Origin of the sequence: Actinomycetospora chiangmaiensis DSM 45062, assembly GCF_000379625.1 — a bacterium.
Taxonomy (GTDB): Bacteria; Actinomycetota; Actinomycetes; order Mycobacteriales; family Pseudonocardiaceae; genus Actinomycetospora; species Actinomycetospora chiangmaiensis.
In genome coordinates, this window is record NZ_KB903217.1 from 1 (window position 1) to 54,248 (window position 54,248).

At 74.4% G+C, this 54,248-nt stretch carries 62 protein-coding genes, 4 tRNA genes and 1 pseudogene; 40 read left to right on the top strand and 27 right to left on the bottom strand.

Going from position 1 to position 54,248, the window contains the following annotated elements; all coding sequences use genetic code 11:
* Positions 1–674: 674 nt before the first annotated feature.
* On the top strand, positions 675–1,025 hold the full coding sequence (locus A3CO_RS40280) for an HNH endonuclease signature motif containing protein (RefSeq protein WP_425393402.1): 351 nt from the start codon (positions 675–677) through the stop codon (positions 1,023–1,025).
* Here the strand turns inward: A3CO_RS40280 and A3CO_RS0100010 are convergent.
* Positions 1,012–1,809: a class I SAM-dependent methyltransferase gene (locus tag A3CO_RS0100010; RefSeq protein WP_018330185.1), complete on the bottom strand. Its 798-nt coding sequence runs from the start codon at positions 1,807–1,809 to the stop codon at positions 1,012–1,014. The two genes, A3CO_RS40280 and A3CO_RS0100010, sit on opposite strands and share 14 nt — an antisense overlap.
* A 128-nt stretch (positions 1,810–1,937) precedes the next feature.
* Here A3CO_RS0100010 and A3CO_RS0100015 point away from each other — a divergent pair, with 128 nt between their 5' ends.
* The 7 genes from A3CO_RS0100015 to A3CO_RS38550 all read left to right on the top strand — a co-directional run bounded on the left by A3CO_RS0100015 (position 1,938) and on the right by A3CO_RS38550 (position 6,740).
* Positions 1,938–3,143: an oxidoreductase gene (locus tag A3CO_RS0100015; protein ID WP_018330186.1), complete on the top strand. Its 1,206-nt coding sequence runs from the start codon at positions 1,938–1,940 to the stop codon at positions 3,141–3,143.
* Positions 3,144–3,196: 53 nt separating this feature from the next.
* The gene (locus A3CO_RS0100020) at positions 3,197–3,859 is read left to right on the top strand and encodes an NADPH-dependent F420 reductase (RefSeq protein WP_018330187.1); all 663 of its coding nucleotides are present in this window, start codon (positions 3,197–3,199) and stop codon (positions 3,857–3,859) included.
* A 208-nt stretch (positions 3,860–4,067) separates the two neighbouring features.
* Positions 4,068–4,244, top strand: a complete 177-nt coding sequence (locus A3CO_RS37755; RefSeq protein ID WP_018330188.1) for a hypothetical protein — start codon at positions 4,068–4,070, stop codon at positions 4,242–4,244.
* A gap of 26 nt (positions 4,245–4,270) precedes the next feature.
* Entirely contained in the window at positions 4,271–5,242 is a 972-nt protein-coding gene (locus A3CO_RS0100030; protein WP_026204127.1) for an NADPH:quinone oxidoreductase family protein, read from the top strand.
* 44 nt (positions 5,243–5,286) lie between these two features.
* Positions 5,287–6,075: an alpha/beta fold hydrolase gene (locus tag A3CO_RS29250; RefSeq protein WP_018330190.1), complete on the top strand. Its 789-nt coding sequence runs from the start codon at positions 5,287–5,289 to the stop codon at positions 6,073–6,075.
* A 39-nt stretch (positions 6,076–6,114) separates the two neighbouring features.
* Entirely contained in the window at positions 6,115–6,294 is a 180-nt protein-coding gene (locus A3CO_RS0100040; protein WP_018330191.1) for a hypothetical protein, read from the top strand.
* Between the two features lie 2 nt (positions 6,295–6,296).
* A complete protein-coding gene (locus tag A3CO_RS38550) occupies positions 6,297–6,740 on the top strand; it encodes an OsmC family protein (protein WP_018330192.1) in 444 nt (147 codons plus the stop codon).
* A 141-nt stretch (positions 6,741–6,881) separates the two neighbouring features.
* On the opposite strand, the pseudogene A3CO_RS40285 reads toward A3CO_RS38550, so the two are convergent.
* A pseudogene (locus tag A3CO_RS40285) lies at positions 6,882–7,085 on the bottom strand (IclR family transcriptional regulator domain-containing protein); the annotation flags it as partial.
* On the opposite strand from A3CO_RS40285, the gene A3CO_RS38555 reads away from it, so the two are divergent.
* Positions 6,994–7,191, top strand: coding sequence for a hypothetical protein (locus A3CO_RS38555; RefSeq protein ID WP_169510908.1), 198 nt, complete (start codon positions 6,994–6,996; stop codon positions 7,189–7,191). The pseudogene A3CO_RS40285 and the gene A3CO_RS38555 overlap by 92 nt on opposite strands.
* 362 nt (positions 7,192–7,553) lie before the next feature.
* Here the strand turns inward: A3CO_RS38555 and A3CO_RS35120 are convergent, their stop codons facing one another.
* From A3CO_RS35120 to A3CO_RS0100080, 6 genes are all read right to left on the bottom strand, one after another.
* Positions 7,554–8,654: a hypothetical protein gene (locus tag A3CO_RS35120; protein WP_018330194.1), complete on the bottom strand. Its 1,101-nt coding sequence runs from the start codon at positions 8,652–8,654 to the stop codon at positions 7,554–7,556.
* 272 nt (positions 8,655–8,926) lie between these two features.
* Complete coding sequence (locus A3CO_RS37765; protein ID WP_157646887.1) at positions 8,927–9,157, bottom strand: hypothetical protein; 231 nt, start codon at positions 9,155–9,157, stop codon at positions 8,927–8,929.
* Positions 9,158–9,178: 21 nt separating this feature from the next.
* Positions 9,179–9,250: transfer RNA gene (locus A3CO_RS0100065), tRNA-Val, on the bottom strand.
* A gap of 1 nt (position 9,251) precedes the next feature.
* A tRNA-Cys gene (locus A3CO_RS0100070) sits at positions 9,252–9,323 on the bottom strand.
* Positions 9,324–9,349: 26 nt separating this feature from the next.
* A tRNA-Gly gene (locus tag A3CO_RS0100075) sits at positions 9,350–9,422 on the bottom strand.
* Between the two features lie 92 nt (positions 9,423–9,514).
* The gene (locus A3CO_RS0100080) at positions 9,515–9,934 is read right to left on the bottom strand and encodes an SsgA family sporulation/cell division regulator (protein ID WP_018330195.1); all 420 of its coding nucleotides are present in this window, start codon (positions 9,932–9,934) and stop codon (positions 9,515–9,517) included.
* 290 nt (positions 9,935–10,224) lie between these two features.
* On the opposite strand from A3CO_RS0100080, the gene A3CO_RS0100085 reads away from it, so the two are divergent.
* From A3CO_RS0100085 to A3CO_RS0100110, 6 genes are all read left to right on the top strand, one after another.
* Positions 10,225–10,824, top strand: a complete 600-nt coding sequence (locus A3CO_RS0100085; protein WP_018330196.1) for an RNA polymerase sigma factor — start codon at positions 10,225–10,227, stop codon at positions 10,822–10,824.
* A complete protein-coding gene (locus tag A3CO_RS35125; protein WP_018330197.1) occupies positions 10,821–11,609 on the top strand; it encodes an anti-sigma factor in 789 nt (262 codons plus the stop codon). The genes A3CO_RS0100085 and A3CO_RS35125 overlap by 4 nt, the downstream gene beginning before the upstream one ends.
* A 41-nt stretch (positions 11,610–11,650) precedes the next feature.
* The gene (locus A3CO_RS0100095) at positions 11,651–12,145 is read left to right on the top strand and encodes a TIGR02611 family protein (protein ID WP_018330198.1); all 495 of its coding nucleotides are present in this window, start codon (positions 11,651–11,653) and stop codon (positions 12,143–12,145) included.
* Between the two features lie 20 nt (positions 12,146–12,165).
* A tRNA-Val gene (locus A3CO_RS0100100) sits at positions 12,166–12,237 on the top strand.
* 346 nt (positions 12,238–12,583) lie between these two features.
* Positions 12,584–12,823, top strand: a complete 240-nt coding sequence (locus A3CO_RS0100105) for a hypothetical protein (protein ID WP_018330199.1) — start codon at positions 12,584–12,586, stop codon at positions 12,821–12,823.
* 81 nt (positions 12,824–12,904) lie between these two features.
* Positions 12,905–13,765, top strand: coding sequence for an SGNH/GDSL hydrolase family protein (locus A3CO_RS0100110; RefSeq protein WP_033413227.1), 861 nt, complete (start codon positions 12,905–12,907; stop codon positions 13,763–13,765).
* 39 nt (positions 13,766–13,804) lie between these two features.
* Here the strand turns inward: A3CO_RS0100110 and A3CO_RS0100115 are convergent, their stop codons facing one another.
* Positions 13,805–14,446: a TetR/AcrR family transcriptional regulator gene (locus A3CO_RS0100115; protein WP_018330201.1), complete on the bottom strand. Its 642-nt coding sequence runs from the start codon at positions 14,444–14,446 to the stop codon at positions 13,805–13,807.
* 85 nt (positions 14,447–14,531) lie between these two features.
* Between A3CO_RS0100115 and A3CO_RS0100120 the strand changes: the two genes are divergently transcribed.
* Positions 14,532–15,749, top strand: a complete 1,218-nt coding sequence (locus A3CO_RS0100120; RefSeq protein ID WP_018330202.1) for a cytochrome P450 — start codon at positions 14,532–14,534, stop codon at positions 15,747–15,749.
* 55 nt (positions 15,750–15,804) lie between these two features.
* On the opposite strand, the gene A3CO_RS0100125 is transcribed toward A3CO_RS0100120, so the two are convergent.
* Positions 15,805–16,143 carry a DUF1330 domain-containing protein gene (locus tag A3CO_RS0100125; protein ID WP_026204128.1) on the bottom strand — a complete coding sequence of 113 codons (339 nt, stop codon included), beginning with the start codon at positions 16,141–16,143 and terminating at the stop codon, positions 15,805–15,807.
* Between the two features lie 328 nt (positions 16,144–16,471).
* Between A3CO_RS0100125 and A3CO_RS35130 the strand changes: the two genes are divergently transcribed.
* The 5 genes from A3CO_RS35130 to A3CO_RS0100150 are packed head-to-tail and all read left to right on the top strand — an operon-like array spanning position 16,472 to position 19,178.
* Entirely contained in the window at positions 16,472–17,716 is a 1,245-nt protein-coding gene (locus tag A3CO_RS35130) for an aminotransferase class III-fold pyridoxal phosphate-dependent enzyme (RefSeq protein WP_018330204.1), read from the top strand.
* Entirely contained in the window at positions 17,713–17,979 is a 267-nt protein-coding gene (locus A3CO_RS0100135; RefSeq protein WP_018330205.1) for a hypothetical protein, read from the top strand. Before A3CO_RS35130 ends, A3CO_RS0100135 begins: the two co-directional genes overlap by 4 nt.
* A 37-nt stretch (positions 17,980–18,016) precedes the next feature.
* Complete coding sequence (locus A3CO_RS0100140) at positions 18,017–18,424, top strand: hypothetical protein (RefSeq protein WP_018330206.1); 408 nt, start codon at positions 18,017–18,019, stop codon at positions 18,422–18,424.
* Positions 18,425–18,473: 49 nt separating this feature from the next.
* The gene (locus A3CO_RS0100145) at positions 18,474–18,806 is read left to right on the top strand and encodes a YnfA family protein (protein ID WP_018330207.1); all 333 of its coding nucleotides are present in this window, start codon (positions 18,474–18,476) and stop codon (positions 18,804–18,806) included.
* 42 nt (positions 18,807–18,848) lie between these two features.
* Entirely contained in the window at positions 18,849–19,178 is a 330-nt protein-coding gene (locus tag A3CO_RS0100150; RefSeq protein WP_018330208.1) for a hypothetical protein, read from the top strand.
* A 31-nt stretch (positions 19,179–19,209) separates the two neighbouring features.
* Here A3CO_RS0100150 and A3CO_RS29270 read toward each other — a convergent pair whose 3' ends face one another.
* Both A3CO_RS29270 and A3CO_RS0100165 read right to left on the bottom strand, forming a co-directional pair.
* Positions 19,210–19,599, bottom strand: coding sequence for a carboxymuconolactone decarboxylase family protein (locus A3CO_RS29270; protein WP_018330209.1), 390 nt, complete (start codon positions 19,597–19,599; stop codon positions 19,210–19,212).
* Between the two features lie 536 nt (positions 19,600–20,135).
* Positions 20,136–20,744 (bottom strand): hypothetical protein, encoded by a 609-nt coding sequence (locus A3CO_RS0100165; RefSeq protein WP_018330210.1) that lies wholly within the window; start codon positions 20,742–20,744, stop codon positions 20,136–20,138.
* Between the two features lie 418 nt (positions 20,745–21,162).
* On the opposite strand from A3CO_RS0100165, the gene A3CO_RS37770 reads away from it, so the two are divergent.
* The 6 genes from A3CO_RS37770 (at position 21,163) to A3CO_RS0100195 (ending at position 26,153) form a co-directional block, all read left to right on the top strand.
* Entirely contained in the window at positions 21,163–21,381 is a 219-nt protein-coding gene (locus tag A3CO_RS37770) for a hypothetical protein (protein ID WP_157646889.1), read from the top strand.
* 442 nt (positions 21,382–21,823) lie between these two features.
* On the top strand, positions 21,824–22,252 hold the full coding sequence (locus tag A3CO_RS0100175; RefSeq protein WP_157646890.1) for an SsgA family sporulation/cell division regulator: 429 nt from the start codon (positions 21,824–21,826) through the stop codon (positions 22,250–22,252).
* Positions 22,253–22,371: 119 nt separating this feature from the next.
* On the top strand, positions 22,372–23,763 hold the full coding sequence (locus A3CO_RS0100180) for a WS/DGAT domain-containing protein (protein ID WP_018330212.1): 1,392 nt from the start codon (positions 22,372–22,374) through the stop codon (positions 23,761–23,763).
* Between the two features lie 351 nt (positions 23,764–24,114).
* Positions 24,115–24,567: a DUF1931 family protein gene (locus tag A3CO_RS0100185; RefSeq protein WP_018330213.1), complete on the top strand. Its 453-nt coding sequence runs from the start codon at positions 24,115–24,117 to the stop codon at positions 24,565–24,567.
* Positions 24,567–25,529, top strand: coding sequence for an AraC family transcriptional regulator (locus A3CO_RS0100190; RefSeq protein WP_018330214.1), 963 nt, complete (start codon positions 24,567–24,569; stop codon positions 25,527–25,529). Before A3CO_RS0100185 ends, A3CO_RS0100190 begins: the two co-directional genes overlap by 1 nt.
* 219 nt (positions 25,530–25,748) lie before the next feature.
* Complete coding sequence (locus A3CO_RS0100195) at positions 25,749–26,153, top strand: hypothetical protein (protein ID WP_018330215.1); 405 nt, start codon at positions 25,749–25,751, stop codon at positions 26,151–26,153.
* Between the two features lie 15 nt (positions 26,154–26,168).
* Here A3CO_RS0100195 and A3CO_RS0100200 read toward each other — a convergent pair whose 3' ends face one another.
* The 4 genes from A3CO_RS0100200 to A3CO_RS0100215 all read right to left on the bottom strand — a co-directional run bounded on the left by A3CO_RS0100200 (position 26,169) and on the right by A3CO_RS0100215 (position 29,473).
* The gene (locus A3CO_RS0100200; protein WP_018330216.1) at positions 26,169–26,669 is read right to left on the bottom strand and encodes a MarR family winged helix-turn-helix transcriptional regulator; all 501 of its coding nucleotides are present in this window, start codon (positions 26,667–26,669) and stop codon (positions 26,169–26,171) included.
* Between the two features lie 230 nt (positions 26,670–26,899).
* Positions 26,900–27,682, bottom strand: coding sequence for an FHA domain-containing protein (locus tag A3CO_RS0100205; RefSeq protein ID WP_157646891.1), 783 nt, complete (start codon positions 27,680–27,682; stop codon positions 26,900–26,902).
* Between the two features lie 4 nt (positions 27,683–27,686).
* Positions 27,687–28,982, bottom strand: a complete 1,296-nt coding sequence (locus A3CO_RS38850) for an FHA domain-containing protein (protein ID WP_018330218.1) — start codon at positions 28,980–28,982, stop codon at positions 27,687–27,689.
* Positions 28,979–29,473 carry a hypothetical protein gene (locus A3CO_RS0100215; RefSeq protein WP_018330219.1) on the bottom strand — a complete coding sequence of 165 codons (495 nt, stop codon included), beginning with the start codon at positions 29,471–29,473 and terminating at the stop codon, positions 28,979–28,981. The genes A3CO_RS38850 and A3CO_RS0100215 overlap by 4 nt, the downstream gene beginning before the upstream one ends.
* Positions 29,474–29,698: 225 nt before the next feature.
* On the opposite strand from A3CO_RS0100215, the gene A3CO_RS0100220 reads away from it, so the two are divergent.
* Both A3CO_RS0100220 and A3CO_RS0100225 read left to right on the top strand, forming a co-directional pair.
* Positions 29,699–30,826 (top strand): ferredoxin reductase, encoded by a 1,128-nt coding sequence (locus A3CO_RS0100220; RefSeq protein WP_018330220.1) that lies wholly within the window; start codon positions 29,699–29,701, stop codon positions 30,824–30,826.
* Between the two features lie 16 nt (positions 30,827–30,842).
* On the top strand, positions 30,843–32,039 hold the full coding sequence (locus A3CO_RS0100225; RefSeq protein ID WP_018330221.1) for a fatty acid desaturase family protein: 1,197 nt from the start codon (positions 30,843–30,845) through the stop codon (positions 32,037–32,039).
* Between the two features lie 70 nt (positions 32,040–32,109).
* On the opposite strand, the gene A3CO_RS0100230 is transcribed toward A3CO_RS0100225, so the two are convergent.
* Entirely contained in the window at positions 32,110–33,186 is a 1,077-nt protein-coding gene (locus A3CO_RS0100230) for a hypothetical protein (RefSeq protein WP_018330222.1), read from the bottom strand.
* Between the two features lie 118 nt (positions 33,187–33,304).
* On the opposite strand from A3CO_RS0100230, the gene A3CO_RS0100235 reads away from it, so the two are divergent.
* The 7 genes from A3CO_RS0100235 (at position 33,305) to A3CO_RS0100265 (ending at position 40,065) form a co-directional block, all read left to right on the top strand.
* The gene (locus A3CO_RS0100235) at positions 33,305–33,637 is read left to right on the top strand and encodes a hypothetical protein (RefSeq protein ID WP_018330223.1); all 333 of its coding nucleotides are present in this window, start codon (positions 33,305–33,307) and stop codon (positions 33,635–33,637) included.
* Between the two features lie 313 nt (positions 33,638–33,950).
* On the top strand, positions 33,951–35,243 hold the full coding sequence (locus A3CO_RS0100240; RefSeq protein ID WP_051085788.1) for a DUF222 domain-containing protein: 1,293 nt from the start codon (positions 33,951–33,953) through the stop codon (positions 35,241–35,243).
* Positions 35,244–35,284: 41 nt separating this feature from the next.
* Positions 35,285–35,944, top strand: coding sequence for a luciferase domain-containing protein (locus A3CO_RS37775; RefSeq protein ID WP_157646892.1), 660 nt, complete (start codon positions 35,285–35,287; stop codon positions 35,942–35,944).
* Positions 35,945–36,130: 186 nt separating this feature from the next.
* Positions 36,131–37,270: an ABC transporter substrate-binding protein gene (locus tag A3CO_RS0100250; RefSeq protein WP_033413229.1), complete on the top strand. Its 1,140-nt coding sequence runs from the start codon at positions 36,131–36,133 to the stop codon at positions 37,268–37,270.
* A 7-nt stretch (positions 37,271–37,277) separates the two neighbouring features.
* Positions 37,278–38,129 carry an ABC transporter permease gene (locus tag A3CO_RS0100255; RefSeq protein ID WP_026204132.1) on the top strand — a complete coding sequence of 284 codons (852 nt, stop codon included), beginning with the start codon at positions 37,278–37,280 and terminating at the stop codon, positions 38,127–38,129.
* Positions 38,117–38,950, top strand: a complete 834-nt coding sequence (locus A3CO_RS29285) for an ABC transporter permease (RefSeq protein ID WP_084681445.1) — start codon at positions 38,117–38,119, stop codon at positions 38,948–38,950. The genes A3CO_RS0100255 and A3CO_RS29285 overlap by 13 nt, the downstream gene beginning before the upstream one ends.
* Complete coding sequence (locus tag A3CO_RS0100265) at positions 38,947–40,065, top strand: ABC transporter ATP-binding protein (protein WP_018330229.1); 1,119 nt, start codon at positions 38,947–38,949, stop codon at positions 40,063–40,065. Before A3CO_RS29285 ends, A3CO_RS0100265 begins: the two co-directional genes overlap by 4 nt.
* On the opposite strand, the gene A3CO_RS29290 is transcribed toward A3CO_RS0100265, so the two are convergent.
* The gene (locus A3CO_RS29290; RefSeq protein ID WP_018330230.1) at positions 40,022–41,503 is read right to left on the bottom strand and encodes a PucR family transcriptional regulator; all 1,482 of its coding nucleotides are present in this window, start codon (positions 41,501–41,503) and stop codon (positions 40,022–40,024) included. The two genes, A3CO_RS0100265 and A3CO_RS29290, sit on opposite strands and share 44 nt — an antisense overlap.
* 236 nt (positions 41,504–41,739) lie before the next feature.
* Here A3CO_RS29290 and A3CO_RS0100275 point away from each other — a divergent pair, with 236 nt between their 5' ends.
* On the top strand, positions 41,740–42,699 hold the full coding sequence (locus tag A3CO_RS0100275; protein WP_018330231.1) for a helix-turn-helix transcriptional regulator: 960 nt from the start codon (positions 41,740–41,742) through the stop codon (positions 42,697–42,699).
* Between the two features lie 10 nt (positions 42,700–42,709).
* Here the strand turns inward: A3CO_RS0100275 and A3CO_RS0100280 are convergent, their stop codons facing one another.
* The 3 genes from A3CO_RS0100280 to A3CO_RS0100290 all read right to left on the bottom strand — a co-directional run bounded on the left by A3CO_RS0100280 (position 42,710) and on the right by A3CO_RS0100290 (position 44,776).
* The gene (locus A3CO_RS0100280; RefSeq protein WP_018330232.1) at positions 42,710–43,114 is read right to left on the bottom strand and encodes an STAS domain-containing protein; all 405 of its coding nucleotides are present in this window, start codon (positions 43,112–43,114) and stop codon (positions 42,710–42,712) included.
* Between the two features lie 185 nt (positions 43,115–43,299).
* On the bottom strand, positions 43,300–44,274 hold the full coding sequence (locus A3CO_RS35145) for a helix-turn-helix transcriptional regulator (protein ID WP_157646894.1): 975 nt from the start codon (positions 44,272–44,274) through the stop codon (positions 43,300–43,302).
* 106 nt (positions 44,275–44,380) lie between these two features.
* Complete coding sequence (locus A3CO_RS0100290) at positions 44,381–44,776, bottom strand: ACT domain-containing protein (RefSeq protein WP_018330234.1); 396 nt, start codon at positions 44,774–44,776, stop codon at positions 44,381–44,383.
* A gap of 33 nt (positions 44,777–44,809) precedes the next feature.
* Between A3CO_RS0100290 and prpB the strand changes: the two genes are divergently transcribed.
* Together prpB and A3CO_RS0100305 are read left to right on the top strand one after the other, a co-directional pair.
* Positions 44,810–45,706, top strand: a complete 897-nt coding sequence (prpB, locus tag A3CO_RS0100295; RefSeq protein ID WP_018330235.1) for a methylisocitrate lyase — start codon at positions 44,810–44,812, stop codon at positions 45,704–45,706.
* 207 nt (positions 45,707–45,913) lie between these two features.
* Positions 45,914–46,117 (top strand): DUF397 domain-containing protein, encoded by a 204-nt coding sequence (locus tag A3CO_RS0100305; protein WP_018330236.1) that lies wholly within the window; start codon positions 45,914–45,916, stop codon positions 46,115–46,117.
* Here the strand turns inward: A3CO_RS0100305 and A3CO_RS0100310 are convergent, their stop codons facing one another.
* From A3CO_RS0100310 to A3CO_RS29315, 6 genes are read right to left on the bottom strand one after another with little or no spacing between them, the layout of a single operon-like run.
* Positions 46,118–47,623, bottom strand: a complete 1,506-nt coding sequence (locus A3CO_RS0100310; RefSeq protein WP_018330237.1) for a sodium:solute symporter — start codon at positions 47,621–47,623, stop codon at positions 46,118–46,120.
* On the bottom strand, positions 47,596–48,630 hold the full coding sequence (locus tag A3CO_RS29300; protein ID WP_018330238.1) for an SIS domain-containing protein: 1,035 nt from the start codon (positions 48,628–48,630) through the stop codon (positions 47,596–47,598). The genes A3CO_RS0100310 and A3CO_RS29300 overlap by 28 nt, the downstream gene beginning before the upstream one ends.
* Entirely contained in the window at positions 48,627–49,748 is a 1,122-nt protein-coding gene (gene nagA, locus A3CO_RS29305) for an N-acetylglucosamine-6-phosphate deacetylase (RefSeq protein ID WP_018330239.1), read from the bottom strand. Before nagA ends, A3CO_RS29300 begins: the two co-directional genes overlap by 4 nt.
* Positions 49,745–50,878: an anhydro-N-acetylmuramic acid kinase gene (locus A3CO_RS0100325; protein ID WP_018330240.1), complete on the bottom strand. Its 1,134-nt coding sequence runs from the start codon at positions 50,876–50,878 to the stop codon at positions 49,745–49,747. Before A3CO_RS0100325 ends, nagA begins: the two co-directional genes overlap by 4 nt.
* Entirely contained in the window at positions 50,875–52,719 is a 1,845-nt protein-coding gene (locus A3CO_RS38855) for an N-acetylmuramic acid 6-phosphate etherase (RefSeq protein ID WP_018330241.1), read from the bottom strand. Before A3CO_RS38855 ends, A3CO_RS0100325 begins: the two co-directional genes overlap by 4 nt.
* The gene (locus A3CO_RS29315) at positions 52,716–53,498 is read right to left on the bottom strand and encodes a GntR family transcriptional regulator (protein ID WP_342663134.1); all 783 of its coding nucleotides are present in this window, start codon (positions 53,496–53,498) and stop codon (positions 52,716–52,718) included. The genes A3CO_RS38855 and A3CO_RS29315 overlap by 4 nt, the downstream gene beginning before the upstream one ends.
* Positions 53,499–53,613: 115 nt before the next feature.
* Here A3CO_RS29315 and A3CO_RS29320 point away from each other — a divergent pair, with 115 nt between their 5' ends.
* A complete protein-coding gene (locus A3CO_RS29320; protein WP_018330243.1) occupies positions 53,614–54,177 on the top strand; it encodes an MOSC domain-containing protein in 564 nt (187 codons plus the stop codon).
* The last annotated feature ends 71 nt before the right edge of the window (positions 54,178–54,248 follow it).

Here is a 54,248-nt window from a genome sequence, read left to right on the forward strand (position 1 = left end):
ACGACACCGGCCCCGACGACGACCTCCCCGGCAACGCCACCGCCCCCGGGTCCCCTGGCGACGACCGCAACGGCACCAGCGACGGCATAGCCGCTGACGGCGACGCGGACACCCGGGCCATGGACGGTGACGCCGACACGAAGGCGCGCACCGGCTCCGCCGAGGCCGACGCCGACGCCGAGGCCGACGCCGACGCCGACGCCGACGCCGACGCCGACGCCGAGGCTGACGCCGACTCCAGTGCGGACTCCGCCGCCGACGGCGAGCCCGCCGCATTCGGACCCGCGTCACCGAACGCGAACGACGTGTTCGACGACGTCGAGTTCGACGAGCTCCGCGACGAGACCGGGCACGACGAGACCGGCGACGACACCGACGGCGAGACCGACGCGTTCGGNNCAGTCGGGTCAGCGCCGGACGGCACCGCCGATCCGGCACCCGAACCCGGAAGCCTCGGCCCTGAACCGCCGCCGCCCCCGCCGTGGACCCCACCGGAGCCCGGAGCGATGACCCTGCCCGGCCGCGAACGGGTCACCCTCACCGTGACCCTGGACTACGACACGCTGCGCCACCAGCTCACCGACACCAGCCAGACNCTGGCGCTGCTCGGGGACTCCACCTGGATCCGGCCCGACACCGCCCGACGCCTGGCGTGCGACGCCGACGTCATCCCGATGGTCCTCGGCTCCCACGGCGAGGTCCTCGACGTCGGCCGCAAGACCCGCGCCGTCCCCACCGCCACCGCCCGCGCCGTCATCCACCGCGACCGGCACTGCGCGTTCCCCGGCTGCCGCCGACGCGCCCACACCACCGAAATCCACCACATCGTCCACTGGGCCGACCACGGCGACACCAAGCCCGACAACCTCGTCTGCCTCTGCCGCTATCACCACGACCTGGTCCACCACGCCGGCTGGACCGTCGCCATGCTCGACCACCAGCCCTGGTTCACCCCACCGCACTGGCTCGACCCCACCCGAACACCACGACACAACCGCCCCTGGCAAATCGTCATGTGCATCTGAGTGCGGTGCCGAGCTCGAAGGCCACCGACCGCACGATCGTGCCGCCGGGCTGGGCGAGAACGTGCTCACGCAGGCAGGCGAGGAGCCCGGCCCGACGCGCCGCCGGCAGCGCGAGGTGGTTGGAGAACGTCCCGACCAGGTCCAGGTACTGCTCGGCGTCGTAGCGGTGGTCGGCCCGGAACCGACGTACCTGCGCGGAGTGGAACTCCGCGGCGTCCTCGATCCCGTAGGCGCTGGCCGTCGGCAGGTCCTTGAGGGGTACGAGTCGCAGGCCGGGCGGCGCGTCTGGATCCCAGCGCTCGTAGCAGGACCGCTGTACGTCGGCGAAGAACGCGTCCGAGGGGCCCGAGACGTGGATGGTCTGGACGAGGGCCAGCAACCCGCCCGGCCGCAGCAGGCGAGCGACCCGGGCGAACCGGGTGGCGGGGTCGAGCCAGTGGAACGACGTGGCGCAGACGACGAGGTCCACGTCGGCGACCTCCGGCTCCCAGCGTTCGACGTCGGCGGTCACCACCTCGACGTCCGGGAAGTCGGCGAGGCGGGCCCGGGCGACGTCGGCCAGCGCGGCACCGAGTTCGACGGCGAGCACCCGGTGGCCCCGGCGCGCCAGCGCGGCGGTGGCCTGACCGGTCCCGCACCCGATCTCCAGGGTCCGCGGAGGAGACGTCGTCAGCCGGCGGTCGATCTCGTCGAGGAGCGCCGGAGGGTAGGTCGGGCGGGCCCGGTCGTAGCGGAGTGCGTCCTCGTCGAACATGGCGCGCAACGTCTCGCGGTCCCCGGCCATCCGGGGAGTCTGCCCGGTGACCGCGCCTCCACGGAGGGACACATGGTCGCAACAGGAACGCATGCCCTCGGAAACGGTTGCGCACAATCATCGACGGTGAGTCCCTCCGACGACCCGAAAGGCTCACCGTGGCCGACCTCTTCAGCCCGTTCACCCTCAAGGGCGTGACGCTGCGCAACCGCATCGGGATGTCCCCGATGACGCAGCACGCGTGCGAGGACCGCAGCGGGAAGATGAACGACTATCACGTGATGTACCTCGGAGCCCGCGCTGCCGGCGGCTTCGGGCTGATCTTCCCCGAGCAGGTCGCGATCGTGCCGGAGGGGCGCACCACGGTCGACTGCTCGGGCATCTGGGAGGACGACCAGATCGAGGGCCACGCCCGGGTCACCGCGATCATCAAGCGCCAGGGCGGCGTGGCGGGCATCCAGCTCGGCCACACCGGCCGCAAGGGCAGCGAGGTCGCCGCGCACGACCGCATCGGCGAGTACGGGCCCGGCGCCCAGTTCCCGCCGGACCACGACCGTGGCTGGCAGTGCGTCGGCCCGTCGAACATCCCCTACGGCGGTGACCACCCCTTCGACGTGCACGCCCTGACCCGCGACGAGATCAAGGGCCTGCACCGCTCGTACGCCGACGCCGCCCGCCGTGCCGCCGACGCCGGGTACGAGTGGCTCGAGATGCACTTCGCCCACGGCTACCTGGGCGCCGAGTTCTTCTCCCCGCTCGCCAATCAGCGCGACGACGAGTACGGCGGCTCCCTGGAGAACCGGGCCCGGTTCCTGCTCGAGGCCCTCGACGCCGTGCGCGAGGTGTGGCCCGAGCGGCTGCCCCTGACGATGCGCCTGGGCTCGGACGACTTCCACTCGAAGGGCGTCCAGTTCGACGAGTCGGTGCAGGCCGTCGCGTGGATGGCCGAGCACGGTCTCGACGCCGCGGACATGAGCCTCGGGTTCAACACCGACGACATGGAGGTCGCCCCGCCGATGAACGACCCGGGCTTCATGCTCGAGCGGTCGTCGCGGATCAAGCGCGAGGTCGGCATCCCGACCGTCTGCTCCTGGAACCTCGGCGTGCCGCAGAACGCGAACCGCGCGATCGAGGCCGGGCTGACCGACGTCGTCCTGCTCGGGCGTCCGGCGCTGTCCAACCCGCACTGGCCGCTGTGGGCGGCGCGCGAGCTCGGCCACGAGGCGCCGTTCTCGATGCTCCCCGACGACTGGCGGCACTGGCTGGAGAACTTCCGCGGGCACGCGGCCTCGATCGGGCTGCCCCCGACCGGTTCCTGGTCGCCGACCCCGGAGGACGAGATCGCGATGCTGCGCTCGGCGTGACCCGCAGCCGGCCGACGCGGAACATCCGCGTCGGCCGGAGGGTTGCCCCGCGCATGAGGATCGGCATCATCGGTGCGGGCAAGATCGGCGGGACGTTGACGCGGCGGCTCACGTCCCTGGGACACGAGGTGCGGGTGGCGAACTCCCGCGACCCGGAGACGCTGGCGGACCTGGCCGCGGAGACGGGCGCGACCGCGGTGTGGGCGAAGGACGCCGCGCAGGACGCGGACCTCGTCATCGTCAGCATCCCGCAGAAGAACACCCCGGACCTCGCGCCGGGCATCGTCGCGACGGCCAAGCCGGGCGCGCCCGTCGTCGAGACCAACAACTACTACCCCCAGCAGCGCGACGGCCGGATCGAGGCCCTCGAGAACGGGACGCCGGAGAGCGTCTGGGTGAGCGAGCTGCTCGGGGTCGACGTGTACAAGGTCTTCAACGGCATCTTCTGGAAGTACCTGCTCGAGCGCGGGGTCCCGCAGGGCACGCCCGGCCGGATCGCCCTGCCGGTCGCCGGGCCAGACGGTCCCGCGAAGGACACCGTGCTGGCGCTGGTCGACGAGCTCGGCTTCGACCCGGTCGACGCGGGGTCGCTCGAGGAGTCCTGGCGCCAGCAGCCCGGCACCCCGGTCTACGGCACGGACCTCGACGCCGAGGGCGTCCGCAAGGCCCTCGCGGAGGCCCCGCGGGAGCGGCCCGCGGAGTTCCGCGCCTCCTGACGACGGGTCTTCCCGACAGCGGGTCTTCCCGACGACGGGTCTTGCCGACGGCGGGTCTTCCCGACGGCGGAGCCTGCCGCGATCGTGACGTACTCCATCCGGTCGAGTCCGTGACGATCTCCGCGCGGCGTGCGTCCGACGGGTGAGTGCGGCGGTCGGATCCCTCCGGCCGCCGCCCCACGGGCCGCCGATCCACGGGAGGACCACCATGACGACCACGGGACGTACGACCGAGCAGCACCGCACCGACGGGTCGGAGGGCCGGCGCACCTGGTCGGACCTGTTGGCGACGCCGGGCGCGATCCGCGGGCTGGTGGCCGTTCTCGTGCTGCTCGCGATCTACGTGGCGGGCGCGCTGTCGCACCTGCACGTCCTGGGTCTCTGACCCGCGCGTGGGGCATGATCGCCCCCATGCGCGCAGTGCAGGTGAGCAAGCTCGAGGGACCGGAAGCGCTCGAGGTCGTCGACGTCGACGAGCCGGTCGCCGGGCCCGACCAGGTCCTCATCGACGTCGAGTCGGCGGGTGTGGTGTTCCCCGACCTGTTGCAGACCCGCGGCGAGTACCAGATGCGGCCGGAGCTGCCGTTCGTCCTCGGCTCCGAGGTCGCCGGGACCGTCCGCTCCGCCCCCGACGGGTCGGGCTTCGCCCCCGGCGACCGGGTCGCCTCGCTGTGCGTCGTCGGCGCGTTCGCCGAGGTGGTCGCCGCCCCGGTCGACCAGACGTTCCCGCTGCCCGACAGCGTGTCCTTCGACGTCGGGGCCGGGCTCCCGATGAACTACCTGACCGCCGAGTTCGTCGTCGCCCGCCGTGGGCGGCTCGCCGACGGCGAGACCGTGCTCGTGCACGGCGCGGCCGGCGGCGTCGGGGTGGCCTGCATCCAGTTCGCGAAGGCCCGGGGCGCCACGGTGATCGCCGTCGTCTCCACCGAGGGCAAGGCCGAGGTCGCCCGGGCCGCCGGCGCCGACCACGCGATCCTGGTCGAGGGCTTCAAGGACGCGGCCCTCGAGATCACGGGCAAGCGGGGCGTCGACATCGTCGTCGACCCGGTCGGTGGGGATCGGTTCACCGACTCGCTGCGGTCGCTCGCCCGCGGGGGACGGCTCGTCGTCGTCGGCTTCACCGGCGGCGAGATCCCGACCGTCAAGGTCAACCGCCTGCTCCTGCGCAACACCGAGGTGGTGGGCGCGGGCTGGGGCGAGTGGGCGTGGAACAACCCCGGCTACATGCGCCGGCAGTGGGACGACCTGACCGACGACATCGCCTCGGGCCGGCTCGCCCCGCCAGTCAGCGGCGTCTACCCGCTCGCCGAGACGGCCGCCGCGGTGGGGGAGCTGGCGGAGCGGCGGGTCACGGGCAAGGTCGTGATCCACACCCGCGAGTAGGCCGATACGGTCGCCTCCGACGTCGTCGTCGGGGAGGTCCGATCATGCTCGCCCACAGCCGCTCGGGAACCGGGGAACCGCTGTTCCTCCTCCACGGCATCACGCACCGCCGGCAGGGCTGGGACCCGGTGCTGCCGCTCCTGGAGCGGGAGCACGAGGTGATCGCGATCGACCTCCCCGGGCACGGCGAGTCCGCGGACGTCGACCCCGGCTTCGACGGGTCCACGCGGCCGTTGGTCGAGGCCGTCGAGAGCCTCGCCGACGACCTCGGGATCGACCGGCCGCACGTCGCCGGCAACTCGCTGGGCGGTCTGATGGCCCTGGAGATGGCCGCGCGGGGCACCGCGCGGTCGGCGACGGCGCTCTCGCCCGCCGGGTTCTGGTCCCCGGTCGGGCGGCTGTGGGCGAAGGCGCTGCTCGGCGGCGCGTCCAAGGTGCTGCAGAGCTGGTCCCGCGAGCGTCTCGACGGGATGCTCGCGACGCCCGCCGGCCGGTACGCGCTGCTCGGCGCCCTCGTCGCCCACCCCGGCCGCGACCACTACGCCGCGATGGGGGACGACCTCCAGGGGCTGGCCCGTCCCCGCGAGGGGTTCGCGACGATGCTCGCCGCCCTCGACACCTGGACCACGCCCCGACGCGCGGACGTCCCGACGATGGTCGGCTGGGGTTCACGCGACCTGCTGCTCCCGCGCGCGCAGATCCGACGCCTGCGCCGGGTGCTCCCCGACGCCCGCGTCGTGGTGCTCCCGGGCTGCGGTCACGTCCCGATGGCGGACGACCCGGAGCTCACCGCGGAGCTGATCCTCGGGACGGCCCGACTCTCCCGCGGCTAGACCCGTGCGTGCGCGCTGATCCGTGGCAGGCTGCGGGCCGTGGCCCACGAGAACGAGTGGTACTACTGCCTGAAGCACAACACGGTGGAGCCCTACGAGGGCTGCCGCGCGGCCGACCGGCTCGGTCCCTACCCCGACCGGGACACCGCCGCGCGGGCGTTGGAGATCGCCCGCGAGCGGACCGAGGAGGAGGACCGCAAGGACCGCGAGGACTGGTAGCGGTGGCCCACGAGTACCGGGTGACGGTGTCCTGGTCCGACGACCCGGGCACCGTCGACTACCGCTCCTACACGCGCGACCACACCGTCGCGGCGACGGGGAAGCCGAGCCTCGACGGGTCGGCGGACAAGGCGTTCCGCGGCGACGCGGCACGGTGGAATCCCGAGGACCTGCTGGTGGCGGCGCTGTCCGAGTGCCACCTGCTGAGCTTCCTGCACGTGGCGGCCGAGGCCGGCGTCGTCGTGACCGCCTACACCGACACTCCGGTGGGGCGGATGACCCGCGACGACGACGGCGGCTGGTCCTTCGAGCGGGTGGTGCTGCACCCGCAGGTCACGACGACCGGTGGGGGCGCGGGGCACCTCGCGAGCCTCCACCACGCGGCCCACGAGGCGTGCTTCATCGCCCGCAGTGTCGCGTTCCCCGTGACGGTGGAGCCGGTCTAGCGGTACCAGAGCCGGTGCGCGGTGCGCGCGACGTCGGTGACGGCCCGGATCGTCTCGGCGCGGCAGGTCGCCAGCTGGGGGGGTCGGCATCGACACGGCGAGACACGCCGCGACCCGGCCCCCGGGGTCGGCCACCGGCGCGGCGACGCAGCTGAAGCCCTCGGCGAACTCCCCGCGATCGAGCGCGTAGCCGTCGCGGCGGACCGTCGCGAGCTCGACGTCGAGCGCCGTGGGGTCCGTGATCGTCGCCGCCGTGAAGCGGGTCCCCGCGACGCCCTCGAGCCGGGACCGGCGCGCGGAGGAGAACGCCATCAGCACCTTCGCCGCGGCGACCGCGTGGGCCATCGTCGGCGGGACGCGTGCGGGCAGGTCGGGGATGCGGGCGAGCCGCTGGTGGCCGCGGGCGTCGAGGAGGTCGACGTGGTCGTCGTCGGTCCACTCCGCCAGGTAGGCGCGCGCCCGCGTCCGCTGGTGCAGCTCGGTCACCGCGTCCGCCAGCATCGTCGGGACCTCCGCGGCGCGCCCGACGGAGCCGGTCGCGGCGGGGGCCACGACCGGGCCCGGACCGGGACGCATCCGGAACGTGCCGGACGGGGTGCGCTCCACGTACCCGCTCTCGATCAGGGCGTCGACGGCGGCCCGGGCCGCGTCGGTCGGGCGTCCGAGGTGCCGACCGGCGCTGCGCAGGTCGAGCCCCTCCGGATTCGCCGCGAGGAGACGGAGGGCGCGGAGCGTGCCCGGAGGCGCAGCGGTCGTCACCCTCCGGAGAGTAGGACGCGGAGGGTGACGGAGAGCTGCGCTGAACGAGTGAACTCAGTAGCCGGAGGACCCGCCGGCGTCACCGTAGGACGTCGATCCGCCGGCGGCCGGAGCCGAGTAGCCCCCGGCGGCGGGAGCCGGATTCCCTCCGGCGGCCGGGGCCGAGTAGCCGCCCTGCTGACCCGTCGGCTGCCCGCCCTGCTGGCCGGTCGCCGCCTGCTCGCCGCCGGCGGCGGGCGCGTTCGGGGCGACCGGCTTGCCGTCCGGACCCACGGCGCGCCAGGTGCCGCCGACGCCGTTGCCGGTGGTCTCGCCCGGCGCGGCGTCCTTGGCGTAGCGGTAGAGCGGCCAGCCGTTCAGCGTGAGCTGCTTGGTGCCGTCGGGCCGGTTGACGGTGCCCACGCGGCTCGCGTCGATGCCCTTGAGCCAGGGGTCGGCGTCGGTGGCGAGAACCGGCGGCCACTGCTCGGCGCAGGTCCCGGTGCACGTGCTCGCGGCCGGCTTGTTCGAGTCCTTCGTGAACGAGTACAGCGTGTACCCGTCGCTCGTGGCCACCGTGCCGAGCGGGGTCTGGCGGGACGCGAGGTTCGCGCCGGTCAGCGAGGTCGGGGCCACCTGGCCCGCGCCCGCCGTCGGGACGACCGCCTGGTCCGAGCTGCCCCAGTGGGCGATCGCGACGTAGCCGGCCGCGCCCGCGGCGACCGCGCCGGCCGCGACGAGGGCGAGCAGCGCCGTCCGGCCGCGTCCGGCTCGACCACCACGACGGTGGCCCCCGGTCGGCAGCGGCCCGCTCGGGTGCTCGTAGCGCTGGGGCTCGACGTCGTCGGCCAGGCGTCGGCGGACGGTCGGGTCGGCGGCGCCGCGCACCCCGACGTCGTGCGGGAAGGCGTGCGGGCCCGACATCGGGCGCTCGGACACGGGCCGGCCGCCGGTGGTGTGGGCCGGGAGCGGCTGCGGGCCGGAGTACGGGACGGCCACGTGGGCCCCGGAGCCGTATCCGGTCACGGGCTGCGGACCCGAGACCGGGCCGCCGTAGGGGGCCGCCGGGTAGCCGCCGGTGTGGGGCGCGGCGTCGTAACCGTCGTACGGACGCGCCTCGCGCGGCACGGGGATGCCGAACTCCGGTCGCGGGTCCTGCTGGACGTCGGGGCGCATGGGGGAGGTACCTCCGGTCGCGGGGGAGCGGTGCCGCCGCGGGAGTCGGGGGATTCCCGCGGCGGCGCAGCACGAACGGTAGGGAGCCCGTCCCCGTCGACCCGCCGTTGCTGAGAGCGGGCGGGCGTGCACGCCGAGCAGGGGCTCTCCTGCTGCGGCGAACGGCGTGAGGTGCTTCCGGACGGCGGGTGGGGCTGCTCCGTCTGCCGACATCACGGTTCAGCAACGGAGACGTCGCCCCGTCCACGCGGGGACACCGGTCCCCGGGGAACTCAGGAGCGGTGCGGTGCGGCCCCCGACCGGTCGTCCTCGGCGGACGAGCGGGTACCTCGACCGGTCGCGGTGGCCACGGCGGCGCCCCGCGGGCCGGGGTTGTCGGCGTCGGCGCACTCCCGGGCCCGTCCGATGCCGAGCACGAACGGGACGATGACGACGCCGTACCCGTCGGGAAGAGCGGCCAGGCCGACGACGGCGGGTCCGGAAAGGACAAAGGCCCTGGTCACGAGCGTGACCAGGGCCTGTTGTGGGCGATACTGGGATTGAACCAGTGACCCCTACCGTGTCAAGGTAGTGCTCTCCCACTGAGCTAATCGCCCGAGGCGGAGGCGGGAATCGAACCCGCGTACAGGGCTTTGCAGGCCCTTGCCTAAACCACTCGGCCACTCCGCCGGGATCCTCGGAGGCCTGCCTCCCCGAGCGGACGACGGGACTCGAACCCGCGACCCTCACCTTGGCAAGGTGATGCGCTACCAACTGCGCTACGTCCGCATGTCACCGGTAAGAAGTTCCGGAGAAGTTCTCCCTGCCGATGATGAGAACTCTACTGCATCGTGCGCGGCCCCCGAACCGGGGGGTGGTGATCAGCTCGGGTCGGTCGAAAGCAGCAGGCCGAGGGCGTGCTCGAGGTCGAGCCAGTCGTCCTCGGCGCCCGGCTCGATCACCTCGTGGGTCCGCTGGAGGAACTCCGAGACCTCACGGGCGAGGGCCCGGAACGTCGCGTGGCCGGAGGGGGAGGAGAGCTCGATCTCCACCGACTCGCCCTCGGAGGGGCGGATGCGGACGTCGCCGTCGCCGGCCGCGTCGATCAGGCCCTCGGTGAGGAGGTCGCGGGAGAACACCCACTCGACCCACCCGGCCCGCCCGGTGCGGAAGGCCGCCTGCACGGCGTACGGGTCGCGGGTGTCGTAGCGGAGCTCCACCTGGACCGGGACGGGCGGGTTCGGCGGACCGATGAGGTCGAACACCGCCGTGGACCGGATCGTCACGTGGTCGTTGTGCATTCGAAGGCTGCCTTTCGCGCACGCTGCTGTCGAAGAGGGGAACGACCGGCGGCCGAGCCTGTGACGCCGGTTCACCCGGCTCACGCACCGAGCACATCTTAGGAGTACCCGGTCGAGCCCTTACCCGGTCCGCCTCCGTAACGGTCGACCCTCCCTGCCCGAGCGCCCACCACAACCCGACCGCACTAACCTGGGCCGCGTCGGACCCGGACACACGAGCACGAGGAGGAGGTGGACCCGTGGCGGAGGCGTCGCAGAGACGATCCGAGTCGACTGCGGAGCGTGACGGCGTGCCGGACGACGCCGTGGCGGACGCCACACTGCTGCGGGCCGTGACCGACCGGGAGCCCCGGGCGCTGGAGCGCTTCTACGACCGGTTCTCCCGCCGCGCCTACTCCCTCGCCCGCCGGATCTGCGTGGACGAGTCCCTCGCCGAGGACGTGGTGCAGGAGGTCTTCCTCCAGGTCTGGCGCCACCCCGAGCGGTTCGACGCGGCGCGCGGCAGCGTCGCGACCTGGCTCATGACGATGGTCCACCACCGGGCGGTCGACGCCGTCCGGCGCGAGGCCACGCGCCGCAAGTACACGGTCCCCCCGGCCGACGACGCCGACGACTGGTCCGCGCAGGACCGCCTGCCCGCCGGTCCGGGCGCCGACGAGGCGGCGTTGGAGCGCGTGGTGGCCGGCCACGTGCGCGACGCGCTGGACAAGTTGCCCACCGAGCAGCGTGAGGCCCTGACGCTCGCCTACTTCGGCGGTTTCACCCAGCGGGAGGTCGCGAGCATCGCGGGGGTCCCGTTGGGCACGGTGAAATCACGCATGTTCACCGCGGTGCGCACACTGCGGGGGATGCTGGAGGGACAGGTCGAGCGAGGGGAGGGATCGTCATGAGGGCGACGCCCGACGGCCACCCCGAACTCGCCGTCGCCTGGGTGCTGCACGGGCTGGAGCCCGACGAGGACGCGGAGTTCGCGGCACACCTCGCCGACTGCGCCGCGTGCCAGGAGATCGTGGCCGGGTCCGAGGAGGTCGCCGCCCTGCTCGGGTCGGCGGTCGAGCCGATGGACCCGCCGCCGGCGCTGCGGGACCGGATCCTCGAGGCGGCCTCGCGGGATGACAGCGCGTCGTCGCCGGCGTCCGGTGACGAGGACGCCGCGCCGTCGAACGTCGTGCCGCTGCGGCGCCGCCGCCGGCTCGTGGCCGGGCTCGTGGTGGCCGCCGCAGCCGCGCTCGTCGTCGTGATCGGCGGGCTCGTGAACGCGAACCGTGACCTCGCGCAGGAGCGGGACGCGGCCGCAGCGCAGGCCGAGCAGGGTCGGCAGGTGGTCGAACTCGTCGACGCGGCCGCCCGGCCGGGGACGCCGCACGCGGTCCTGGCGTCGGCGCAGGGCGGGTTCGTCGGACTGGTCGTGGACCGCGGTGCCGGCTACGAGCTCCTCGCCACGGGGCTGCCGGCGAACGACACGGCGCACACCTACGTGCTCTGGGGTCTGGCGGGGGGCCGACCGGTCGGGCTGCAGGCGTTCGACATGTCCGGTTCGGGGCCCGTGACGACTTCCGTACCCTCGACGGTGGCGGACCGCCGTGTCGCCGGGTTCGCGGTCTCCTACGAACCCGGCCGGACGGTGCCCGCCACGCCGACGCAGGTCGTCGCGAGCGGTCAGCTGGCGGGCTGACCTCCCGCGGGCCCGCACCGACGACGAGGCCAGGGAAGGCGATGACCCAGGACCAGGGCACCACCTCCGCACGACCGACCGCGACCGCCACCACCGAGCCGGCCGACCCACCGTCGGGAAGACGCCTGCACGGACTGCGGGTCCGGGTGCGGGCCTTCCGCATGACGGTGCGGGCACGGCCGCACTGGAACCTCGCGTGGCGCTGCGGCATCGGGTTCCTCGGCACCGTCGTGCTGATCCTCGGGATCATCGCGATCCCGTACCCCGGCCCCGGCTGGCTCATCGTTTTCACCGGCCTCGGCATCCTCTCCACCGAGTTCGAGTGGGCCGGACGCGTCCTTCGGTTCGCGCGCCGCCACTACGACCGGTGGGTCGCGTGGGTCAAGCGCCGGAACAGGGTGGTGCAGCTGCTGTTGGTGCTGGCCACGGGCGCCGTCGTGCTGGCGACGCTCTGGCTGCTGGATGCGCTGTGGATCGCGGCCAGGACGGTCGGCCTCGACCACTGGACCTGGCTGCGCAGCCCGATCATGGCGTGAGCTAGGCTGGTCCGTGCTGCGGGCGATTAGCTCAGGGGGAGAGCGCTTCGTTCACACCGAAGAGGTCACTGGTTCGATCCCAGTATCGCCCACTCGCAGGCAGGCCCGGTTCCCATTGAGGGAGCCGGGCCTTCGTCGTTCCCGGGCCCGACGACGTCTCGGTGCCGGTCGGGCGAGACGTCACCCATGGGTCCGGACGACGGCGCTGGGGCCGGGTCGGTGACGTCTCGGTGCCGGTCGGGCGACGTCAGTGGCATCGGGTGCACCCAGGAGGCCCCGGTGCCACACAGGCCCCGGCCCCGGCCGACGGTGCGGCGTTCCTGCCACTGGACGCCAGTGACGACGCTTCGCTGTCAACGGGCGGGCGACTGGTCCGGACCACTCGGTTGCCCACGATCGATTTCCGTTCGATCGGTTGAGAGTTCTAGTATCGGCGCCGTGCACGAAGCGACGGTGTGGGGCGAGCGGGCGCGTCTGGCGGCGTGGTCGGCGCTGGTCAACATCGACGAGCTGGGGCTCGACGACGACGGCCGGGTGCAGGTGGTCGAGCTCGCGCGCTCGTTGACCGAACTCCCGGATCAGCGCAAGGCGCGACTGCTGCGCGAGGCACTGTCGCGGTCGACCGGCCTGACCGTCAGCACGGTCGTGTCGTGGCTCGACGAGGTCCCCACGACCTGACCGGTCGGGTACCCGCCCTTCTGATTGTCGGGGTATGCCTCTACCGTCCTGCTCGGTCGGGTGACTCGAGGAGGATGTCGCATGGGTGCACGTCGGGTTGTGGTCGCCGCGGTGGCGGTGATCGGGTTGCTCCTCGTGGGGACGATCGCGTGGGCGAACCAGGCGCAGCCGCTGCGCTACGTCAACCTCGGCGACAGCTACAGCTCGGGTGCAGGCATCCAGCCTGCGGCTCCCGGATCGGCTCCCGCCTGCAGTCAGTCGCAGCTCAACTGGGCGCACGACATCGCCTCCGACACGGGCGCCACGCTGCGTGACGCCTCCTGCAGCGGGGCGCAGACGAAGGACTTCCGGACGTCGCAGTCGCCCGGGGTGCCGCCCCAGCTGGACGCGATCTCGGCCGACACGCAGCTGATTACGCTGACGATCGGCGGGAACGACAACAACGTCTTCGTCTCGACCATCCAGAAGTGCGCCACCGCGGCCCTGACGACGGCCGGCCAGGGCAACCCGTGCGAGCGCACCTACGGCTCGAGCTTCGTCGACACGATCAACACCAGCAACTACCCGAACATCGTCCGGGCGCTGCAGGACGTGAAGAAGAAGGCCCCGAAGGCCCGCGTCGCCATCTCCGGGTACCTGCGGATCCTGCCGGCGACGACGGGGTGCTACCCGATCATGCCAGTGGCCTCCGGGGACGTGCCCTACCTCAACAACATCGAGAACACGCTCAACAACGCCGTGAAGCGGGCGGCCGCGCAGACCGGGGTGACCTACCTCGACGTCACGGCGATCTCCACCGGCCACGACGCCTGCCAGCTCCCGGGCGTGCGCTGGGTCGAGCCGGCGGTCCCGGTCAACGCCGCACCGGTCCACCCGAACGCCATCGGTGAGCGGGAGATGGCGAACAACGCGATCGCCAACCTCGGACTCGCGAAGGTCTGAGTCAGAGGCCCGAGAGTCGGACCCCGGTCGGGGATCGACTCAGGGCCGCCGGGCCGGGAGCTCCGTCAGTCCGCGGAGCTCCTCGGCCAGCCGGTCGCGGTGCTCGTCGATCACGCCCGACGACGGGTCGGTGCCGCCCGACCACGCGAGGGCGTCGGTGAGTACGCGCAGGGCCGCGTTCACGGCCGCGGCGCGGACGGCGACCGTGAGGTCGTGCGGGGGCAGGGCGAGCCGTCGGCCGAGGACGTCGGCGAACACCGGTTCGGCCCGCTCGTGCAGCACCAGCCATACGGCGCGCACGGCCGGTTCGTCCCGCGACATCCGCACCACGGCGAGCACCGCCTCGAGGTCTTCGGGCGACATCACGTAGGCCGAGCGCAGGTGGGCGCCGAGCTCCTCGGACTCGGGCCAGGAGCGCAGGACGTCGACGAACGCGTCGAGCGACACCGAGAGCAGCGGCTCGACGCACGCCTCCTTGGAGCGGAAGAGCCGCCACAGGGTGCGCTCCGAGACCCCGGCCGCGCGGGCGACCTGCTCGCCGGTCGTCTCGGCGACGCCGTGCTCCCGGAACAGCGCCACCGCGTGCCGGGAGATCTCCAACCGGCGACGGCGCCGCTGCTCCTCGGTGACCGGAGGCCGACCGCGGCGGCCGGCGGCGCCGTCGTCCGGAGCTGTGCCCATCCGCACACCTTACCCGGCTTTTAATGGCACCCACTGCCACAAAGACGTACGGTCGGTGACGCCGCCGTCACCTCGAGGAGTCCTCATGACTGCCACCACCGACCGTCCCGCGGACCTGACGCTGCCGTTCGAGCGTCCCAACGTCCTCGAGCTCGCCCCGCTGTACGACGTCCTGCGGCGCGAGGCCCCGGTCGCCGCCGTGACGACGCCCGCGGGCGACCCGGCCTGGCTGGTCACCCGGTTCGAGGAGGTGCGCGACCTGCTGGGCGACAAGCGGTTCGGTCGCTCGCACCCGCACCCCGAGCGCGCCGCGCGCATCACCCACGCGGCGATCGCCGACGGCCCGAGCGGCAACTACGAGACCGAGGAGGCCGACCACACGCGGATGCGGCGCCTGCTCACCCCGGCCTTCTCCGCCAAGCGCATGCGGCAGATGGGCGAGGACGTCCAGGCGCTCGTCGACGGCTACGTCGACACCCTGGTCGTGGCGAAGGAGGCCGACGGCGTCGCCGACCTGCACGAGGCGCTCGCGGTGCCGCTGCCGGTCGCGGTGATCTGCCGCCTGCTCGGCGTGCCGCACGACGACGCCGACCACTTCCGCGCCCTCTCCGACCGCATGGCCACCTTCGACCCGGCCGTCGACGCGCAGGGCGCCCGCCAGGAGTTCGGCCGGTACATGGCGGGGCTCGCCGAGCAGAAGCGGGCGCAGCGGACCGAGGACGTCATCTCCGACCTCGTGCACGCCCAGGAGGAGGACGACGCCTACGACTACGAGGAGATGATCCGGCTCTCGGTCGGGCTGCTCTTCGCCGGCCACGAGACGACCGTCAACCGCATCGGACTCGGCGTCCTGATGCTCCTCACGGAGTCCGAGCGGTGGGACTACCTCGTCGAGGACCCCGAGGGCCGGACCGACCGGGTCGTCGAGGAGATCATGCGCCTCGGCGCGCCGGGCGACCTCGGACTGGTGCGCTACGCCCACACCGACGTCGAGATCGCCGGCGTGACGATCCACGAGGGCGACGCGGTGGTCATCTCGATCAACGCCGCCAACCGTGACCCGCAGGCGTTCGCCGACGCCGAGGCGTTCGACCCGGAGCGCGAGGAGCGCGCGCACGTGGGCTTCGGCCACGGCGGCCACTTCTGCATCGGCGCGAGCCTCGCCCGCACCGAGCTGCGCACCGTCTTCCGCACGCTCGCCCGGCGGCTGCCCGACCTCCGCCTCGCCGTGGGTCTCGACGACATCGACGTGCGGACCCACCACCTCACCGGTGGGGTGAAGGCCCTCCCCGTCACCTGGTGACGTTGCGGACGACCCGGAGCCGCCCCTCGGCTCCGGGTCGTCGTCGGGCCCCGGATCAGTGCGCCGCCGCGATCAGGTCCGCGAGCGCCGCGCTGTCGTGGTCGGGGCCGCAGCCCTCGAGCAGGAACGTGACGCTGCGGGCGTTGCGCGTGCGCAGCGGCAGCAGCTCCCGGTATGCGGGGGAGCGGTACCACGCCCGCGCCGCGTCGAGGTCGGGGAAGCCGATCAGCACCATCACGCCGTCGAAGGGCCCTTCGAGCACCTCCGGCGTCGCGCCGTGGACGAGGAACCGGCCGGCGTAGGGGTCGAGCGTCGCCTGGATGCGGCGCAGGTAGTCGAGGATCTCGTCGTTCTGGTCGATGTCATGGAGCAGGCCCACCGCGTATGCGTTCATGACGACAAGCGTGGTCCGGTCCGCGCGTGGGAGCGATGACCTCCCGGGTCATGGTCGCCGCTCCGCGTGCGGCGCCCGGATCCTGTCGCGACGACCGGGTCGTCGGTGAACCGTCGTGTCACGGGACGTCAGCGTCCCGTGAACGTCTGTCGATCTTGCGTGAACGCGCATGAACGGCATTTTCGCAGCTCACCGGCCCTTCAACAGGATCTCTGACACGTGCTTGAAACGTCGCGGTGACATGGTTCATCGCGAGCATTCACCCGTCGGGGGCAGGGGTTAGCTTCGGTTGCGCACGGTCGGTTGGAGCGCGCGGACGAGGTGGAACATGACGGTCACGGGAGCGACGCGCAGTCCCGTCGTCGACGAGAGCCGCGACCAGGGACCCCGCCACCGACCGGGGGAGCGGCTGCCGGATCTGTTCACCGAACTCGCGGCGCGGCACCCCGAGCGGGTCGCCGTCGACACGGGCGAGGAGCGCTGGACGACCGCCCGGCTGGCCGCGCGGGCCCGGCGCACCGCACGGCTGCTGACGGGCCGCGGTGTCCGCCCCGGCGACCGGGTCGCCATCCTGGTCGACGAGCCGGTCGCGTCGTACGTCGCGATGCTCGCCGTCGGGCTCGTGCACGCCGCGTACGTCCCGCTGGATGCCGGCTTCCCGGCCGACCGCGTCGGGTTCATCTGCGACGACGCCGAGGCCACCGCCGCGATCGTCACGCCGGCTCTCGCGGACCGGCTCCCGGACGGCGTGACGAGGATCGACCCGGCCGACGCGGAGCACGAGAGCGACGCCCCGCTGACGGCCGACGAGACGGGCGGCCCGGTCGACGAGCTGGCCTATCTCATCTACACCTCCGGGACGACGCTCGAGCAGATGAGCGCCGACGGCGGGTCCGGGTTCGAGACCCCGGCCGCGGTGATCGTCGAGACCACCCAGGGCGAGGGCGGGCTGAACCCGGCGAGCCCGGAGTGGCTGCGGGAGCTGGCCGCGACGTGCCGGCGGCTGGACATCCTGCTCATCGTCGACGACGTGCAGATGGGCGTCGGACGCACCGGCCCCTTCTTCTCGTTCGAGCTGGCCGGCATCCGCCCGGACATCGTCTGCCTGTCCAAGTCGATCTCCGGGTACGGGCTCCCGATGGCGCTCGTGCTGCTGCGTCCGGAGCTGGACGTCTGGGCGCCCGGCGAGCACAACGGCACCTTCCGCGGGAACAACCCCGCCTTCGTCACCGCGACCGCCGCGCTGCGGGAGTACTGGGCCGACGGTGCCCTGGAGCGGAGCGTCCTCGCCCACGGCGAGCGGGTCGCCGCGGAGTTCGAGCGCCTCGCCGCCGACACGTCGGGCCTGGCGCTGCGGCCCACCGGCCGCGGCCTCGCGCGCGGCCTCGCGATCGCCGAGCCGGGGGCGGCGGAGCGGGTGTGCGCCGCCGCGTGGCGCCGCGGGCTGATGATGGAGACGGCGGGTCCCGACGACGACGTGGTCAAGGTGATGCCGCCGCTGACGATCGCCACGGCCGACCTCGACGCCGGGCTCGACATCGTCTCGGCGGCGGTCGCGGAGGTGGCGGCATGACGATCGCCGACGTCCCCACGTGCACCGTCGTGATGGTGGGGGAGCGGCGGATTGGCCTGGTCGGGCCGGTCGAGGACGTGCCCGGGGTGGCCTACACGCTGCACGAGCGGTTCAACCGCGACCGGCGGGCCGCCGGACTCCCACCGCTCGACGCCACCCACGTCGTGCCGGCGGGCACCACCCGCGAGCAGGCCGCGGAGGCCCTGCGGACCGGCCGCGGCCCGGCGTCGTGGTCGGGGTTCACCGCCCTGCGGCGTCGCTGAACTTGCCCACGGTGCGCCCCTCGCGCACCGTGGGGACGTGACCAAGGCGGTGCAGGACCTCATGATCGCCGTGGAGCGGGTCCACGACGCCCTGCACACGGCCGTCCGGGCCGCCGGCCCGGTCGCACACCTGCTGACCGAGGACGCGACCTTCGACGTCCTGCCGTCGGGGGCCGGTGCCAGCGGGGCGGCCGAGATCGACCGGTTCGTCACCGGGCAGGTGGTGCTGCCCGGAGACCTGACGGTGCGCCGGAGCTCCCGGACCGGCGACCGGTTCCGCGTGGTCGACGAGGAGGTCTTCACCTTCACCCACGACCGCGAGCTGCCCTGGCTGCTCCCCGGCGCGGCGACCGGAAAGCCGACCGAGCTCGTCGTCGTGACCCTGACCGCGGTCAAGCGGGGGCAGGTGACGCGGGCGCGGATGGTGTGCGCGGAGCGCAGGTGAGCAGGAACGGTCGGGACGGCGACCTTCGCTGCGCACGTGCGGGAGACCCGTGACGCTCCGGTCGGTCCTGCTGTTCCTGTTCGCCGCCGTCACCGAGATCGGCGGGGCGTGGGCGGTGTGGCAGGGCGTCCGGGAGGACCGCGGGTGGGTGTGGATCGCGGTCGGGATCGTGTCCCTCGCGGCCTACGGGTTCGTCGCGACGCTGCAGCCCGACGCCACGTTCGGCCGGGTGCTCGCGGCCTACGGCGGGGTGTTCGTCGCCGGGTCGCTGGCCTGGGGCGCGGTGCTCGACGGCTACCGGCCCGACCGGTTCGACGTGCTCGGCGCGCTACTCTGCCTGGCCGGCGTCGCCGTGATCATGTATGCCCCGCGCGGCGTCTGAGCCCACGGCGGGGGCGGGAGTCGGGGCGCGTACCGTCACACCATGCTCGCGGAGCTCCTCGGCCGTCTCGCCGGCCGGATCACGTGGCCCCCGCCGGACACCGACCGGAACCGTTTCCTGTTCCGGCTCACGTTCCCGCTGGCCGCGCTCGCCGCCGCGTACGTGCTCACCTTCGCGCTGGTGAGCGACGGCTGGCTGCCCTATCTCGTGGCGGTGATCCTGCTGATGATCACCGGGATCTCCGGTATCGGGCTGCTGCTGATGCGGGCGCACCGCCAGGAGGTCGCCGCGGCCGAGGCCGCGGAGCTGGCCCGGGTCGACGGGTCCGGCAGCACCTCCGCGGCCCGGCAGGGGCCGGTGACGCCGCGGTAGCTCGTCGCGCGTGGGGCGACCGCCGCGGGTGTCAGCTGTCCTCGTCGCGGCGGAGCTCCTCCAGCACCTGCCCGCCGAGGTTGGAGGGGCCGAGCGCCGAGACCGCGGTCGCGAGGTCGACCACGGCGGCCAGTTCCTCCCAGGCGGCGCCGGCCCGCCGCGCGGCGAGGGCGTGCCAGCGGGCCGGACCCGAACCCTGCACCAGCAGCATCGCGAACAGCAGCAGCTGCACGGTCTTCGGGTCGAGGGTCTCGTCGAAGAAGGCGCCGGCCCGGAGCTTCTCCACCCGGTCGAGCGCGGCCGGCGCGACGTCGCCGAGGAAGCGCAGCTTGGCCGCCGGCAGCGGCGGTACGGTCCCGAACAGTTGCGTGTAGGCCCACTCCCACGCGGTGGCATCGGTCGTCGCATCCTCGGACGGCATCGCTCTGCTCCTCTCGACCGTGGCCGGTCGAGCGTCCCAGGTGGAGGTGCATCGGGGCCACGTCCCGCCCCGCGTGTAGGCCGTCCGGAAATCGGCGCCTCCGTACGGACTACAGCCACATGCCCACTGCGAAATGTACGGTTGTCGTCACTCAACGTATATGCAGCGGTCCTCGTCCCCCGGAAGAGGTTCGGCGTCCCGACGACGCGGGTAGCGGTTCCTGGCCGAGGTGACGATCGGCCTGCGGCCTGAGGATCGCCGGCGCATCGGGAGGGGGCGGGAGTCGTGGAGGAGGACGACCCGACGCCGCTCGCGCGTCTGCTCCGCCGCGTCGTCCTCCTCGGTGGACTGCTGGTCGGATTCCTCCTGGCAGGCCTCCTGTTCGCCGGTGCCGCCCAGGCCTCTCAGGGCGGGGGGAACCCGGGCGGCAACGGCTCCGCGTCCGGCACGTCCAGTGCCTCGGGTCAGGCCGGCTCCAGCCACGCGACCCCGGACCGATCGACCTCCCGCCCGGCGACGTCGGGCACGTCTTCGGGTCAGTCTGCGGGGCATGCGACCTCCGTCAAGTCGTCGACAACGTCGTCGAGTACGACGACGTCCGGTACGACACGGTCCGCCACGACGACGTCCAGCACGACGCGGGCCGCCACGACGACGTCCAGCACGACGCGGGCCGCCACGACGACGTCGGGCACGACGGCGTCCGGTACGACGCGGTCCGCCACGACGACGTCCGGCACCTCCGTCGGCTCGGTGCGGACGACGGCCCCGACGTCCCCGGCTCCCGTCGTCGACCTCGAGACGGTCGTGCCGCGGTCGTCGGCGACCCGCGGCCCGGCGCTGACCACAGCGACGTCGGCCGTCGCGAACGCAGCGACGTCAGCGCTCCCGGCGTCCGTGCGGCCCGGCGGCCGTGCGCCTGCGATCCCGGTCCCCCTGACGACGATCACGTCCACCCTCGACCGGGTGCGCGCGCCGGCCACCACGGTGACCACGTTGGTGGCGAACGTGCCGTCCTCCGTGCCAACGGTCCTCGCCCCGGTCACCACGGTGACGACGTCGGTGACGAACGTGCCGTCCGCAGCGCCCTCGCTCCTCGCCCCGGTCACCACGGTGACGACGTCGGTGACGAACGTGCCGTCCACAGCGCCAACGGTCCTCGCCCCGGTCGACGCCGTGGCGCCCGCACTCGTCCATGTCGAGGGAGCGCTCGCCCGGACCGGCGGCAGTCTCGTCCAGCCGGTCACGAGCCTGACCCCCGCCGTGACGGCGCTGACGGGGTCGGTGGGCGTGGTCGCCGGACGGGCGATCGGTCTGTCGCAGGAGGCCCCGGTCGGGCTGGTTGTGAGCCGAACCCTGGGAGCCGCGACGGCGACGGCGACCGTCCCCGGCCTGACGGGCGCGAGCGCCGCCCGTCCGGCGGCCTGCGGCGTGGCACCGCTGCCGGCTCTTCCCGGTGGCCTCGCACTCCCATCGGTTCCTCCGGGAGCCACCCTGGTCGGGCCGGCGGGTCCGGGCTCACGGAGCGTCCCGTGGTCCCTCACCGAGCCGGCCTCCGGCCCGGTGGCACAGCGGGCGCCCGGTGCGCCCGTTCCCGGGGATCCCGTTGCGCCCGCGTCCCCGGCCGGATCGCCCGGCGGTGCCGGCTCCGGGGCGAGCATCCTGCCCGGGCTGCTAGCCGACCCGCTGGCCCTGCCGGTGGTCCTGACCGCGCTGGCGCTGGGTGCCTGCGCGCGGCGTCGGACGTGGTGGTTCCCCGAGGTCGCCATCGGGCCCGACTGAGACCTCGGCGCGCGCCGTCCGCCATCGGCTGTCCGCGGGTGGGGATCGTGCGACCGAATCTCGGTCAGTTCTTCGGGACCGGCCTGCCCACGACGCCTGGCGTGCTCCTGCGTGCAGCGTGACCGACACGCAGTGAGGGACCGACGGGCGGGAACCACGTGGCGCGAGCCCGTCCCGACGGACCGGTCGACCGGCCCGGAGCTCCTGCTCGTCGCGCGGTCGGTCGGCCCAGGGTGACCACGCGTGGGGCCGCTCGCTGACCGCTGTCGGCGATGGGCCGTACGAGGGGGCGGCTCATCGCGCCACTCGACGCGGATCCGCAGGGTGACGCCCCGCGCGTGGTCGCCGCCGGCTCTTCTGCGGCCTCCTGCCCCGGTGCAGCGGTCGCCTCTCGACCAGACGTTCTTCCGTGAAAGGCCGTGCGATGCGTCGCGACGTCTCCGTGCGCTGTCCCGTCGTCCTCGAACTCGTGGGCGCCCACCGCCCCCCGGTGTGGGCCCAGGTCGAACTGCGCTTCGTCGGGCCGGACCCCTACGCGATCGCGCTCGCGTTCCAGACCCTGCACTCCCGTGAGGTCGTGTGGCGGTTCTCCCGTGGGCTCCTCGCCCAGGGCCTGATCGAGGCCGTCGGTGAGGGCGACGTCCGGATCCGCCCCCTCGACACGACCGTGCCCGCACGGGTCGTCGAGATCGAACTGCTGTCGCCCGGCGGGCGTGCCGTGTTCCACGCGCCCTACACCGAACTCCGCGACTACCTGACCCGCACCCAGGAACTCATCGCCTTCGGCGCCGAGCACGAGTGGCTCGACCTCGACCACACCGTCACGATGCTGCTGCTCGCCCCGCCCACGTGGAGGTCCGGAACGGGGTGAGGTGCGCGGCGGCCGGGTCCGGCGCCGGAGGGCCCAGCACCCGGGGAGCGGCGGAAGGCCCACCGCAGGCCGAACGGGGTTGGAGCGGTACCGTCGGTACCTCGTTCGAGGGGGGTGCGGTGACGCGACGTCACTGGCGGTGGGGCTCGGGGATCGACACCGCCTGGCTGCAGCTCGAGCGCGACAACAACAGCGTGGTGGTGCACGGGGCGCTGTGGTGCGACGGCCCGGTGGACATCGAGGTGCTGCGGGATCGGGTCCGGGAGCGGTGGCTCCCGCGCTACCCCGGGCTGCGACAGCGTCCGGTGTGGGGCCCGGGGCGACTCGGACCGGTGCGCTGGCAGGACCACGACGTCGACCTGGCCGCCCACGTCCGGGTCGGGGAGCTCGACCGGGCCGAGCCCGACGAGGACCGGGCCGTGGCGGCCGCCATCGGCCGGGCGTTGTCGGAGCCGCTCCCGGCCGATCGACCGTGGTGGCGGCTGACGGTCCTCACCGGTCGCTCGGGACGCAGCGCGATCCATGTCGCGCTGCACCACGGGCTCGGCGACGGCGTCGCCATGAACCACCTCTTCCACGTCCTCGCCGACGGCGATCCCGGCGACGACACCCCGGTGGCGTACCGCGCCGACCCGGTGGAGCTGCCCGGGCAGGGGGACCTGCGGGTGTTCCGGCGAACGGCACGCGAGCGGCGTAGATCCCTGGGCGCCCAGGCGAGGGAGGCGCTGGCCGGCCGTCGCGGGGAGCTCGCTCGTACCGTCCGGGCGGTCCGGCGTGGGGCGGCCCTGCTCGGCCGCCCCCACCGTGACGCGCGCACGCTGCTCCAAGAGCCGATCGGGCCGGTGAAGGTGGTCCGTTGGACCTCCTCGCTCGAACTACCGGCGGTGAAGAGCGCGGGCAAGCGCGACGGCGGGAGCGTCAACGACGTGCTCTGCGCCGCGGTGGCGGGCGCCCTGCGCACGTTCCTCGCCGACGCCGACGACGGGCAGGACCGTGTCCCCGTCCCACGACTGCGCGCGGTCGTGCCGACCAACCTGCGTCCGATGGACCGGGCCATCTCCGCGCGGTTGGGCAACGAGGTGGGCCTCGCCCTGCCGTCGCTGCCGACCGACGAGGAGGACCCCGCGCGTCGCGTCCGGCAGATGAACCGCACGATGGCGGCCGTCAAACGGACGGACCAGGCACTCGTCACCTACATGGGGATCGCGGGCGGCGGGTTGCTCTCCCCGCGCCGTACCCAGGGCCTCGTGCAGCGGTATGCCGGCACCTCGTCGGTGGTCATCTCCAACGTCCCGGGCCCGGTCGCCGAGCTGTCGGTCGCCGGAGCCCCGATCCGCGACATGTTGTTCTGGGTGCCCTGCACCGGTCGGCTCGCTCTCGGCGTCAGCATCCTCAGCTACGCCGGGCGGCTGCGCCTCGGTGTCGCGGGCGATGCGGGCGTCCTCGACCGCGCGGGCGGGATCGACCGCTTCACCCGACTGCTGGACGAAGAACTCGACCGCGTCCGCTGATCTCGGCGGACACCGTCGGCCCCCATCGCCCGCGTCCGAGGGCCGGACGCCGGGGCCGCCGGGAGGGAGCGGCCGCGTCGACCGCTGGTCGGCCGGACGGGCCCGGTGCCATGCCCGGTCGGGCGGACGGACCGACCCGCCGGGTCCAGGAGGGCCGCCGGGATTTCCGCTGCCGGACCGGTTCGCCAGGCGGCACACCGGTGTGACCGTGGTGGCCCGCGGTCGGGGCGACCGGCCCCGACCGCCGAGCCACCCAGGAACTCCAGGTGTCCCTCATGACGCGTGTCGATCCCGGTCCGTGCCGGCACCCCGCGCGCGGGTCCCTCACCCGAGCCGTCGGCAGGAGCTGACATGACCGTTCCTGCGGGTGTCCCGCTCTTCCAACGCTTCTTCCGCTCCGTCGGCCGCGTCAAGATCGACCGGAACGACGTCAAGCGGTTCCGGGCCTTCATCGACGACCTCGTCGACGACCTCGCGATCGCCGGTCGCAACGCCGCCACGTGGAACGGCCGCGACGTGATCGCCCCGCAGGACCTCCCCGTGCCGACGGGGCTCCAGGAGCGGATGCGTGAGTTCGACGGGCTCGAGGAGGCCGGCGAGATCCGGGGCCTGCTCGCGCCGACCATCCGTCGCCCACCCGGCGACGTGACCTTCTCCGAGGAGACCGAGGACGTGTTGGTGGAGCTCTTCGGCGGGCTCGCCGTCGCGCTCGCGCGGACCTTCCGCGAGGTCGATCCCGAGGTCGTCCATCCCGGGACGGAGCACTGGGACCGGGTGACCACGATCTTCCGCCTGGTGTTCTGATGGCGACCGGTCCCCGGTCCTCCGACGTCCACGAGACCGACCCACGCCGCGCCGAGGAGCACCTCACCGGGGCGGTGCGCCTCGTCCACGCCCCACGCGACCGGTTCGCCCTGCACCTGCACCGGATCGCCCACGGCCCGCTGGCCCTGGAGGACGTGCGGTGTTCCGAGGGCACCCGCATCCGGGTCGACGAGGACGCGGGCTACCGGGTGGGGCTGCCGGTGCGGGGGCCGGTCCGCGCCGATCACCACCGTCGCGAGCTCGATCTCGGACCGGGGCGGGCCGTCGTCGTCACGCCGTTCGAGCAGGTCGCGATGACGACGCGCGACGACACCCACGTCGTGATCGTGCGGATCGAGCCGGACGCGCTCGAGGACGCGCTGGAGGCGCTCCTCGGGCGGACGGTGGCTCGACCACTCCGGCTCCGGCCGTCGACGGTCCCGGGCACGGCGGGCGGATCGGCCTGGACGTCCGTGGTCCGGTCGGTCGGCGCGCCCGGCCCCGACCCCGCCGCCGTCCTGGCGAACCCGTTGAGCGCGGAGCCGCTGTACGCCGCGGTGCTGGTCGGGCTGCTGCACCTGACCGAGCACCCGGAGCGCGAGGCTCTCGACGCGCCGGTCCCGAGCTGGGGGCCGCACCCGATCCGCGAGGGGCTCGACCTGATCGAGGCCCACCCCGAGCTGCCGCTGACCGCGACGAGCCTCGCGGCGCGCGCCGGACTCAGCGTGCTCGCCCTGCAGGGATGCTGGCGACGCCACCGGGACGTGCTGCCCCGCGACGACGTCGACCGCGTCCGGATGGCCCGGGCACACCGCGACCTGGAGTCCCACCGGCCCGACGAGACCACGGTGGACGCGGTGGCGAGGTCATGGGGCTTCCCGCCGCGGGCGTTCTCCGCGGCCTACGGCTCGCGCTTCGGCCGCCCGCCGGCCCAGACCCTGCGGGGCCCCGCCTACGCCTGATCCGCTCTGCCACAGCACCGGTCAGGCCGCCAGCCGGGGGTGGACGACGCCTGTTGACGGGCGAACGGCCGTCCCGGACTCGGCCCTCCGGGTGGAAGGTCCGGGCCCGGATGTGCCCCGGCGAGCCGATGCCCCGCCGCCGACGGGACGCCACGGTGACGAACCGACGGTGACGACGGCGAGGCGGAGGCCCGGGTGCGCAGGACAGGGACCAGGATCGTGGGACTCGTCGCGGCGTGCGGCGCCGGAGCGTGCCTGCTGAGCGGGTGCAGCGCCGACGCCGCCGCCGTGGGACCGCCGATGACCCTGGTCGTCTCGGCGGTGACCGACCGGCCGATGACCGTCTGGTTCGACACCCGTCAGCGGACCCCGTCCGGGCTGGTCGGGGAGGGCGTCGACGCGACGCCGGTCGAGCTGTCCCCCGAGCGACCGGCGGCCGTGGTCACCGTCCCGTACGCCCGCGGCAACTGGCTGTGGGCGCGGGTGTCGGGCCCGTCCGACGCTCCCGAGGGCAGCGCCGTGGCCTGCGAGCTGCGCTCGCGGGCCGGCCGTGTCCTCGACGCCCACGCCTCCGACCCGTTCCGAGCACCGCCCGGCGAGACCGGGTGCGCGGGCGCCCAGTGACGGCGGCCGGGCCGGCTACCCCTCGGCCACCTTCTCCCAGCGCTCGGCGAGCCGGTCCAGCTCGGCGAGCAGGGCCGCGAACTCCCCGTCGCCGTCGGACGCCCCGTCCGGGACGCCCATGAGCTCGGCGTGCAGTCGAGCGACCTTGGCGCTGACGTCGTCGAACAGCGTGGCGCCCTGGTCGGTCAGGGACAGCAGCTTGCGCCGCCCGTCCGACGGTGCGGTGTCCCGGCGGATCAACGAGCGGTCCTCGAGCCGCTTGCAGACGTCGGCCATGGTCGAGCGGTCGAGTGCCACGCACGCGGCCAGGGACCCCTGGTCGACGTCCGGGTACTCGCGTACCGCGGTGAGCACCGCGAACTGCGGGCCGGTCAGCGTGGTGTCGACGTGTCGCAGCCAGGCCGCCGAATAGGCCTGGTACAGCCGCCGCGACAGGAAGCCCGGCGCCCCGCGCAGCCGCTCCGGTGTCGTGGGTCGCCCCGCGGCAGCGGTGGTCGGGTCGTCGTTCCCGGTCATTCTCGTCCTCGTTCCCCCAGGCGTCGGGTGGCGACGCGGGCGGTCACGAGGAGTCGTCCTCGGTGGTGAAGACCGACCGCGTCCTCCTACCGACGCGTACTGCGCGTCACCCGTCCGGCGTGGACGGTGACGCACCCCCCCTTCACGTCGCGTGACGCGACTCTGGTTGAGCACGCTACGACGTCACCCCCGTTGCGGGCGAGCGAACTCGCGGGACGCGCCGCGAACCGTCAGGACGGACGGGACGCCAGCGGGACCGGGATCTCGGCCGGGAACAGCCGTCGGACGTCGTCGAGGGTCACCAGGCGCAGCCCGATCACCTGGTCGACGACGGCCACCCGCCACCCCCGGGTCTTGTCGTTGAGCCGCACCCCGCGCAGCCAGCGCTGGGCGTGGCGGAACGCCTCGCTCTGGGTCTTCGGGCTGGGCACCGGCCGTCCGGAGGCGCGGTGCCAGCCGGCGATCTGGTCGGCGTCCCCGTGGACATCCCGGGCGACGCCGTCGGGGCTGAGCGCGGCGGCGATGAGGGTCGGGCCGCACGCGGCGACGAGGACCGACCACCACGTCTCGTCGGTGGGCAGCGCGGCGTTGACGGTGCGGCCGCCCGCGAGGTCGTCCCGGTCGGCCGCCGCGGCGGTCGGCGCGAACGCCAGCAGCGCGAGCGTCACCTCGCGGCCGTCCGCCAGCCACAGCCCGAGCGAGGCGCGCGAGTCGCGGACGAGCAGCCCGTTGCCCGCCCGGATCCGGTCCTGTCCGGCCACGCCCGGCACCACGAGGGTCAGCTGGCCGCCGTGGCGCTGCCGGTTGATGACGAGGTAGGCGTCGTCCCGGATCTCGATCTCCGCGGCGACCCGGGACACCTGGTCGTCGTCGACCTCGACGTGCCGGTCGCTCGCGGCGTTGCGCCCGATTGTCGCCGTCTCGCCCCACGGGACCGAGAGGCGGCGTTCGGTGCGGACGTCGAGCAGCGCCAACCCGCCCATGGGGAGACGTCCCGCGCCCGGCAGCCGCACGCGATCAGTATCCCCGGGCGACGACCTGCGTCGTCGTGGCCGGCCTCGCCTCCGCCGTGACCTCCCGCGCCAGCAGGCGCAGCCGGGGGCCGTCGGTCCCGAGGCCGATCTCCGCGCCGGGCGGCAGCGGGGTCGGGCCCTCGATGCGTCGCCCGTCGACGCGGGTGCCGTTGGTGGAGCCCAGGTCCGTCGCGGTCCATCCGCCCGAGCGGTCCGGCGCCAGCCGCAGGTGCCGCCACGACACGCCGGGATGCTCCACGACGACCTCCGCGGCCGGGTCGCGCCCCAGCTCGACGGACCCCGTCAGCTCGGTGTCCGAGAGCTGCGCGCCGGCCGCGTCCTCCACGACGAGCACCGCCCGCGGTCGGGTCCCGACGACGAGCGTGCGCAACGCCGGCACCGCCCCGGTCACCCGGGTCGCGAGGGCGGCGAGGCCGCGGTTCCCGACGGCCGGTCGTACCCGGCGCGGGCCCGGGCTCGGCCGGGGCCCGTCGACCACGGCCGCCGTCGGCGGCTCGGCCCGCTCGCCGGCCCGGGGCACGGGCAGGCGCGGTGGTCCGGGGGCGCGCCTCCCGCCCCCGGACCCGGGTGGGACGGGGCCGCTGCCCCGCCCGTCCCACCCGGCGCCCGGCCCGGACCGGGCCGGGACCCCTCCCGCTCCCCGCGCCGGGGCGAGAGGGACCGCCGTCGTCGCGCACGCAGCGGCGACGGGGGTCTGTTGCGGCTCGGAGAACGCCGCGGTGACGACGACGCGACCGAGCGGCACGTCGTCGGAGACCAGCAGGTGCACCCAGGTCCGCTCGGCGAGGCGGCGCACCCCGTGCTCGCGGCCGTGCTCCACATAGCCCTCGGCCAGCTCGCGGGCCAGCGCCTCGAGCGGGCGGCGCTGGGCGACCTCGGCGCCGTCGACCGGGTTCCACTCCACCCACAGGTGCGGCGCCGCGACCTGCTGGCCGCGCGGGGTCCACACCAGGGCGTCCTCGCCGTCGAGGCGCTCCGCGGTCACCCGCAGCAGGCCGTCGCCGTGCACCCACGGCCGGGCCAGCAGCGCGCGCAGGGCGCGGCGGACCGGGGCGCCCGTCGTCGGGGGGACGCTGAGGTCGACGGTGGCGGTGGTCGACGGGGGAGCGGGCAGCGGCTCCGGACGCGGGCGCGCCCAGGCCGAGACGACCATGGCGAGCCCGGCCGCGAGCGCGACCAGCACGACGATGAGCACCGCGACCAGCAGCGAGCCCGTGGTCCACCAGAGGATCAGGAGCGCCGCGACGGTGCCGATCGCGACCAGCCGGGTCCTGGTCATCGGTCCGACCCGATGGCGGTGACCCGCTCCAGTCCCGGCACCTGGCCGGCGACCTGCGCGGGGGTCGGGAGGTGGTTCGCGGCCGTCGTCAGGACGCCGCTGTCCGCCGCCGCCCGACCGGCCCACGCCGGGCCGATCGCCATCGCGGCCGCGCCGATCAGCACGCACACCACGAGCGCCAGCCCGCCGTGCGCGACCACCCCGACGGCCCGGTCGACGAGCACCGGGCGGGCGTAGCGGCCGTTCGCCCGCGCGGCGAGCGTGTCGGCCAGTCGGCGTCCGAGGCCCAGGCCGACCAGCCCGGCCACCAGCACGCAGGCGATCAGCAGCGGCGTGGACGCCGCGTCCCACCACCCCGCGACCGCTGCGCCCACGATCACCCCGACGACGGCCCCGGCCAGCGAGAGCACCAGGGACGTCCCACCGCGACGCCATCCGCGCCAGGCGGCGAGGGCGACGACGGCGAGCACCACGAGATCCACGAGCGTCACGCGTCCTCCTCTGTGAAGCGGTCACCCAGGAGTGAACCGACGCGGGGAGGGCCGCGGGGACCCGTCGTCGGGAACTAATTACCGAGCTCCCCGACGACGCGTGAGCGGGCGCACACCGACGACTGTGAGCCGGATCGTGCGGTTGATTCGGTACCGTGGGTAGCGGTTACCGCCGGTGTCCGGTACTTCTGGTACCTAGAAGTTTTCACCGGCAGAGGAGACCCCGTGACGGCCGCACTCTCACCACGCGTCCGGCGCCTGCGTGACCTGGCGACCCGCCTCACCACGCCGCTGCTGCCCGACGACTACCTGACCCTGATCAACCCGCTGTGGTCCGCCCGTGAGCTGCGAGGCCGGATCGTCAGCGTCACCCCCGAGGCCGAGGACGCGGCGACGCTGGTCGTCGAGCCCGGCTGGGGCTGGGACTTCCCGCACGCCGCCGGTCAGTACATCGGCATCGGGGTCGCGATCGACGGGCGCTTCGTGTGGCGCTCGTACTCGCTGACCACGCCGCCCTCGCGCGACGGCAAGCGCCTCGTGATCACCGTCCGCGCCATGCCGGACGGGTTCGCCTCGCAGCACCTCGTCTCGGGCGTCGCACCCGGCACCGTCGTGCGCCTCGCCCCTCCGGCCGGCGAGTTCGTCCTGCCCGACCCGCTCCCGTCGAAGGTCCTCTTCCTGACGGCGGGCTCCGGGATCACGCCGGTCATGGCGATGCTCCGCTCGCTCGACCGTCGTCCCGACGGCGGCGAGGACGTGGTGCTCGTGCACTCCGCGCCCGATGCCGACCGGACCCTGTTCGCCGACGAGCTCGACCTGCTCGCGCGCCGCCACCCGACGTGGCGGATCGTGCAGCGCCACACCCGCGATCGGGCGAGCGGAGCGACGGGGGACGAGCTCGTGGGCCACCTCCGCATTCCCGCCGGGCTCGACGAGGTCGTGCCCGACTGGCGCGGGCGGCAGACCTGGGCCTGCGGTCCGGCCGAGATGCTCGACGACGCCGAGCGGGCGTTCGCGGACGCCGGCCTCGCCGACGCCCTGCACCTCGAGCGGTTCGCGGCCTCGTTCTCGGGTTCCGCCGAGGGCGGGACCATCACGTTCGCCCGCAGCGGCCGCACCGTCGAGACCGACGGCGCCACGACCGTCCTCCAGGCCGGCGAGCAGGCCGGCATCCCGATGCCCTTCGGCTGCCGCATGGGCATCTGCCACACCTGCGTCGCGCCCCTGAGCAGCGGCGCGGTCCGCGACCTGCGCGACGGCACCGAGTCACGCGTCGCCGACACCGACCAGTCCACCCGCACCGTCCAGACCTGCGTCACCGCCGCATCCGGTGACTGCACCGTCGACCTGTAAGAGAGGAGCCACCACCATGGCCATCTCCGACATCAAGGAATTCGCCCACCTGACCGAGGCCGACGTCGAGGCCCTCGGCGAGGAGTTCGACCAGATCCGCCGCGACGTCGAGGCGACGCGCGGTGCGGCCGACGAGGAGTACATCCGGTCGATCATCAAGACCCAGCGCCGCATCGAGATCGCGGGCCGCACGGCGCTGTTCGGCAGCGTCGTGCCGCCGCTCTGGATGGCGGGCGCCGCCCTGCTCGGCGTGGCCAAGATCCTCGAGAACATGGAGATCGGCCACAACGTCATGCACGGCCAGTGGGACTGGATGAACGACCCGGAGATCCACTCGGCCACGTGGGAGTGGGACAACGTCTGCCCCGCCGAGCAGTGGAAGCACTCGCACAACTACCTGCACCACACGTACACGAACGTCCTCGGCAAGGACAAGGACGTCGGCTACGAGATCCTGCGGGTCACCTCGGACCAGAAGTGGAACCCGGTCAACCTCGGGCAGCCGGTGTTCAACACCCTGCTCATGCTGCTCTTCCAGCACGGGGTGGCCATCCACGACCTCGACATCGAGGGCCTGCTGCGCCGGGACATCCAGGACCCGGAGGAGTTCAAGGCCAAGCTCGAGCAGGTCGGGCGCAAGATGCGCAAGCAGATGGGGAAGGACTACATCCTCTTCCCGCTGCTGACCGGGCCGCAGTTCATCACGACGCTGACCGCGAACATGGCGGCGAACCTCATCCGCAACGTGTGGTCCTACGCGATCATCTTCTGCGGGCACTTCCCCGACGGCGCCGAGGTCTTCACCGAGGACCAGCTGGAGAACGAGACGCAGGGTGAGTGGTACCTGCGTCAGCTCCTGGGCTCGGCGAACTTCACCGGGAACCGGCTGATGCACGTCATGTCCGGCTCGCTCGGTTACCAGATCGAGCACCACCTCTTCCCCGACCTGCCGTCGAACCGGTACCCGGAGATCGCGGAGCGGGTCAAGGAGATCTGCGCGAAGTACGACCTGCCCTACAACATCGGGCCGTTCCCGAAGCAGTTCTGGAAGTCGATCCGCAGGATCTGGCGGCTCGCGCTGCCGAACAAGAAGTTCGCGGCCGAGCAGCAGGCCCACGAGTCGGAGGGGCTGACCCGCGAGCACGCGACCAGCACCCCGGCCGCCGAGGCCGACGCCCGTCGGGCGACGCAGGAGACGCCGGTCGCGGCGTGACCTCCTGAGGTGACCGACACGGCACCGTCGCCCCGAGGGGCGGCGGTGTCGTTCGCGTCCGCCCGGCGACTCAGGACCGGCCGAGCACGGCCGTCACCACCGCGGCGTGCTCGCGCAGGGTCTCGGCCGGGTCCTGGCCCGGCTGCCGCCCGAAGCCGCAGTACATCGCGACCCCGAAGTCGTCGAGGAACCGCGACGCGGTGGCGTGCCGGCGGCGCAGCCCGGGCTCGCCGTCGAGCGGCAGCACGATGCCCAGGAAGACCCGCGTCTCCGGCACGCTCAGGTCGGCGAGCGGTGCGAAGAACGACGCGTCCTCGCTGCGCAGGTAGCGCGGCCCGGCGAGGTGCAGCCAGTCCAGCGGGCGGCCGGCGTTCGCGGCGGCGTGGTTCGCCATCCGCACGAGGAGGCCCATGTCCCGGGCCTCGTACATCGGCCACTCCGGGAAGGTGCCGTAGCAGAGGTGGAGGCCGAGCAGGACCTCGGTCGGCACGTGCGGCGCGAGCCGGGACCACGGCCCCGCGAAGCGGTCCCACGCGCCCTCGGGACCGCCCTCGGTCCAGCCGAGGACCTGCTCGTTGTCGAGCACCTCGTACGCCGCGTCGAACTGCAGGGCGAGGTCGTGCGCCGGGACGGTGGCGAGCACCTCGTCGATCGAGCGTCGCGTCAGGTCCTCCAGGGCGGGTCCGACGACCGCCCAGTCCCGGGCGTAGTGGTCCTTGAACGCTGCGGTGAACACGCTCGACGGGAACGGGAAGTTGACCTGGAACCGCTGGCCGGCCGGGATCACGCCCTCGTCGCGCAGCCGGCGGAAGAGGGCGTACGACTCCAGCATCACCGGTACCCGGGGCCACGCGTCGAACCGCACCGCGTCGACCCCGTCGCGCACGGTCAGCCGGGCGGTGTCGTAGGCGTGCCGCGCCCGGCCGGTGGGGGAGCCGGTGGGGGCGAGCACCTCGAGGTCGGGGTGCGGTTCGAGCAACCGTGTGCGGTCGAAACCCACCCAGGCCCCGAGGGGACCCGCCTCGCCGTCGGGAAGAGCGGGAACGAGGTGCCCGACGAGGCCGGCGCCGGCCCGGAACGCCTCCTCCGCCGACGGCGTGGGCAGGCTGCCCACCAGCAGCAGGTCACTCGTCACCCGTCCGGCCATGCCGATCTCCCTCGCCTCGGTGTGCGCCGCCAGCCTGCCACCGGGGCGGTCACGGCCCCGATCGACGCCGCCGAGGCCCGGGTCGCGTGGGCCGCCCCGTCCGGCAGACTCAGCACCCATGACGACGTGGGAGCGCATCCGCGAGTCCTGCGGCGGCTTCGTCGTCACCTTCTGGGTCGGCCTCGCTGCGATCGTCGGGCTGTTCGTGGCGTCGGCGGTGCTGCAGCACGAGGCCGACACCGGCGAGGTCTGCACCTCCGCGGTGGCGGTGCGGGTGCCCGACGTCGACTGCACCGGGCACCGGCCAGGCGACACGTGGGTCTACTACCGCGCGGGGCTCCTCGTGCCGCCGGTCGGCGGGTCCACGGCGGGAGCCTCGGAGGACGCCCCGGACGGCAGTGCGGTCCCGGGCACGCCCGAGTCCGGCGGACCCGCCGCGCCCCGGTCCTGACGCACGACGGCGTCGCCCCCGTACGGCAGGGACGGGGCCGTGGGCGGCACCACGTCGTTCGTTGCCACTGCTCGCCGGATGTCCGCGGAGCCGTCATCGCGGTCCCCGCCCGGTCCCGACGCCATCGGCGACGCCAGGGAGTGCTGGCAGCCGCGGCGGACGATCCCGCATGGCGCTGCCCGAAGGTCCGCGAGCGCTGCCCGGACGCCCTCTCGCGTGGCAGTCATGCGTCACTGCTGTCACTGACGCCAGTGCCGCGTCGTCGGCTGCGGAGCCGGCCGTGATTGTCGGGGGTCGCTGCTAGCTTGCGAACATGAGTTCGAACGAGGTGGTGGACGCGGTCAGCGAGGAGCTGACCGCGTTGCTCGCGCGCCTCGGCGAACTCGCCGAACTGCCCACCGACCCTGCTGGTGACGGTGGCGCGGCGTGTGTAGATCGGATCGCGCTGCTGGAGCAGGCCCGGGCCGCGCTGGCCGCCGCTCAGCACACCGCGATCGTCACCTTCGGTCGTACCCAGGTCGAGGAACAGGTCGAGCAGATCGCCGACGGCCGCCTCGACCCCGAGAAGCTCGGCCGCGGCATCGCCGACCAGATCGCCCTGGCCGCCCACGTCTCCGCCTACGTCGGAGATCGGCGGCTGAACGTGGCACGGGCGTTGGCCACCGACCTGCCCTGCACCCGGTCGTTGTTGGTGGCCGGGAAGATCAGCGAGCACGTCGCCGAGCAGATCGTGTCGCTGACCGACCACCTCCACCCCGAGCTCCGCGGGCAGGTCGACAAGCAGATCGCCGACGCCGGCCTCGACGGCATGGGCCGCAAACAGGCCTTGGCGGCGATCAAGAAGCTGGCCTACGAGGCCGACCCGGTCGGGTTCACCCAACGCGGGCGCACCGCGCGCAAGGACCGGCGCGTGACGTTGCGGCCGGCACCGGACACCATGAGCGTGCTCTCGGGGCTGTTGCCCGTCGAGCAGGGCGTCGCGTGCATCGCCGCGCTGCGCCGGCACGCCGACACCCTGATCGGGACGGGCGAGTCCGGCGGCCGGTCGCGGGATCAGATCCTCGCGGACACCCTCGTCGAGCGCCTCACCGGACAAGCCCGGGCCGAGGACGTCAACGTCGAGGTCGGGATCGTGCTGCCCCTCGACGCGCTCACCGACCCCGCCGACACCGCCGCCGGCGAACTCGTCGGGCACGGCCCCGTTCCCGGCGGCATCGCCCGCGACATCCTCGCCACCTCGAACGGTCGGCGGTGGTGGCGGCGGCTGTTCGCCCACCCCGGCCACGGCACCCTCGTCGGTGGCGACCCGAGACGCCGGCTGTTCGACGGGTTCCTCGCCAAGCTCATCACCTGGCGCGACCACGGCTGGTGCCGTGAAGCCTTCTGCACCGCCCCGATCCGCCACCTCGACCACATCAAGGGCGCGAAGGCCGGCGGGCCGACCAGCTTCGGCAACGGCCGCGGGAACTGCGAGCGGCACAACCAGAACAACGAACTCCCGGGGTGGCACCACCGCGTGGTCCACGACGGCCTCGGCGAGCAGCCCCACACCGTCGAGACCACCACCCCGACCGGCCACACCTACACCAGCCGAGCCGGACCATGAGCCACCTCGGAAGCGGGCGCCCGGCTGACTACCGTCGCCCCGTGGGAGAACGCACCGGAACCCGGGTGCCAGGGCTCGTCGGCGCGGTGCTCACCGTGGTGCTCGGAGCGGTCTGGGCGCGTCGCGACTTCCACGCGTGGCGCGCCCTGGGGCCCGGTGGTCTGCCGCCGACGCCGTGGGGGTGGCTCCGGGTGAGTGCCCTGCGGGTGGTCGCCCTCCTGCCCGCGCCGCCTGGCAGCGGCATAGACCCCGGGCCGCCGACACCGCCCGTGGGGCGCCTCCCCGAGCGGGGTGCGCCGCGACCCCGCGTGGCGCCCCATCCGGTACCCCACCGGGTGCTCGACCAGCGGGCCCCGCGCGAACTCGCCCGCCGGCTGCAGCAGGAGCTCGAGACCCTGGCCGGGCGGCAGGGTCTGCGGATGGCCACCAGTCGGTGGGAACGGCACCACGATGCCCTGTGGTGGGGGACCGGCGACGAGATCGCCCACGTCCACCCGGTCGACGGCAGCTGCCACGCCGTCCTGACGCCGGCCGACCTCGACGTGGTCCGGGCACGCGGTTGGGGCGTCGTGCACCCCCTCGCGGGGTGGGGCGGGCTCCCGCGGACCTACGCCCTGCTGTTCCCGCCGCGTGACGAGACGGAGGCCGGACACGTGGTCACCCTCCTGCGGGCCGCGACCGAGACGGCCCGGAAGGGGTGACCGAGACGCTGTCCGATACGTCCGGTTGTGGGCAACCGTTCACCTCGCGTTCGCGGATGCGGGCAGGTTGGCGCGCCACGGGTTCAACTCCGCGTAGCAGGGTCCGCGCGGGCCTGTCGCGAAACCAGGTGACGACACGGCCCGCCCGTCACTGCGGGCTCCTTCCATCCCCTCGGGAGACCTCGGATGTCACGGCTGCGCAGCAGGCGTATCTCGGTGCTGGTGGCGTGCGCGGCGGCGGCCGCCCTCGCCCTGACCGGTTGTGGTTCGTCGTCGTCGTCGAACCAGGAGTCGCAGGCCTCCAAGGCCACGACCGTGGCGGAGGCGGGCGGCATGGACGCCCTCGTCGCCGCGGCCAAGGCGGAGGGGCAGCTGAACACGATCACGCTGCCGGCCAACTGGGCGAACTACGGGAACATCATCCAGACGTTCCAGAACAAGTACGGCATCAAGATCAACAACGCGAACCCCGACGGGTCGAGCCAGGACGAGATCAACGCGGTCACCCAGCTCAAGGGCCAGGACCGCGCCCCCGACGTGCTCGACCTCGGCCAGTCCTTCGCCATCGGTGCGGCGAACCAGAACCTGCTCGCCCCGTACAAGGTGGCGAGCTTCGACCAGATCCCCGCGAACGCGAAGGACGCCCAGGGACGCTGGTTCTCCGACTACGGCGGCTACGTCTCGATCGGCTACGACCCCGCCCGCGTGCCGGTGCCGCCGACGAGCCTGAAGGACCTGCTCAACCCGCAGTACCGCAACCAGGTCGGCATCAACGGCGACCCGACGCAGGCCGGTGCCGCCTTCGCCGCCGTCTACGCCGCCGCGCTGGCCAACGGCGGGAACTTCGACAACATCGCGCCCGGCGTCGACTTCTTCAAGCAGCTCAAGGCGACCGGCAACTTCGTGCCGGTGAAGGGCAGCGCCGCCACCGTGCAGAGCGGCCAGACCCCGATCCTCGTCTACTGGGACTACCTGCAGGTCTCGCAGGTCCAGTCGCAGGTGCCGAACTACAAGGTCACGATCCCGAGCGACGCCGCGTACGCCGCCTACTACTCCCAGGCGATCAACGCGACCGCCCCGCACCCGGCCGCGGCGCGCCTCTGGGAGGAGTTCCTGTACTCCACCGAGGGCCAGAACCTCTGGTTGCAGGGCGCGGCCCGGCCGATCCTGCTGCCGACCATGGTGCAGAACGGCACGGTCGACCAGGCCGCCTACGCGAAGCTGCCGCCGGCTCCGGCGGGAGCGCCGCAGTACCCGTCCGACGCGCAGCAGACGGCGGCGAAGCAGGTCGTGAGCCAGCAGTGGGCCGCGGCGACCGGCAGCTGACCCGTCGATGAAGCAGCGAGAGGTCCCGGCCTGGGTGGGCGTCGTCCCGTTCGCGGCCTACACGGTGGTCTTCCTCGGCGTGCCGGTGGTGGCCGTCGTCCTCGGGTCGTTCGTCGACCCGGCGACCGGCGCGTTCACGCTGGACAACTTCGGTATCGCCACGTCGGGGGTGTACCTGCGGGGCTTCGGCTCCAGCATCGGGCTCTCGCTGGTCACCGCGCTCGTGCCCGGTGTGCTCGGGCTGGTGCTCGCCCTCGCGGTGCGCGCCAGCCCGAGCCTCCGGCTCAAGCGCGCGGTGGCCACCGCGTCCGGGGTGTTCGCCAACTTCGGCGGCGTCCCGCTCGCGTTCCTGTTCGTCGCCACGCTCGGCTCGACGGGCCTCGTCGTCGAGCTGGTCAAGGCGGTCGGCGTCGACCTCTACGGCGCCGGGTTCAGCCTCTACAGCTTCTGGGGCGTGGCGATCGTCTACGGCTACTTCCAGATCCCGCTGATGGTCCTCGTCATCACCCCCGCGCTCGAGGGGCTGCGGCCGAACTGGCGGGAGGCCGCCGACAACCTCGGGGCCACCCCCGTCCAGTACTGGCGCCACGTGGGCCTGCCGGTCCTCGCGCCCGCGGTCCTGGGCTGCATGCTGCTGCTCTTCGGCTCGGCGTTCTCCGCCTACGCCACGACGAGCGCGCTGACCAGCGGCAGCCTCGCGCTGACGCCCATCCAGATCGGCTCGTTCCTCAACGGCAACGTGCTCTCCGGCCAGGAGAACGTGGGACGGGCGCTCGGCGTCGGCATGATCGTCGTCGTCGGGGTGCTCATGGCCCTCTACGCCCTGCTGCAGCGGAGGGTCTCGCGATGGCTGCAGTGATCTCCGACCTCGGGGCCACGACGACCGCCGAGCCCCCCGCTCCGGCCCGTTCCCGACGGCGGGGCGGCTCGGCCTGGGCCCGTCGGCTCGTCCTCGTGATCGCGGGCCTCTATTTCCTGGTGCCGCTCTACGCCGCGTTCCGGTTCGCGATCGGCACCTCCGACGGCGGGGTCTCCGGCGCGGTCTTCGCCGGCATCCCGGCCCAGGACGGCTTCCTCGACGCGATCACGCTGACCGTCCGGCTCGCGGTGATCGCGCTCGTGATCACCCTGGTGCTCGTCGTGCCCACGGCCGTGTGGGTGCACCTGCGGATGCCCCGGCTGCGTCGGGTGCTGGAGGGCGTGACGCTGCTGCCGATCGTCGTGCCGCCGGTGGTCCTGATCATCGGGGTGCTCGAGGTGGCGCCGCCGGAGCTCAAGGGCACCCCGGACCTGCTCGCCCTGGTGTACGTGGTGCTGGCGCTGCCGTTCGCCTACCGGGCCCTCGACTCCGGCCTGCAAGCGATCCCGCTGACGACCCTCGTCGAGGCGTCCCGGTCGCTCGGCGCCGGCTGGGGCCGCACGCTCGTGTCGGTGGTCCTGCCCAACCTGCGGTCGGCGCTGCTCGCGGCCGTCGTGCTCACCGTCGCCATGGTGTTCGGCGAGTACACGATGGCGAGCCTCGACCAGTACCAGACGTTCCCGGTGTGGATCGTCGTGTTCCAGCAGGCCAACGCCCGCGTCTCGGTGGCGGTCTCGTTGCTCGCCCTGCTCGGCACCTGGGCCCTGCTGTGGCTCATCTCCCTCGTCGACCGCCGCCGTCAGTCCCCGGAGGACACGTGACCACCACCGACGCCGCCGAGACCCGCACCGACCCGGCATCGGGACGGCGCGCGGGGGTCGCGGTGGAGCTGCGCGACCTGAACCGCCGGTTCGGCGAGGTCCGCGCGCTCGACGGGTTCTCGCTGGATCTCGCGCCCGGCGAGCTGGTCACCCTGCTCGGTCCCTCGGGCTGCGGGAAGACGACCGCGCTGCGGGCCCTCGCGGGGCTGGAGGCCGTGGACTCGGGGACGGTCGTCGTCGGCGGCCGCGACCTGCGCGGGGTGCCCGTCCGGCAGCGCGACATGGGCATGGTCTTCCAGAGCTACAGCCTGTTCCCGAACCTCACCGCCCGCGACAACGTGGCGTTCGGGCTCCGGGTGCGGGGGCAGGACAAGGCCGCGCGGCGCCGCCGGGCCGACGAGCTGCTCGAGCTCGTCGAGCTGGGCGGCCGCGGTGACCGCTACCCCCACCAGCTCTCGGGCGGGCAGCAGCAGCGGGTGGCGCTCGCCCGCGCCCTCGCGCCCGAGCCGCAGGTGCTGCTGCTCGACGAGCCGCTCTCGGCGCTCGACGCGAAGGTCCGGGTCGCGCTGCGCGAGCAGATCCGCGCGGTCCAGACCCGCCTCGGCACGACGACGCTGTTCGTCACCCACGACCAGGAGGAGGCCCTGTCGATCTCCGACCGGGTCGGGGTGATGCGCGACGGGCGCCTCGAGCAGATCGCCTCGCCGGCCGAGCTCTACGCGCGGCCCGCGACGCCGTTCGTGGCGGAGTTCGTCGGCACCATGAACCACCTGCCCGGCACGACGACGGCCGACGGCGTCGAGGTCCTCGGCCGGCGGCTCCCGGTGACGACGGGTCGCCCGGCCGGTGCCGAGGTCGACGTCCTGCTGCGGCCCGAGGCGCTCCTCGTGACCCCCGACCCGCACGGGACCGGGGTGGTCGTCGCGACGACGTTCCTCGGGGCCGTGACGCGGGTGCACGTGCGGGTGGGGGATACGCAGCGCAGCGGAGCTCGACCCGGTGGGGACGGGACGACGGTCCTGGTGGACCGGCCGAGCGCCGCCGTGGCCGGGCTGGGGCCCGGCGCGGGCGTCACCGTCGAGCCGGCCCCGGACGCGCAGCCGCTGGTGGCCTGACGGCACCGGACGGACCGGTCGACGGCGCCGAGGTGCCCGGCGGGACGGTGCCCCCGCCGGCGTCGGGTGGTCCCCCCGCGGGGAGGACTGCGGGCTCGGCGACGACCGCGGCGCGAACCGCCACGTGCAGGGTCAGCCGGGTCTCGACGTCCGCGAGGTCGTGCCCCGAGAGCTCCCGAATGCGGCCCAGCCGGTAGCGCAACGTCGAGCGGTGGATGTGCAGGGCGGCGGCGGTGGCGTCGTAGTTGCCGCCCTTGTCGAGGTAGACCCCCAGCGTGTGAACGAGGCCGGCGTGGCGTTCGGCGTCGTAGGCGAGCAGGGCACCGAGCCAGTCCTCGACGAACGCCGTCGCCTCGCGGCGGCTCTCGGTGGTGGCGAGGAGCCGGTAGATCCCGAGGTGCTCGAACGGGACCAGGTCCCGGCGGTCGGCCCCACGGGTGCACACCGCCAGGGCCTGCATCGCCTCGCGGTAGGAGCGGGGGAGGTGCTCTGGTCGCTCGACGAAGCCGCCGACGCCGATCGCGGGGGCGTCCTGCAGCACCTCGCTGAACGCGTCGTGGACGACCTGCCACGCCACTTCGGAACCGTTCCGGCCCCCCCCGTGCCCTCCGCCGCGGTCCGACCACGGGGGCGTCGCGGCGCCCTCGGCGTCCCGCCACGGGCCGGGGGTCCCGCAGACGAGGACGGCGGTCTGCCCCTGCAGGGTGCCGAGGAAGGACATCTCGAGGCGGCGCGCGACGTGCTCCATCAGGTCGCCCACGGTCCCGCCTTCGGGCCAGCGGCCGTGACGGGGCCGGACGGCGAGGACACGGTGGGGACCGGTGAGGTCGTGGTCGAGGGTCGAGGCACGGCCGACCCGGCGGTCGACCTCGGCCTCGAGGTCGTCGGGGGGGCACTCGAGCAGGACCGTCTCCACGAGGTCGTGGCGCAGCCGCAGTTCGGTCCGGGCCAGGTGGCGGCGGTGGAGCAGGTGGAGGGTGAGCGCACTGGTCGCCAGACCGAGCGCGTGCACGGCCCCGACGCGGAGGCTCCCGAGGGGCTCGTCGGCCGTCGGGTCGGACTCGTCGGCGGGTCCGAGGGTGCCCTGCGGATCGACGACGACGATCACGCCGAGGACGTTGCCGTGGGACGCGGCGACGCTGGCCAGCCGTTCGCCCATCCGCAGCGGCCCCGACCCGCGCCGCACCGCAGCGACGAGGCGGTCGCGCTGCGAGCGGGTCAAGCGCGGGGACGGGCCGTCACCGTCGCCGCCCGCCCGGGCCAGGACCCGGCCGAACGGGTCCTCCACGGTCACGCCGAGGCCGAGGTGCTCGTGGAGGACCTCGGCGAGTCCCCGCTCCGGGAGGTCGGTGACGAGTGCCCGGCCGAGGGCGGCCTGGAAGCGGTGGTCGCGGGCCAGTGCGGCCTCGATGCCGTCCCGGGTGCGGTGGTCGCCCACGAGCTGCAGTTGATGAGCGGCGCGTTCGGGTCCGATCCCATTGCGCCCACTACGGTGCGTGGTCCTCACAGGAGGAACAGTGACGCCCGCCCTCGGCCTGGGGCAGCACCCCCAGCGAAACCCGGGGTTGGCGACTGGCCGTAGAACGAACACAATGGTGTCCCGGACGGCCGCGCTGACCCCCCACGCCCCGACCGCCCTCGCGCGACACCCACACCGGATGACGAGATCGCGACGTGAGCGCACACCTCCGGGGAGAGCTGGTCTTCGAGAGCGACCAGCTGGGCCCCACCGAGGAGTTCCTCAGCACCCACTACGCCCCGATGCGCATCGGGTCGGGGAGCCGTGACCGGTCCCCGGCGCGGATCCTGCGCACGGCCGGCGGGGGCGTGAGTGTGGATCGCCTCGAGCTCGGCTTCACCATGAGCTACGACGTCGAACCACTGGGCACCATCTGTCTGTGCGACATCAGCACGGGCACCGTCGACGACCACCAGGTGGACGGCGCCCAGGCCGCCGAGACCTACGGGCCGGGCCAGGTGTTCTCGTTCGCGCCGCCGGACCGTCCCTACCGGGGCCGGATCAACCACGCCCGCTACAGCATCACGATGCTCGACCCCGCCCTGCTCGGCCAGGTCGCCGCCCCCGCCGACGACCGTCTCCCCGTGCGGCTGCTCGATCACCACCCGGTGACGGCGGCGGCCAGTGCCCGGCTGCGGCGGGTCATCGACCACGTCGACGCGGTGCTGCGCGACCCCGGTGCGCCGCTGGTGACCGCCACCGCGGGCCAGCACCTGGCCGCCGCCGTGCTGCACACCTTCCCCAACACGGCGCTGAGCGAGCCCACGCCCACCGACCGCCACGACGCGCACCCCGACACCGTGCGCCGCGCCGTGGCGTTCATCGAGGCCGACCCCGCCCGGGAGATGACCCTGGCCGAGATCGCCGCGGCCGCGCACGTCACCCCGCGCGCCCTGCAGTACGCCTTCGTCCGTCACCTGCAGACCACCCCGATGGCCTACCTGCGCCGGGTCCGCCTCGACGCCGCCCACCGCGACCTGCAGGCCGCCGACCCCCGCGACGGCGACACCGTCACCACCATCGCCGCCCGGTGGGGGTTCGCCCACCCCGGCCGCTTCGCCACCGCCTACCGCGACGCGTACGGCCGAGCGCCGAGCCGCACCCTGCACGGGTGACGGCGTCCGGTCAGCACCCGCCGACGGCGGGCCGTCCGGGGTGCCGCAGGGCGGCGGTGAGGGTCGGGTAGAGCTCGAAGAGGGTCTCGTCGTCGAGGAGGGTCCGGGTGGCCGCCGAGGCCCGCCGGCCACGGACGACGCGGAGGTCGACATCCGCGTCGCCGGCCTCGTAGGCCAGCTCGCACAGGACGCCCGCCGCCGCGTCGGGGTCGACGTCGCGGACGGCCGTGAGGTCCACGACGACGGGAGCGGCGGAGCGGGCGAGCAGACCCCGGCACTCGCGCCGCAGCTCCGCCGCGGCCGCCGCGTCCACGACGGGGCGGGCCCGGAGCAGCCGGACGCCGCCGGCCGTCTCCGTGACGGGTGGCCGGGCGTGGTCGGCGCGGCGGGGGGAGCGACCGTCGTCCGTCTTCATCGGTCGACCTTCGTCGGAGCCCCGCCGTCGGTTCGGCGTGGGTGGTCGACGGCCGTGGCCCGCGGCAGTCCGGATGCTCGGTACACCCGACGAGAGTGGTGCACCGGGCGGTCCGGGGTCGATCCGCCGACGGCAACGGGCGACCGTCCGGCGACGGAGCGGCCCGGTGGTGGCTGCGGGTCGGCTCAGCCGTGACGGAGCGTCGCCGCCGGTGGACGGCCGTACTCCCGGCGGTAGGCCGCGGAGAACCGGCCGAGGTGGCCGAAGCCCCAGCGGTGCGCGACGGCGGCCACGGTCGTCGCGAGTGGGTCGGCGCCGCGCAGTTCGTCGTGCGCGCGCTCGAGCCGGACGCGCCGCACGTAGGCCATGGGGGTGGTGTCGAGGTGGCGACGGAAGCCGTCGTGCAGGGTGCGGGTGGAGGCGCCGGCCAGGCTGGCGAGCTCGGTGGGGGTGAAGGGCCGGGCGGGGTCGCTGCGGATGGCCTCGACGGCGCGGCGCACGGGCGTCCGGCTCCAGCAGGGAGTCGGGCGCTCCAGCGCGGCCCGCCACCGGTGCCCGGTGGCGTGGACGAAGCCAGCGACCACGGCGTCGTGCAGGGGCGCGGCGATCATGGGGTGTCGCAGCACGCTCGACGTCTCGCGGGCCTCCTCGCACAGGAGCCGGACGAGCCGGTCCCAGCGCCGCCCCGGGCCGCGGCGCAGGTCGAGGTCCGGGTCCAGCACCGGGTCCGGCGGCACGGGGTGACCGACCTGCTCTTCCAGCGCCGCGTTCACGGCCCGCCGGTCGATGCGCACGGCGTAGGAGGCGTAGTCGTCGCTCGTCGTCATCGCCACCGCGCCCACGGGGTGGTAGACCGCCCCGAGGCCCGGCGTGACGTCCACCGCGTGCTTGCGGTGCCGGGCGTGCATCGAGCCCGAGGCCGAGTAGTTGACGTAGTAGCAGTCCTCCAGGTCGGCCATGCCGATCTCGAGCCCGGCGCTGAGGTGGGCCACCCCGACCGCCAGGGCGCCGAGGACGACGCCGTCGAAGCGGAAGTCGTAGTCGGCCGCCCGGTCGCGGAGGTCCATCGAGGTGGTGAAGAAGTCCTTCCCCACGGCCGCCTTGGCGCCCTCGAGATCGTGCTCCCGGAACGAGAAGAGCTCGGCGGTTCCCACTGACACCCCACCACCATAGGCATCCGAGAGGTCAGGACGGACCTGCCGGACCGGGTATCGTCCGACACCGGACGACCTGGTCGGACGGCCGGGCGTCCGGCGCCGACGCCGCTCAGCGGGCCACCCGCAGCGACCGGATCACCCCGAGCGCGCGGTCGCGGTCGGCGACCGGGACCAGCAGGTGGTCGTGGTGGAACCCGGCGAGCACGTTGCAGCTGATCCCCGCCGCGCCGAGGGCGCCGGAGAACGCCGCCGTCAGGCCGACCGCCTCCAGCGCGGAGTGCACCGTGAGCGTCAGCCATGCCGCGACGAATCCGTAGGCCACCCCGAGCTCGTCGGCGTCCGGCCGGCGCAGCACCAGCGTGACGCCCTCGTCCTCGACCACGACGGCGAGCGCCCGCCCGGTGGCGGGGTGCCCGGGCGCGACCGTGGCGTAGACGAACTCCCCGTCGCGGGCCACCGCGTCGAGGGTGGCGAGCATCGCCGCCAGGTCGCGGGAACCGGTCACCCGCCCAGCCTCGCACCCGGCCATGATCGAGGGATGCTGCACACGACGACGACGCCCTCGCAGCGGCGTGCGGCCTTCCGGGCGGGGCTCGCCTCCACCACCCTGCAGCGACTGCCGGGCGCGCCCAACCCGCTCGCCGCGCGGATGATCGCCGAGGCCGGGTTCGAGGGGGTCTACCTGTCGGGGGCGGTGGTCTCGGCCGACCTGGGCCTGCCCGACGTCGGGCTGACGACGCTCTCGGAGGTCGCGGGCCGGGCCGCCCAGGTCGCGCGCGTCACCGACCTCCCGCTCCTGGTCGACGCCGACACCGGGTTCGGCGAACCGCTCTCGGTGGCCCGCACCGTGCAGGTCCTCGAGGACGCGGGCGCGGCCGGGTGCCACCTCGAGGACCAGGAGAACCCGAAGCGCTGCGGGCACCTCGCGGGCAAGCGCCTCCGGTCGCCGGAGGCGATGGAGCGGACGATCACCGCCGCCGTGGGTGCCCGCCGCGACCCCGACTTCGTGCTCTGCGCCCGCACCGATGCGGCCGCCGTCGAGGGCCTGGACGCGGCGATCGACCGGGCCCGCCGCTACGTCGACGCGGGCGCCGACATGATCTTCGCCGAGGCGCTGCCGGGTGCGGCCGAGTTCGAGCGGTTCCGGGCCGCGGTCGACGTCCCGCTGCTCGCCAACATGACCGAGTTCGGCCGCAGCGAGCTGCTCACCACCGCCCGGCTCACCGAGATCGGCGTGGACGCGGTGATCTACCCCGTGACCCTGTTCCGCCTGGCCATGGGAGCGATCGCCGACGGGCTGGCGACGCTCGCCGCCGACGGGACCCAGGCCGCCCTCGTCGACCGGATGCAGACCCGCGACGAGCTCTACCGGGTCCTCGACTACGACGCCTACGCGGAGTTCGACAGCTCGGTCGCCGACTTCCGACCGGAGTAGTCGGGCAGGACGATCATGGTCACCGGCGGTTCGGGCACCACGGACCGGAAGCGTCCGACGGTGGCGCGCACCGGACCGGCCAGCAGCCGGGCCCCGGCCCCGGCCCCGGCGCGGGCCGGGGGACGGTGACCAGGGGCACTGAGCTAGCGATCCCCGTCGCGTTAGGATTGTTACGCCCGTATTACCGACCGACCGGAGTGGTCAGCAGTGAACGCGCAGGGACAGCGGTGGCAGTCGAGCACCTTCTCGAGCGGCGGCCCGAGCCGTGTGGAGTGGCGATTCGACGGCGGGCAGGTGCAGCTGCGCCACCGCGGACACTCCGAGCAGGGCACCCTGACCCTCAGCCGATCGGAGTGGCAGGCGTTCGTCGCCGCCGCCAAGGCCGGTCAGGCCGGCAGCATCGCCTACTGATCATCCGGTCGTGACGGGTTCCGGGTCGGCCTCGGCCGGCGCCGGCTCCCGGCGCGGCCGCACCAGCGCGATCAGCCCGCCGACGACGAGCGTGACCACGACGCCCAGCACGACGAACCACGGGAACGCGAGCGCCTTGCCGTCGATCGAGACGCCGAGGGCGACGACGAGGGTCACCAGCAGCGTCGTCACGAAGGCGGTGAACGCGGCCACGCCGTCGGCCCGGCGGACGAGCAGGCCGAGCAGGAACGCGCCGAGCAGCGCGCCGTAGGCGTAGGACGCGATCGCGAGGCCGAGGACCACGACGGGGTCCTTGGACGAGGTGAACAGCGACGCGAACGCCACCATGATCACCGCCCAGGCCCCGGTCATCCACCGGGCGACCCGGAGCATCGTCCCCTCGGCCGGGTGCCAGCCCAGCCACGCGCGGCCCAGGTCGGCCAGCGTCGAGGTCGAGAGCGAGTTCAGCGCGGACGACAGCGAGCCCATCGTGGCCGCGAGGATGCCCGCCACGAGCAGGCCGGAGAGCCCCATCGGCAGCTCCCTCAGGATGAACGCCGGGAAGATCTCGTCGGTGCTGCCCAGCCCCAGGGAGCTCACCGTGGCCCCGCCGTTGCGGGCCCACAGCAAGGCGCCGACCAACGAGAACAGCGCGAACTGGACCATGATCGCGAGCGCCGAGCCGATCATGGCCTTCCGGCCGTCCGAGAGGGACCGGCAGGAGAGCACCCGCTGCACGATCAGCTGGTCGGAGCCGTGCGAGCCCATCGTGAGCACCGCGCCGCCGATCACCGCGGTGAGGAACGCGTACGGGTTGGTGAGGACCGGGCCGTCGAACTGGAAGACGGCGAACTTCCCGGCGTCCCACGCGGCGGCCCAGCCGGCGCCGTCGACCTGGGTCGCGAGGACCGCGATGCACACGACCGCCCCGGCGACGTAGAGCCCCGTCTGGAGGAAGTCGGTCCAGACGACGGCCTTCATGCCCCCGACGTAGGTGTAGGCGACGGTGACCGCCGTGATGACGAGGACGATCACGAGGTAGTTCACGTCGAGCCCGAACTCGGCGAGCAGGAGCTTGATCGGGATGGCGCCCGCGAAGAGCCGCACGCCCTCGGCGAGCAGCCGCGTCACCAGGAACGTCAACGACGCCAGTCCCTGGGTGTGCCGCCCGAACCGCTGCCCCAGGTATTCGTAGGCGGACACGAACCCGCCCCGGAAGTACAGCGGCATCAGCACGAACGCCACGAGGGTCCGGCCGATGAGGTAGCCGACGGCCAGCTCCACGTACGAGAACGACCCGCCGTAGGCCACGCCCGGCACGCTGATGACGGTGAGGGTGGAGGTCTCGGTCGCGACGATCGAGAACATCACCGCCCACCACGGCAGCGAGCGCTCGCCGGTGAAGTAGTCCGTGGCCGAGCGCTGCCGCCCGGAGAGCTTCAGCCCGATCACCGCGATCGCCACGAGATAGGCGACGATCACGGCCAGGTTGACGGCGTCGTGCATCCGCGGCTCCTCCTCGTGGTGATCTTGCGCAGACCGCCGGGCGCGTCGACGTCGACGCCGCGGGCCGTGGCGAGCCGCCACGCCAGCTTCTGGGCGGGGACGACGGCGACGATCGGGGAGACCAGGGGTGGAATTCCCGACGGCAGGTCCGGTCCGATCACGACGACGGGTGCGCCCCGCGCCCGGAGCTCGTCGCGCACGGCGAGCACCGAGGCGCTGCCGCGCTCGCCCTCGGGCGCGACGAGCAGGGCCGGGGTGCCGGGACCGACCGCCCCGATCGGACCGTGGCGCAGGTCGGCGGGGGAGAAGGGGGCGACCAGCGACCCGGTCAGCTCCGTCAGCTTCAGCGCCGCCTCGTGGGCGGTGGCGAGGTTGACCCCGCGCCCGACCGTCACCCCGCGCCAGGACGCCCCGAACACCTCGACCGCTGCGTCCACGTCGACCTCCAGGGCCCGACCCATCAGGTCGGGCACGCGGTCGAGGTCCGCCAGCAGCGCGTCGGCGGCGGGTTCGGGGGCGAGGCCCGCGGCGATCACCGCGAGGGCGGCGAGCGAGGTCGTGTAGGTCCCGGTGGCGGCGACCGGCCGCTCCTCGCCGAGACCCAGCGGGAGCACGAGGTCGGCCTGGGCGGCCAGGTCGGAGCCGGAGTCGTTCGTGACGGCGAGGGTGGGCGCGCCCCGCTCCCGGGCGTCGCGCAGGACCGCCACGACGTCGGGCGAGCTCCCGGACTGCGAGATCCCCACGACGAGCCGCCGGTACACGGGCGGCGAGGCCCCGTACGTCGTGACCAGGCTGGGGGCCGCGAGCGTGACCTCCCGCTCCGCGACGAGCGGGATCAGGTACTGCGCGTAGCGCGCGGCGTTGTCGGAGCTGCCCCGGGCGGCGACGACGACCCCGCAGGCCGCGGCGGCGAGGTCGCGCACGGCCGCGACGGCCGCACCCGCCGTCGTCAGGAAGGAGCGCAGGCCGGCGGGCTGGGCGTGGAGTTCGGTCTCGAGCACGCTCACCGCGCCACCTCCTCCCCGCCCAGCAGCACCCGGGTGACGGCGAGGGCGTCGTCGAGGACCGTCACGTCGGCGACGCCTCCCGGGCGCAGGACGCCGAGGTCGGGGTGCGGGCGGTGGGCCGGGCCGAGGAGCCGCGCGGGCGTGGCGGTGGCGGCGACGAGGGCGGCGGCGAGGTCGACCTCGGCGGCGACCGCGACGCGGACGCAACCCACGAGGGTGGCGGCGCTGCCGGCGAGCGTGCCGTCGGGGTTGCGGACCGCGCCGTCGGCGAGGGTCAGCTCGACGTCCCCGAGCCGGAAGGTCCCGTCGGTCCGGCCCAGGCCGGCGGCGGCCGTCGCGTCGGTGATCAGCGCCCAGCGGCCCCGCGCGGCGGCGGTGACGACCCGCAGCACGTCGGGGGCGAGGTGGTGACCGTCGGCGATCACGGTGACGATCACCCCGGGGTGGGCCAGCGCGGCCGCGGCGAGGCCGGGGGCGCGGTGGTCGAAGCCGGACATGGCGTTGAAGAGGTGCGTGGCGCCGGCGATCCCGGCGTCGAACCCGGCGTGGGCGTCGGCCGCGGGGGCGTCGCTGTGCCCCGCCATCACGGTCACCCCGGCGCGCAGGGCTGCGGCGATCAGCGCGTGCGCCCCGTCCAGCTCCGGCGCGAGCGTGGTGAGGGCGACCGCACCCGCCGTCAGGAAGGAGGCGAACACCGCCGGGTCGGGCGCGCGGAGGAACTCCGGGGGATGGGTGCCGGGGCGTGTCGCGGAGAGGAACGGCCCCTCGACGTGCGCGCCGAGCAGGCGGGCGCCGTGCGGGGCGGGGCGGGCGGCGTCGAGGACGCGCAGCGCGTTGCGGGTGGTGTCGGGCGCGGCGGTGATGACCGTCGGCGCGACCGCCGTGACCCCGTCGCGGGCCAGCGCGGCGCGGAAGGCGTGCACCTCGTCGGGGTCGCGGACCGCGGTGAGGTCGACGCCCGCGTAGCCGTTGCACTGCACGTCGACGAGGCCCGGCACGGCGATCGCGCCGCCGCGGGCGGCGGGCAGCCCGACGGCCTCGACCCGGCCGTCGACCACCGACACGTCCCCCCGGTACAGCTGCCCGCCGACGAGGGCGGCGGAGACCCCGAGCCTCACCGCACGATCTCCAGGGCGTGCACGGCCGCGACCGGCTCGGGCAGGCGCAGGGGCCGGTGCCCGGAGCTGATTCGGCCGAGGACGCGGGGCGTCCGCGAGCCGGTGGCGCCGGGGAGGACCCCGGGGACCCCGTGCCAGGTCAGGGCACCGAGCAGGGCGGTCAGCACGGCCTCCTTGGCGTCGGCCGGCAGCCCCCGCTCGTCGGCGGACACGAGGGGGACCGGGGCGAGCTCCGCGGCGAGCGCGGCCCGCAGCGTCGGGTTGGCCATGCCGCCGCCGGAGCCGACGACCTCCACCGCGCCGTGGGACCGGCAGGCGTCGGCGACGGTGCGCGCGGTCAGGGCGACGAGGGTGGCGGCGAGGTCGGCGGCCGTGATGCCGGGTGCGGCGTGGGCGACCGCGACGTCGAGCGCGGGGGCGGTGAAGAGCTCGCGGCCCGTCGTCTTCGGCGGCGGCGCGGCGTAGTAGGGCTCGGCGAGCAGGTGCCCGAGCAGCGCGGCGTCGACCGTGCCGGCGCCCGCGAGCGCCCCGTCGACGTCGTAGGGGGAGCCGGTGTCGCGCTGCGCGACGACGTCGAGCCAGCAGTTGGCCGGGCCGGTGTCGAAGGCGGTGATCCCCGCCGGGGCGACCACGGTGACGTTCGCGATCCCGCCCAGGTTCAGTGCGATCCGCGGGTCCGTGCCGGCGAGCCACAGCGCGTCCAGCGTGCTGGCCAGCGGGGCGCCGTGGCCGCCCGCGGCGATGTCGGTGGAGCGCAGGTCGCTCACGACGGGCAGGCCGGTCGCCTCCGCGATCCACGCCGGCTGGCCGAGCTGCAGCCCGCCGGTCGCACGGCCCTCGTGCATGCCGTGGAACACGGTCTGGCCGAGCCAGGCCACCAGGTCGGCGTCGTACCCGACGGCGGCCGCGGCGGCCGCGCGCCCGACGGCGTGGTCGAGCGCGGCGATCTCCCCGACCGTCGTCGTCGCCGGCGGGAGGACCGCGAGGAGCCGGTCCTGCAGGTCGTCGGGCCACGGGACGGCGTGGTGGTGACGGACGGCGAGCGTCGTCGTCGGCCCGACCCCGACCTCGCACACCGCGACGTCGAGCCCGTCCGCCGAGGTGCCCGACAGCATCCCCACGACGATCACCGGCCCACCGTCGCGGGGTCGAGCTCCGCTGCGCTCCGTCTCCCGACCGCGGCCCGTACCGACCCCGCCGTCGCCAACCGCTCACGGGCGGCGGGGGAGTCCACCCCGGCGAGCAGCGCGACGACGGCGGCCGCGACGTCGTCCCCGGCCGCGGCGAGCGCGGCGCGCGCTGCGGCCTCGTCGACCCCGGCGGCGTCGCGCACGATCCGCTCGGCGCGGCGGCGCAGCTTCGCGTTGGTCACCCGGACCCCGACCATCCACGGCCCGTAGGTCGCGCCCGCCCGGACCATGGCGGCCGTCGTCAGGGTGTTCAGCGTGATCTTCTGCGCGGTCCCCGCGGCGAGCCGGGTCGAGCCTGCGAGCACCTCGGGACCGGTGACCAGCTCGATCGCGACGTCGGCCAGCGCGGCCACCGGACTGCCGGTCGCGTTGACGACGGCGACGGTGGCGGCCCCCCGCTCGCGCGCGGCCCGCAGCGCCCCGAGCACGTACGGGGTCCGCCCGGAGGCCGCGACGCCGACGACGACGTCGTCCGGCCCGACCCCCGCGGCCTCGACGTCGGCCCGGCCGGCCGCGTCGTCGTCCTCGGCGCCCTCGACCGCCGCGTCCGCCGCGTCCGGGCCGCCTGCGAGGAGCGCGATCGCCCGGGTGGGGTCGAGCCCGAAGGTCGGCGGCAGCTCGGCGGCGTCCTGCATCGCGAGCCGGCCGGACGTGCCCGCGCCCGTGTAGACCAGCCGCCCGCCCCGGCGGAACGCCGCCCCCAGCAGCTCCGCGGCCCGGGCGAGCGGTCCGGCCGTCGCCGCGACCGCGCCCGGCGCCGCCGCCTGCCCGTCGAGCAGGCGGGCGACGAGGTCCGGCGTGGCCAGCGCGTCGAGCTCCTCGGAGCCCGGCCGGACGCCCTCGGTCGGCAGCCGGTCGGTGTCGGCCGCGGGGCCGCCCGCCCTCGCCCGGTCCCGACGACGGGTCACGCTCGCCTCGTGCGCGGTCGTCCCGTCGACGGCGAGGGTGAGGAGGCCGTCGAGGGCGTCGCCGCCGGCGTCGTACAGCGTGAGCCCGGCAGCCCGCAGCCGATCCGACAGGGGCCCGGCGAGGCCGCCGACGAGGGCCACCTCCGGTGACAGCGAAGCGTCGTTGCCGGCGTCGAGTGGCAGGAAATCCGCACCGTGGACCGCGGCTCGCGCGGTCGCCACCAGCTCGGCCACGGCCGCGTCGACGATCCACCCCGCGACGGCGTCGCCCGCGTCCGCCGCCGCGAGCACGGCCGGCGCGAACGCCGCCAGGTCGGCCGCGCCCGTCGGACGGTGCGCGAGCAGCTCCCGGCCCGGTCCGACCAGGGTCGTCGCCGGCCCCGCCCCGTCGAGCGCCCGCAGCGCCGCCCGCAGTCCCTGCTGCCCGATCGCCGCGCCGCTCCCGGCATCACCCAGGAGCAGGCCGTGGCCGTCGACCCGCCGGACGGTGCCCGCGGCGTCGACCCCGAGCGCCACCGCGCCCGTCCCGACCGCCAGCACCACGCCCGCCCGGTGTCCCGCGAAGGCGCCGACGTGCCAGGCGACGACGTCCGACGTCACCGCCACCGCCGCCGGGGCCCGGCCGTCCCAGCCCGCCGTCAGGACCTCGGCGAGCTCGGCCGCCGCGCCCGGCAGCGTGAGGGCGCCCGGCACCCCGACGGCGAGTGTCCACGGCTCCCGGGGGACCGGGTCGACGGCCCGCCGGAGCACCGCGGCCACCGCGGCGGCGCCCCCGGGATCCCCGAGCCCCGCACCCGTCGTCAGGACGGAGCGGGTGCCGTCCACCGCGATGCGGGCGCCCGAGCGACCCAGGTCGACCGCGACCACCGTCACGGGGCGTCCGCCGAGACCAGCCTGCCGACCGCGGCCGCCTCGCCCGGGGTCGAGCTCCGCTGCGACGCGTCGCCCGGCGGGATGATGTCCATCTCGATGAGGTACCGGTCGCCCCGCGCGAACGACTCGACGCGTTCGATCACCTCGCCGTGGTGGTCGCGGGAGGTCCGCACGAAGCGGAGCGCGGGGGAGCCGGCGGGCACGCCGAGCAGGCCGGCGTCCTTCGCGGTGAGGACCACGGGCGCCACCGACTGCGTCCCGGACCGGATCCGCCGATCGAAGCGCTCGGCGAGGATCTCGTAGTAGGAGGAGGGGCCGTCGAGGTCGTCGCCGGTCAGGCCGGGGACGCGGGAGGCCGGGACGTGCAGGGTCTCGAGGGTCATGGGCTCGTCGTCGGCGAGCCGCACGCGGCACACGCGGAGCACCTGCTCGCCCCCGGGCATCTCGAGGCGCGCGGCGAGGTCGGTGTCGGCCACGACGGTGTCCCACCACAGCAGGCGCGACGACGGCTCCAGCCCCCGCCGGCGCATGTCGTCGCCGAAGGAGGTCGCCATGAGCGGCTGCGCGACGGCGGGGCGGCGCACGAACGTGCCCGCTCCGTGGCGGCGTTCGACGATGCGGCGGGCCATGAGCTCCTCGAGCGCCTTGCGCACGGTCGCCCGGGATACGCCGAAACGGGTCGACAGGTCTCGTTCGCCTGGCAGCATGGCTCCCGGCCCGAGCTCTGCGCACAGCGCTGCGACCTTGGCGCCCACTTCCGTCGATCGCGTCAGAGCCACGGAAGAGGTATAGACCTGTGATTGGTGTGAAGCAAGAGGTACGTACCTTTGCTGCCGCGCTGTCCGACCCCTGGGCGCCGCCCGACCGGGTCCGCGGCCGGGGCAGAATCGTCGGGTGGAGATCGTCCGGCTCGTCGTGTCGCGGGAGCACGCCTACCTCGGACGTCCGTCCGACGGCCCGGCGCGGGTCGACACCGCGCAGCCGTCGTCGATCGAGCTGCGCGCGGGGTTCGGTGTGGTCGGCGACCGCTACGCGGGCCGTGCCGCCCACCGTGACGCCGCCCTGACGATCGTCGCCGCGGAGGCCCTCGAGGCGGTGGCCGCCGAGCTCGGCGTGCCGGCCTTCGACCCGGTCCTCCTCCGGCGGACCGTCGTCACGCGCGGGCTCGACGTCGAGCGGCTCCGCGGCACCGACGTCCTGCTCGACTCGGGCGACGGGCCCGTCCTGCTCGGCGGCCGTCGCCCCGCCGTGCCGTGCGGCTGGATGGACGCGGTGCTCGCCCCGGCCGCGCACGCCCTGCTGCGCGGGCGCGCGGGCGTGCGCTTCGCCGTCCTCGGGTCCGGCACCCTGCGGGTCGGTCCGCTGTCGGTCTCCTTCCCGACGACGGGTGGGGGCCTCTTCGACGAGGAGGTCCTGCTCGACCCGGCCCGGGCCGGCGTGGGGAGCCGGCGGCGCTGAGCGGATCCCCCCGCCGAGGCGTCATTCACCGGTCCCACCGTGGGGCCGCCCGCCTGACGAGTGACGCCTCG

Bases quoted from the DNA above. Each gene is read 5' to 3' on its own strand.
- A3CO_RS40280 (WP_425393402.1), top strand. From the start codon at position 675: ATGGTCCTCGGCTCCCACGGCGAGGTCCTCGACGTCGGCCGCAAGACC.
- A3CO_RS0100010 (WP_018330185.1), bottom strand. From the start codon at position 1,809: ATGGCCGGGGACCGCGAGACGTTGCGCGCCATGTTCGACGAGGACGCA.
- A3CO_RS0100020 (WP_018330187.1), top strand. From the start codon at position 3,197: ATGAGGATCGGCATCATCGGTGCGGGCAAGATCGGCGGGACGTTGACG.
- A3CO_RS37755 (WP_018330188.1), top strand. From the start codon at position 4,068: ATGACGACCACGGGACGTACGACCGAGCAGCACCGCACCGACGGGTCG.
- A3CO_RS0100030 (WP_026204127.1), top strand. From the start codon at position 4,271: ATGCGCGCAGTGCAGGTGAGCAAGCTCGAGGGACCGGAAGCGCTCGAG.
- A3CO_RS29250 (WP_018330190.1), top strand. From the start codon at position 5,287: ATGCTCGCCCACAGCCGCTCGGGAACCGGGGAACCGCTGTTCCTCCTC.
- A3CO_RS35120 (WP_018330194.1), bottom strand. From the start codon at position 8,654: ATGCGCCCCGACGTCCAGCAGGACCCGCGACCGGAGTTCGGCATCCCC.
- A3CO_RS0100080 (WP_018330195.1), bottom strand. From the start codon at position 9,934: ATGCACAACGACCACGTGACGATCCGGTCCACGGCGGTGTTCGACCTC.
- A3CO_RS35125 (WP_018330197.1), top strand. From the start codon at position 10,821: ATGAGGGCGACGCCCGACGGCCACCCCGAACTCGCCGTCGCCTGGGTG.
- A3CO_RS0100095 (WP_018330198.1), top strand. From the start codon at position 11,651: ATGACCCAGGACCAGGGCACCACCTCCGCACGACCGACCGCGACCGCC.
- A3CO_RS0100110 (WP_033413227.1), top strand. From the start codon at position 12,905: ATGGGTGCACGTCGGGTTGTGGTCGCCGCGGTGGCGGTGATCGGGTTG.
- A3CO_RS0100115 (WP_018330201.1), bottom strand. From the start codon at position 14,446: ATGGGCACAGCTCCGGACGACGGCGCCGCCGGCCGCCGCGGTCGGCCT.
- A3CO_RS0100120 (WP_018330202.1), top strand. From the start codon at position 14,532: ATGACTGCCACCACCGACCGTCCCGCGGACCTGACGCTGCCGTTCGAG.
- A3CO_RS0100125 (WP_026204128.1), bottom strand. From the start codon at position 16,143: ATGAACGCATACGCGGTGGGCCTGCTCCATGACATCGACCAGAACGAC.
- A3CO_RS35130 (WP_018330204.1), top strand. From the start codon at position 16,472: ATGACGGTCACGGGAGCGACGCGCAGTCCCGTCGTCGACGAGAGCCGC.
- A3CO_RS0100135 (WP_018330205.1), top strand. From the start codon at position 17,713: ATGACGATCGCCGACGTCCCCACGTGCACCGTCGTGATGGTGGGGGAG.
- A3CO_RS0100150 (WP_018330208.1), top strand. From the start codon at position 18,849: ATGCTCGCGGAGCTCCTCGGCCGTCTCGCCGGCCGGATCACGTGGCCC.
- A3CO_RS29270 (WP_018330209.1), bottom strand. From the start codon at position 19,599: ATGCCGTCCGAGGATGCGACGACCGATGCCACCGCGTGGGAGTGGGCC.
- A3CO_RS0100185 (WP_018330213.1), top strand. From the start codon at position 24,115: ATGACCGTTCCTGCGGGTGTCCCGCTCTTCCAACGCTTCTTCCGCTCC.
- A3CO_RS0100190 (WP_018330214.1), top strand. From the start codon at position 24,567: ATGGCGACCGGTCCCCGGTCCTCCGACGTCCACGAGACCGACCCACGC.
- A3CO_RS0100200 (WP_018330216.1), bottom strand. From the start codon at position 26,669: ATGACCGGGAACGACGACCCGACCACCGCTGCCGCGGGGCGACCCACG.
- A3CO_RS38850 (WP_018330218.1), bottom strand. From the start codon at position 28,982: ATGACCAGGACCCGGCTGGTCGCGATCGGCACCGTCGCGGCGCTCCTG.
- A3CO_RS0100225 (WP_018330221.1), top strand. From the start codon at position 30,843: ATGGCCATCTCCGACATCAAGGAATTCGCCCACCTGACCGAGGCCGAC.
- A3CO_RS0100230 (WP_018330222.1), bottom strand. From the start codon at position 33,186: ATGGCCGGACGGGTGACGAGTGACCTGCTGCTGGTGGGCAGCCTGCCC.
- A3CO_RS0100235 (WP_018330223.1), top strand. From the start codon at position 33,305: ATGACGACGTGGGAGCGCATCCGCGAGTCCTGCGGCGGCTTCGTCGTC.
- A3CO_RS0100240 (WP_051085788.1), top strand. From the start codon at position 33,951: ATGAGTTCGAACGAGGTGGTGGACGCGGTCAGCGAGGAGCTGACCGCG.
- A3CO_RS0100250 (WP_033413229.1), top strand. From the start codon at position 36,131: ATGTCACGGCTGCGCAGCAGGCGTATCTCGGTGCTGGTGGCGTGCGCG.
- A3CO_RS0100255 (WP_026204132.1), top strand. From the start codon at position 37,278: ATGAAGCAGCGAGAGGTCCCGGCCTGGGTGGGCGTCGTCCCGTTCGCG.
- A3CO_RS29285 (WP_084681445.1), top strand. From the start codon at position 38,117: ATGGCTGCAGTGATCTCCGACCTCGGGGCCACGACGACCGCCGAGCCC.
- A3CO_RS0100280 (WP_018330232.1), bottom strand. From the start codon at position 43,114: ATGAAGACGGACGACGGTCGCTCCCCCCGCCGCGCCGACCACGCCCGG.
- prpB (WP_018330235.1), top strand. From the start codon at position 44,810: ATGCTGCACACGACGACGACGCCCTCGCAGCGGCGTGCGGCCTTCCGG.
- A3CO_RS0100310 (WP_018330237.1), bottom strand. From the start codon at position 47,623: ATGCACGACGCCGTCAACCTGGCCGTGATCGTCGCCTATCTCGTGGCG.